Source organism: Kribbella sp. NPDC058693, from assembly GCF_042715335.1.
Taxonomy (GTDB): Bacteria; Actinomycetota; Actinomycetes; order Propionibacteriales; family Kribbellaceae; genus Kribbella; species Kribbella jiaozuonensis.
Map to the genome: position 1 here is coordinate 1062411 of NZ_JBHXSQ010000004.1, position 55608 is coordinate 1118018.

Annotated in this window: 58 protein-coding genes and 3 tRNA genes (2 of these 61 running past the window's edge); 39 read left to right on the plus strand and 22 right to left on the minus strand. The window is 66.9% G+C overall.

What is annotated here, in order from left to right:
• From ACFWUU_RS31420 to ACFWUU_RS31430, 3 genes are all read left to right on the plus strand, one after another.
• On the plus strand, positions 1-615 hold the 3' portion of the coding sequence (locus ACFWUU_RS31420; protein ID WP_380180878.1) for a serine hydrolase domain-containing protein. 450 nt of this gene lie to the left of the window's left edge; 615 of the gene's 1065 nt are visible here — the last part of the coding sequence; its start codon lies beyond the left edge, outside the window; its stop codon occupies positions 613-615.
• 12 nt (positions 616-627) lie between these two features.
• Positions 628-966: a hypothetical protein gene (locus ACFWUU_RS31425; protein WP_137252254.1), complete on the plus strand. Its 339-nt coding sequence runs from the start codon at positions 628-630 to the stop codon at positions 964-966.
• An 88-nt stretch (positions 967-1054) separates the two neighbouring features.
• Positions 1055-1543: a GNAT family N-acetyltransferase gene (locus ACFWUU_RS31430; RefSeq protein ID WP_170989547.1), complete on the plus strand. Its 489-nt coding sequence runs from the start codon at positions 1055-1057 to the stop codon at positions 1541-1543.
• On the opposite strand, the gene ACFWUU_RS31435 is transcribed toward ACFWUU_RS31430, so the two are convergent.
• Entirely contained in the window at positions 1478-2710 is a 1233-nt protein-coding gene (locus tag ACFWUU_RS31435; protein ID WP_380180880.1) for a hypothetical protein, read from the minus strand. The two genes, ACFWUU_RS31430 and ACFWUU_RS31435, sit on opposite strands and share 66 nt — an antisense overlap.
• Positions 2707-3861 carry a hypothetical protein gene (locus tag ACFWUU_RS31440; RefSeq protein WP_380180882.1) on the minus strand — a complete coding sequence of 385 codons (1155 nt, stop codon included), beginning with the start codon at positions 3859-3861 and terminating at the stop codon, positions 2707-2709. The genes ACFWUU_RS31435 and ACFWUU_RS31440 overlap by 4 nt, the downstream gene beginning before the upstream one ends.
• 309 nt (positions 3862-4170) lie before the next feature.
• Between ACFWUU_RS31440 and ACFWUU_RS31445 the strand changes: the two genes are divergently transcribed.
• Positions 4171-4908: a phosphotransferase family protein gene (locus tag ACFWUU_RS31445; RefSeq protein ID WP_380180884.1), complete on the plus strand. Its 738-nt coding sequence runs from the start codon at positions 4171-4173 to the stop codon at positions 4906-4908.
• A gap of 8 nt (positions 4909-4916) precedes the next feature.
• On the opposite strand, the gene ACFWUU_RS31450 is transcribed toward ACFWUU_RS31445, so the two are convergent.
• A complete protein-coding gene (locus tag ACFWUU_RS31450; protein WP_380180886.1) occupies positions 4917-5315 on the minus strand; it encodes a hypothetical protein in 399 nt (132 codons plus the stop codon).
• A 514-nt stretch (positions 5316-5829) separates the two neighbouring features.
• Between ACFWUU_RS31450 and ACFWUU_RS31455 the strand changes: the two genes are divergently transcribed.
• A complete protein-coding gene (locus ACFWUU_RS31455; protein ID WP_380180888.1) occupies positions 5830-6489 on the plus strand; it encodes a hypothetical protein in 660 nt (219 codons plus the stop codon).
• Between the two features lie 98 nt (positions 6490-6587).
• On the opposite strand, the gene ACFWUU_RS31460 is transcribed toward ACFWUU_RS31455, so the two are convergent.
• Positions 6588-7139, minus strand: a complete 552-nt coding sequence (locus ACFWUU_RS31460) for a hypothetical protein (protein ID WP_380180891.1) — start codon at positions 7137-7139, stop codon at positions 6588-6590.
• Positions 7140-7366: 227 nt separating this feature from the next.
• Between ACFWUU_RS31460 and ACFWUU_RS31465 the strand changes: the two genes are divergently transcribed.
• From ACFWUU_RS31465 to ACFWUU_RS31495, 7 genes are all read left to right on the plus strand, one after another.
• Positions 7367-8281, plus strand: a complete 915-nt coding sequence (locus ACFWUU_RS31465) for a hypothetical protein (RefSeq protein ID WP_380180893.1) — start codon at positions 7367-7369, stop codon at positions 8279-8281.
• On the plus strand, positions 8278-8829 hold the full coding sequence (locus ACFWUU_RS31470; RefSeq protein ID WP_380180896.1) for a Pycsar system effector family protein: 552 nt from the start codon (positions 8278-8280) through the stop codon (positions 8827-8829). Before ACFWUU_RS31465 ends, ACFWUU_RS31470 begins: the two co-directional genes overlap by 4 nt.
• A 186-nt stretch (positions 8830-9015) precedes the next feature.
• Positions 9016-10368: a restriction endonuclease gene (locus tag ACFWUU_RS31475; protein WP_380180898.1), complete on the plus strand. Its 1353-nt coding sequence runs from the start codon at positions 9016-9018 to the stop codon at positions 10366-10368.
• Positions 10328-11062, plus strand: coding sequence for a bifunctional DNA primase/polymerase (locus ACFWUU_RS31480; RefSeq protein WP_380181792.1), 735 nt, complete (start codon positions 10328-10330; stop codon positions 11060-11062). The genes ACFWUU_RS31475 and ACFWUU_RS31480 overlap by 41 nt, the downstream gene beginning before the upstream one ends.
• Positions 11059-12372 (plus strand): DUF3631 domain-containing protein, encoded by a 1314-nt coding sequence (locus ACFWUU_RS31485; protein WP_380180900.1) that lies wholly within the window; start codon positions 11059-11061, stop codon positions 12370-12372. Before ACFWUU_RS31480 ends, ACFWUU_RS31485 begins: the two co-directional genes overlap by 4 nt.
• A 32-nt stretch (positions 12373-12404) precedes the next feature.
• A complete protein-coding gene (locus tag ACFWUU_RS31490; protein ID WP_380180902.1) occupies positions 12405-12602 on the plus strand; it encodes a helix-turn-helix domain-containing protein in 198 nt (65 codons plus the stop codon).
• Complete coding sequence (locus tag ACFWUU_RS31495) at positions 12599-13810, plus strand: tyrosine-type recombinase/integrase (protein WP_380180904.1); 1212 nt, start codon at positions 12599-12601, stop codon at positions 13808-13810. Before ACFWUU_RS31490 ends, ACFWUU_RS31495 begins: the two co-directional genes overlap by 4 nt.
• 74 nt (positions 13811-13884) lie before the next feature.
• On the opposite strand, the gene ACFWUU_RS31500 is transcribed toward ACFWUU_RS31495, so the two are convergent.
• From ACFWUU_RS31500 to ACFWUU_RS31515, 4 genes are all read right to left on the minus strand, one after another.
• Positions 13885-13957 (minus strand) — tRNA-Phe (locus ACFWUU_RS31500).
• 44 nt (positions 13958-14001) lie between these two features.
• A tRNA-Asp gene (locus tag ACFWUU_RS31505) sits at positions 14002-14078 on the minus strand.
• A 59-nt stretch (positions 14079-14137) separates the two neighbouring features.
• A tRNA-Glu gene (locus ACFWUU_RS31510) sits at positions 14138-14210 on the minus strand.
• Between the two features lie 148 nt (positions 14211-14358).
• Positions 14359-15549 (minus strand): hypothetical protein, encoded by a 1191-nt coding sequence (locus tag ACFWUU_RS31515; protein ID WP_380180906.1) that lies wholly within the window; start codon positions 15547-15549, stop codon positions 14359-14361.
• Between the two features lie 131 nt (positions 15550-15680).
• Here ACFWUU_RS31515 and ACFWUU_RS31520 point away from each other — a divergent pair, with 131 nt between their 5' ends.
• Both ACFWUU_RS31520 and ACFWUU_RS31525 read left to right on the plus strand, forming a co-directional pair.
• Complete coding sequence (locus tag ACFWUU_RS31520; protein ID WP_380180908.1) at positions 15681-16607, plus strand: hypothetical protein; 927 nt, start codon at positions 15681-15683, stop codon at positions 16605-16607.
• A 17-nt stretch (positions 16608-16624) separates the two neighbouring features.
• Entirely contained in the window at positions 16625-16975 is a 351-nt protein-coding gene (locus ACFWUU_RS31525) for a metallopeptidase family protein (protein ID WP_137252263.1), read from the plus strand.
• On the opposite strand, the gene ACFWUU_RS31530 is transcribed toward ACFWUU_RS31525, so the two are convergent.
• A complete protein-coding gene (locus ACFWUU_RS31530; RefSeq protein ID WP_380180910.1) occupies positions 16972-17697 on the minus strand; it encodes a polyprenol monophosphomannose synthase in 726 nt (241 codons plus the stop codon). The genes ACFWUU_RS31525 and ACFWUU_RS31530 overlap by 4 nt on opposite strands.
• Positions 17698-17753: 56 nt before the next feature.
• Positions 17754-18137, minus strand: a complete 384-nt coding sequence (locus tag ACFWUU_RS31535; RefSeq protein ID WP_137252265.1) for an STAS domain-containing protein — start codon at positions 18135-18137, stop codon at positions 17754-17756.
• 193 nt (positions 18138-18330) lie between these two features.
• On the opposite strand from ACFWUU_RS31535, the gene ACFWUU_RS31540 reads away from it, so the two are divergent.
• The gene (locus ACFWUU_RS31540) at positions 18331-19086 is read left to right on the plus strand and encodes a DNA alkylation repair protein (protein ID WP_380180912.1); all 756 of its coding nucleotides are present in this window, start codon (positions 18331-18333) and stop codon (positions 19084-19086) included.
• 14 nt (positions 19087-19100) lie between these two features.
• Here ACFWUU_RS31540 and ACFWUU_RS31545 read toward each other — a convergent pair whose 3' ends face one another.
• On the minus strand, positions 19101-20594 hold the full coding sequence (locus tag ACFWUU_RS31545; RefSeq protein WP_137252267.1) for an MFS transporter: 1494 nt from the start codon (positions 20592-20594) through the stop codon (positions 19101-19103).
• Positions 20595-20598: 4 nt separating this feature from the next.
• Positions 20599-21318, minus strand: a complete 720-nt coding sequence (locus tag ACFWUU_RS31550) for a hypothetical protein (protein WP_233714459.1) — start codon at positions 21316-21318, stop codon at positions 20599-20601.
• Between the two features lie 277 nt (positions 21319-21595).
• Here ACFWUU_RS31550 and ACFWUU_RS31555 point away from each other — a divergent pair, with 277 nt between their 5' ends.
• The 3 genes from ACFWUU_RS31555 (at position 21596) to ACFWUU_RS31565 (ending at position 23712) form a co-directional block, all read left to right on the plus strand.
• Positions 21596-22411, plus strand: coding sequence for a DUF4397 domain-containing protein (locus ACFWUU_RS31555; protein WP_380180914.1), 816 nt, complete (start codon positions 21596-21598; stop codon positions 22409-22411).
• A gap of 71 nt (positions 22412-22482) precedes the next feature.
• Positions 22483-23061: a class F sortase gene (locus tag ACFWUU_RS31560; protein ID WP_380180916.1), complete on the plus strand. Its 579-nt coding sequence runs from the start codon at positions 22483-22485 to the stop codon at positions 23059-23061.
• Positions 23062-23094: 33 nt separating this feature from the next.
• A complete protein-coding gene (locus tag ACFWUU_RS31565; protein ID WP_137252268.1) occupies positions 23095-23712 on the plus strand; it encodes an L-threonylcarbamoyladenylate synthase in 618 nt (205 codons plus the stop codon).
• Between the two features lie 2 nt (positions 23713-23714).
• On the opposite strand, the gene ACFWUU_RS31570 is transcribed toward ACFWUU_RS31565, so the two are convergent.
• A complete protein-coding gene (locus tag ACFWUU_RS31570) occupies positions 23715-24245 on the minus strand; it encodes a nitroreductase family protein (RefSeq protein ID WP_380181793.1) in 531 nt (176 codons plus the stop codon).
• A gap of 120 nt (positions 24246-24365) precedes the next feature.
• Here ACFWUU_RS31570 and ACFWUU_RS31575 point away from each other — a divergent pair, with 120 nt between their 5' ends.
• Complete coding sequence (locus ACFWUU_RS31575) at positions 24366-25325, plus strand: penicillin-insensitive murein endopeptidase (protein WP_380180918.1); 960 nt, start codon at positions 24366-24368, stop codon at positions 25323-25325.
• A 13-nt stretch (positions 25326-25338) separates the two neighbouring features.
• Positions 25339-25986 carry a nitroreductase family protein gene (locus tag ACFWUU_RS31580; protein WP_380180920.1) on the plus strand — a complete coding sequence of 216 codons (648 nt, stop codon included), beginning with the start codon at positions 25339-25341 and terminating at the stop codon, positions 25984-25986.
• Here ACFWUU_RS31580 and ACFWUU_RS31585 read toward each other — a convergent pair whose 3' ends face one another.
• Positions 25987-26625, minus strand: coding sequence for a DNA polymerase ligase N-terminal domain-containing protein (locus ACFWUU_RS31585; protein ID WP_380180922.1), 639 nt, complete (start codon positions 26623-26625; stop codon positions 25987-25989).
• On the opposite strand from ACFWUU_RS31585, the gene ACFWUU_RS31590 reads away from it, so the two are divergent.
• The gene (locus ACFWUU_RS31590; protein WP_170989549.1) at positions 26607-26783 is read left to right on the plus strand and encodes a hypothetical protein; all 177 of its coding nucleotides are present in this window, start codon (positions 26607-26609) and stop codon (positions 26781-26783) included. The two genes, ACFWUU_RS31585 and ACFWUU_RS31590, sit on opposite strands and share 19 nt — an antisense overlap.
• Positions 26784-26813: 30 nt before the next feature.
• Here ACFWUU_RS31590 and ACFWUU_RS31595 read toward each other — a convergent pair whose 3' ends face one another.
• Positions 26814-27875 (minus strand): serine hydrolase domain-containing protein, encoded by a 1062-nt coding sequence (locus tag ACFWUU_RS31595; protein ID WP_380180924.1) that lies wholly within the window; start codon positions 27873-27875, stop codon positions 26814-26816.
• A 39-nt stretch (positions 27876-27914) separates the two neighbouring features.
• Positions 27915-28814: a TIGR03564 family F420-dependent LLM class oxidoreductase gene (locus ACFWUU_RS31600; protein ID WP_380180926.1), complete on the minus strand. Its 900-nt coding sequence runs from the start codon at positions 28812-28814 to the stop codon at positions 27915-27917.
• 88 nt (positions 28815-28902) lie between these two features.
• Between ACFWUU_RS31600 and ACFWUU_RS31605 the strand changes: the two genes are divergently transcribed.
• The 9 genes from ACFWUU_RS31605 (at position 28903) to ACFWUU_RS31645 (ending at position 40758) form a co-directional block, all read left to right on the plus strand.
• On the plus strand, positions 28903-29775 hold the full coding sequence (locus ACFWUU_RS31605) for a LysR family transcriptional regulator (RefSeq protein ID WP_380180929.1): 873 nt from the start codon (positions 28903-28905) through the stop codon (positions 29773-29775).
• A 269-nt stretch (positions 29776-30044) separates the two neighbouring features.
• Positions 30045-32786, plus strand: coding sequence for an MFS transporter (locus tag ACFWUU_RS31610; protein ID WP_380180931.1), 2742 nt, complete (start codon positions 30045-30047; stop codon positions 32784-32786).
• A 112-nt stretch (positions 32787-32898) separates the two neighbouring features.
• Positions 32899-34197 (plus strand): SWIM zinc finger family protein, encoded by a 1299-nt coding sequence (locus tag ACFWUU_RS31615; RefSeq protein ID WP_380180933.1) that lies wholly within the window; start codon positions 32899-32901, stop codon positions 34195-34197.
• Positions 34194-35597 (plus strand): DUF5691 domain-containing protein, encoded by a 1404-nt coding sequence (locus ACFWUU_RS31620; protein WP_380180935.1) that lies wholly within the window; start codon positions 34194-34196, stop codon positions 35595-35597. Before ACFWUU_RS31615 ends, ACFWUU_RS31620 begins: the two co-directional genes overlap by 4 nt.
• Positions 35594-36676, plus strand: coding sequence for an AAA family ATPase (locus ACFWUU_RS31625; protein ID WP_137252278.1), 1083 nt, complete (start codon positions 35594-35596; stop codon positions 36674-36676). Before ACFWUU_RS31620 ends, ACFWUU_RS31625 begins: the two co-directional genes overlap by 4 nt.
• Positions 36673-38841 (plus strand): DUF5682 family protein, encoded by a 2169-nt coding sequence (locus tag ACFWUU_RS31630; protein WP_380180937.1) that lies wholly within the window; start codon positions 36673-36675, stop codon positions 38839-38841. Before ACFWUU_RS31625 ends, ACFWUU_RS31630 begins: the two co-directional genes overlap by 4 nt.
• Positions 38838-39986, plus strand: coding sequence for a VWA domain-containing protein (locus ACFWUU_RS31635; RefSeq protein ID WP_380180939.1), 1149 nt, complete (start codon positions 38838-38840; stop codon positions 39984-39986). The genes ACFWUU_RS31630 and ACFWUU_RS31635 overlap by 4 nt, the downstream gene beginning before the upstream one ends.
• 10 nt (positions 39987-39996) lie before the next feature.
• The gene (locus ACFWUU_RS31640; protein ID WP_380180941.1) at positions 39997-40284 is read left to right on the plus strand and encodes a hypothetical protein; all 288 of its coding nucleotides are present in this window, start codon (positions 39997-39999) and stop codon (positions 40282-40284) included.
• Between the two features lie 42 nt (positions 40285-40326).
• Positions 40327-40758, plus strand: coding sequence for a GNAT family N-acetyltransferase (locus ACFWUU_RS31645; RefSeq protein WP_380180943.1), 432 nt, complete (start codon positions 40327-40329; stop codon positions 40756-40758).
• On the opposite strand, the gene ACFWUU_RS31650 is transcribed toward ACFWUU_RS31645, so the two are convergent.
• Positions 40755-41099, minus strand: a complete 345-nt coding sequence (locus ACFWUU_RS31650) for a YciI family protein (RefSeq protein WP_137252283.1) — start codon at positions 41097-41099, stop codon at positions 40755-40757. The genes ACFWUU_RS31645 and ACFWUU_RS31650 overlap by 4 nt on opposite strands.
• Positions 41096-42037, minus strand: coding sequence for an aldo/keto reductase (locus ACFWUU_RS31655; protein WP_380181795.1), 942 nt, complete (start codon positions 42035-42037; stop codon positions 41096-41098). The genes ACFWUU_RS31650 and ACFWUU_RS31655 overlap by 4 nt, the downstream gene beginning before the upstream one ends.
• A 173-nt stretch (positions 42038-42210) precedes the next feature.
• Between ACFWUU_RS31655 and ACFWUU_RS31660 the strand changes: the two genes are divergently transcribed.
• Positions 42211-42780 carry a TIGR03086 family metal-binding protein gene (locus ACFWUU_RS31660; protein WP_380180945.1) on the plus strand — a complete coding sequence of 190 codons (570 nt, stop codon included), beginning with the start codon at positions 42211-42213 and terminating at the stop codon, positions 42778-42780.
• Here ACFWUU_RS31660 and ACFWUU_RS31665 read toward each other — a convergent pair.
• From ACFWUU_RS31665 to ACFWUU_RS31675, 3 genes are all read right to left on the minus strand, one after another.
• On the minus strand, positions 42751-43917 hold the full coding sequence (locus ACFWUU_RS31665) for a hypothetical protein (protein ID WP_380181797.1): 1167 nt from the start codon (positions 43915-43917) through the stop codon (positions 42751-42753). The genes ACFWUU_RS31660 and ACFWUU_RS31665 overlap by 30 nt on opposite strands.
• Entirely contained in the window at positions 43901-44971 is a 1071-nt protein-coding gene (locus tag ACFWUU_RS31670) for a glycosyltransferase (protein WP_380180947.1), read from the minus strand. Before ACFWUU_RS31670 ends, ACFWUU_RS31665 begins: the two co-directional genes overlap by 17 nt.
• A 137-nt stretch (positions 44972-45108) precedes the next feature.
• Positions 45109-45645, minus strand: a complete 537-nt coding sequence (locus ACFWUU_RS31675) for a GrpB family protein (RefSeq protein ID WP_380180949.1) — start codon at positions 45643-45645, stop codon at positions 45109-45111.
• 114 nt (positions 45646-45759) lie between these two features.
• On the opposite strand from ACFWUU_RS31675, the gene ACFWUU_RS31680 reads away from it, so the two are divergent.
• From ACFWUU_RS31680 to ACFWUU_RS31695, 4 genes are all read left to right on the plus strand, one after another.
• On the plus strand, positions 45760-48660 hold the full coding sequence (locus ACFWUU_RS31680) for a S8 family serine peptidase (RefSeq protein ID WP_380180951.1): 2901 nt from the start codon (positions 45760-45762) through the stop codon (positions 48658-48660).
• Positions 48661-48745: 85 nt separating this feature from the next.
• Complete coding sequence (locus ACFWUU_RS31685; RefSeq protein WP_170989552.1) at positions 48746-49309, plus strand: TetR/AcrR family transcriptional regulator; 564 nt, start codon at positions 48746-48748, stop codon at positions 49307-49309.
• Complete coding sequence (locus tag ACFWUU_RS31690) at positions 49306-50163, plus strand: LLM class F420-dependent oxidoreductase (RefSeq protein WP_380180953.1); 858 nt, start codon at positions 49306-49308, stop codon at positions 50161-50163. The genes ACFWUU_RS31685 and ACFWUU_RS31690 overlap by 4 nt, the downstream gene beginning before the upstream one ends.
• Positions 50164-50238: 75 nt before the next feature.
• Positions 50239-51096 carry a hypothetical protein gene (locus ACFWUU_RS31695; RefSeq protein ID WP_380180955.1) on the plus strand — a complete coding sequence of 286 codons (858 nt, stop codon included), beginning with the start codon at positions 50239-50241 and terminating at the stop codon, positions 51094-51096.
• Position 51097: 1 nt separating this feature from the next.
• Here ACFWUU_RS31695 and ACFWUU_RS31700 read toward each other — a convergent pair whose 3' ends face one another.
• The gene (locus ACFWUU_RS31700; RefSeq protein ID WP_380180957.1) at positions 51098-52108 is read right to left on the minus strand and encodes a LacI family DNA-binding transcriptional regulator; all 1011 of its coding nucleotides are present in this window, start codon (positions 52106-52108) and stop codon (positions 51098-51100) included.
• A 132-nt stretch (positions 52109-52240) separates the two neighbouring features.
• Here ACFWUU_RS31700 and ACFWUU_RS31705 point away from each other — a divergent pair, with 132 nt between their 5' ends.
• The 4 genes in view from ACFWUU_RS31705 to ACFWUU_RS31720 are tightly spaced (at most 5 nt apart) and all read left to right on the plus strand, a layout consistent with a single transcriptional unit that may run on beyond the window.
• On the plus strand, positions 52241-53542 hold the full coding sequence (locus ACFWUU_RS31705) for an ABC transporter substrate-binding protein (protein ID WP_380180960.1): 1302 nt from the start codon (positions 52241-52243) through the stop codon (positions 53540-53542).
• Positions 53543-53547: 5 nt separating this feature from the next.
• Positions 53548-54483, plus strand: a complete 936-nt coding sequence (locus tag ACFWUU_RS31710) for a carbohydrate ABC transporter permease (RefSeq protein WP_380180962.1) — start codon at positions 53548-53550, stop codon at positions 54481-54483.
• Positions 54480-55295 carry a carbohydrate ABC transporter permease gene (locus ACFWUU_RS31715; protein ID WP_380180964.1) on the plus strand — a complete coding sequence of 272 codons (816 nt, stop codon included), beginning with the start codon at positions 54480-54482 and terminating at the stop codon, positions 55293-55295. Before ACFWUU_RS31710 ends, ACFWUU_RS31715 begins: the two co-directional genes overlap by 4 nt.
• On the plus strand, positions 55292-55608 hold the beginning of the coding sequence (locus tag ACFWUU_RS31720) for a hypothetical protein (protein WP_233714465.1). 1147 nt of this gene lie beyond the right edge of the window; only the first 317 of its 1464 coding nucleotides appear in the window; its start codon is at positions 55292-55294; its stop codon lies beyond the right edge, outside the window. The genes ACFWUU_RS31715 and ACFWUU_RS31720 overlap by 4 nt, the downstream gene beginning before the upstream one ends.

Genomic DNA, 55608 nt, shown 5'->3' on the forward strand with positions numbered 1-55608 from the left:
AGCGAGCAGATCGAGCGGGCGCTGGCGAATCCGCCGGTGTTCGACAAGCCGGGTTCGCAGTACAACTACTCCAACACGAACTACCTGCTCGTCGGCGAGATCATCAAGAAGGTGACCGGCCGGACGTACTCCGAGGAGATCGAGCGCCGGATCATCCGCCCGCTCGGACTGCACGGTACGACGATGCCCGGTGCGTCGACACGGATCCCGGGGCCGCATCCGCATGGCTACGTGCCCAAGGACGGCGGGCAGCTCGACTTCACCGAGATGAACCCGACCCTGTTCGGCGCCGGCGGCGACATCATCTCGACGACCCACGACCTCAACCGCTTCTTCGCGGCCCTGCTCGGCGGGCATCTACTCCCGGCGCGACTGCTCAACGCGATGAAGCAACCAGGAACCGAGGGCGGTACGTACGGCCTCGGCCTGTCGTGGCATCAGACCGCATGCAATGTCCGTGTCTACGGCAACGACGGCGACGCGCTCGCGTACCAGGCGTACTCGTTCTCCACTGCGGACACCCGCCGGCAGGCAACCATCGCCGTCACACCACACCTCCCGACCAACCCGGACGCCACCGTCGACATCTTCCTCGACAAGGCCTTCTGCTCGTGACACGTTGACCCCATGACCCGCTTCACTGACGAACAGATGCGCGCAGGGCTGAGCACGACCCGCGAGTACACGGTCGTGCTCCTGGAGGAAGGACCGCAGTACGGCAAGGAGGGTGCCGACGCGATCGTCTGGGAGCACGGCCGGCGCAACTTCGAGCTTCGGGCGGACGGTCTGCTGAACATCGTCTGCCCGATCCGGGACGACTCTCCGCTCTGCGGCGTCGGCATCTTCCCGGGTACGGCGGACGACGTACGGCGGCTCATGGACGACGACCCCGGAGTCCGGGCCGGGGTGTTCACCTACCGGATCCACCCCGCCCGGAGCTTCCCCGGAGATGCCCTGGGAATGTGAGATTGTCCGGCAATCGGTTTGGCCCTCCGGCGAAACGGCGACACTGGGATGGATGCGTTGCTGCCGTCGACCGAGGGGGACCGGGACCTTGGAACTCGCCACGCTCGATGCCGACGACTGGCCCATCGCCCGGGAAGTTCGCCTCCGGGCGCTGAAGGATTCGCCGTCGGCGTACATCTCGGAGTACGAGGACGAGGTGGCGGTCGGCGAGGACGGCTGGCGGGAACGGTTCACCCGGATGCGGTGGATCGTGGCTCGTCACCAGGCACGGGTGATCGGCCTGGCGAGCTCGGTCCGCGTCGACAGCCGGCCGCCGTACGAGCGGCATGTCGAGTCGGTCTGGGTCGATCCGCGGCATCGGCGTACGGGGATATTGCGGGCAATCTTCGGCCATCTGACCGAGGTCGAACCAGACGTCACCGAGTGGCGGGTATGGGTGCTGGATACGAACTTCGTGGCGCGCGAGGTTTACGAGCGCCTGGGATTCACACCGACCGGCGAATGGCAGCCGCTAGCCGACGGTTCCGGTCGGCTCGAGATCCGCCTGCGTCTTGACGCGCCGCGGCGGCCTGGCTGACACGCCGTACCCACAGGAGGCCCAGGTCTGCAGTCCGAGCTCGGCCAACGCGTCGCGCTCCGAGAGCTCCGACGTGTAGCGCCACAAGACCTGCTCCCACTGCAGCTCGTCGTCCTGCCACTTCTCGATGAAGTCCACGCAGAGCTCCGGCCGGATACTCGAGGCTCGTTTCTCCGCGACCCGCAGGGACTCGTGCGCGTCCAGCATCTTCAGGTAGTTGGCCGGACTCGCCGACAGCTGGGCGCGGGACAGCGCGGCGATCGTCTCCTCGATCGTCTCCAGCCGGATCTCGGTGAACTCACGCCAATGACTCTGCCGGGCTGCGGCTGCCAACTGCTCCTTAAAGGTCCAGTGCCGCGTGCTCTCGAACAGCGCGTACAGTCCCTCGGCCAGCAGGTCGCCGAACTCCTCGCGATCGGCGCGACCCGGATCCGCGAACGGCGAGTACTTCTCCTGCCGGACCTCACCGATCTTCGGCAACGAGCGCTCGGCTGCGTGCCGCGCGAAGAACAGCCAGTCCTCGTTGTAAACGTCCGCGAAGAAGGACAGCCCTGGGTGCTGCAGGTTGACACCGAGCGCAGCGCCGCTGACGAACACGTCCTGCTTGAACCCGGCGAGCCTGCGCGCGTGACAGACCACGGAGTTGTCCGGGAAGTACCGGCTGACCATCGAGGCGACCGGGTGCCGGTCGAGGGTCCCGGACAGGCGCTCGACGTCCCAGGGGTTGAACTGGCTGATGTCGTCGTCGACGAACAGGATCTTGTTCCAGCCGCGCATCCGGCCGAGCAGCAGGCCGATGTTCCGCTTGGCGCTGAGGTCGCTGGACCGGCCGGCCGAGGCCATCTTGAATTCCGGGCCGGACGTCAGCGGGGCGTCGTACGGAAGCTGGTAATTCTCCGGGACCTCGACGACGAGGGCCCTTGCGCCGAACGTTTTCTCCACCCGCCGCACAACCTGTCCGACCTGGGCCTGCCGACTGCACAGGATGACAAGCGGTACAGACAGCGTGGCGGACAGAGTAATGACGTCCTGTAAGGCTGATGCAGGGCGTGCGGCGGGGACCACGATCGCATCCAGCCCACTGCGCGCGGCAGGCGCGGCACCAGCGCCGGAGACGTCACGCAGCAGCGACGCATGGGATTGGCCGTGCTTGAGCTGCCGGCTCATTCGTCCTCCTCCTCGGGGGACCACTCGTAAAGGCGGTTCTCCGGGATCTCAAGATCAGGGGTGATGGCCTCGCCGTTGATCACTGGCACGCGCAGCAGCAGACCGAAAATGCCGCCCGGGAACCTGTTGGCCAGATAGGCCTCGTTGCGTTCGCGGACAGCGTTGTCGGTGAGTGTGCGCACCGCACCTAGGACACCGCGGCTGTAGACGCCATTGCAGATGGTGATAGTCCGGCTGTGATTGAAGGGATTGCGCAACCGGGCGAGAAGCGCGACGTCCTCGACTAGCTCTCGCGGAGTCTCGCCCTTCCAGGCGTCCTGCGCCTGCACGGCCTCAAGCTCTGCCTTCGATGGCGCGTCAAGGTCGAGATCCTTGCGCTCTTCCCACAGCGGCCGGTACTCACGACCGTCGCGCGATCGAAAGATCTCGCCGTCGGCCAGATCGGCGACGGACATCTGCCGGATCGGCAATTGATCGAGTACCCGCAGCAGGCGGCTGGTGACCTGGTTCCAGGCAATGCCGCCGAGCAGGATGAGGTGGCCGGACAGGTGGTCCGGGGTCACCTCGGAAGGGAGGTGGTGCCGCACGCGGAGCTCCGGGTTGGAGGCGCGTACATGACCCCACATCTCGACCAATGCGTCGAGGTCGGCGTACTTGTACAGCCGGGTGTGGTTCGGGTTGTCCTCTTCCGCGAGCGGAGAGCGTCCCTCGACTGGGGCTTCTGGGCAGATCAGTGTGATCGGCCCGGATTCGAAGTCAAAGGTGTAAGACCCGCCGATGGGTGACGCGTCGGTTTGATGGCGGACTGAGTCTCGCAGCGCGACGAGCTCGCGCTGAAGATTGTTGAAACGCTCTCGCTCCGCCGAGCTCAGGTCCTGCTCACGTGGCAGCCGGGTTGTGTCTGCCGGTACGACGGCCTTCGCGAAGAGCAGCGCATACGACCGCAGGCGCTCTTCCGGCGGCAGTTTCGGGTTGCCTTGTGACTCCCAGGAGCTGATCGTCGCTACCGCGACCCGCGAGTCGGCGCTCAGAGCACGCGACAGATCCTTCTGGGTCAGTCGATGTGACTCCCGGAGCTCCCGAAGTCTCCTGGCGAGTCGTACGGCCTCTGGTGAGGGGGCCACTGTCACTCCCGAAATCTGTTCGACCAACGACAGGTGTCAAGGATCCGGCTGATCCTATACCTGCTCTACCCGACTCCACTGACTACATCTGAACCCAACACCGGAGATCCTCCGGTGCCCCGCGCCCCTCAGATTTGTCGACTCCCTGCGTTTCTTTGATCACGATCTGTGCTCAGTTAGCCGCAGTACACCATCGCTCTACCGTAGTACCGAACTCGACCTGAATCCAACTGAACCCGCACAATACGCCGAAATACCTCGATTTCCGGGCCTGTCTCAGCTGGCGACCCCCGATATTCCAGTGACGTCAGTGGTCTTACCCGCCATGATGGCGCGGTGGACGAGGTCAAAGTCGTGGTTGCCCACAGCGAACGAGCCACCCTGCAGGTCGGCGATGTGTTCCTCAAGATCGACTCGGATCAGACGAACATCGACGTCGAGGTCGAGGCGATCGCCCTGGCGCCGATCCCGACGCCCGAGATCCTGTGGCGCAAGCCGCCGGTGCTCGCGCTCGCCCGCGTCCCTGGGATGGCGCTAGGCAAGCTCGGTGAGCCATCGCCTGCGTCGCCGGCCGCGTGGGCCGCGGCAGGCGCCGCCATACGAACCCTGCACGACGCACCCCTCCCACCTTGGCCCGGCGGCAACCTCGACGACATCACCGAGCATCTAGACAGCGAATGCGACTGGCTCATCTCCAGCGGCACCCTCCCCGCCGACCTGGTCAAACGCAACCGCGAGGTAGCCGAAGCCGCCCTCCGCCCCTGGACCCCGGCCTTCACCCACGGAGACCTGCAAATCACCCACGTCTTCGTCGAGAACGACCAAGTCACCGGCGTCATCGACTGGTCCGAAGCAAGCCAAGGCGACCGCCACTTCGACCTGGCCACCCTCACCCTCGGCCACGAGGAAGTCCTCCCCGACCTCCTCGCCGGCTACGGCACCGACGTAGACGTCGACGTAATCCGCGGCTGGTGGTCCCTCCGAAGCCTAAGAGCCTCCCGCTGGCTCGTAGAACACGGCTTCGACCCCAACTCCCCAGGCTGCGAATTCGACGTACTACGCGCGCGAATGTAAGCCAGCACTTACTCCCAGAGCCTCGCCACTTCTCCGATCTGGCTCCGCAAGTCGAGTGCGTCCACCTGGATGCGGTGATCGGCATGAGGCGGATTCGCAGCGTCCGCCTCATGCAACATCCGAAACTCATCCTCAGTCAGCCAGACCTCGCGAGTCGCCGCCCGCCGCCTCGCCTCCACCAAGCCGACCTGCAGATGCACGATGACGCACCCCGGCAGCTCTCTTCTATACAGATCACTGGTCTCCGGCGTCAGCACATCAGCAATAACAACTTCCATGCCCCCGGCCACAAAATTCCGAGCCAAGCTGCAGGCGTTAACCACGCCCAACCGCTGCTGCTCGTGTCCTTCCTCGCCCTCCCACGGCGCCGCAGCCCCCGCAACAACCAACTGACGCACATCATCCACATCAACAAAGGCACATCTACTTCGGCCTTCTGCCAGAGCCCGCCCCGTCACACTCTTACCCACAGCAGGCCCACCCGTAAGAACCAACGGCAGACGAGTCATAACTAAGCCGATCCAGAACCCGCTCGAGATGGAAGGACAGCAACCTGAGGCTACCTGGGATCGCTTGCCCGGCTAGCACGAACTGAGTGGCATGCCGACAACGGCAGTACGCGTGACCAGAGTCACCTCGAGGAGCACGTCGACTCGCGTGCGTGGGAAAGAAAAAATCCCTCCCCGGTGTGCGGAGAGGGTGTGGTGGTCAGGGGCGGTCTCGAACCGCCGACTTTCCGCTTTTCAGTTCGACAGAGCTCCTTAGGGTTCTTAGAGAGCCTGTCGCCGAGCGGGGCACAGAGGTCGTTCCAGACGGTCGCTGTCGCCACCTGTTGCGGTCCAGATTGCGGTCATCGGATGATCGGCTAGGCCTACCTAATCGGTCATTGCGAAGCCTGGTGTCCCGGAGGATCCTCTACGCATGGGCTCGGAATCTTGGGTGGCGCTCGCCGCCGTTTTGGCTGGACTCCTGACTACTGTCGCCAACCTGCTTTACACGCGGTCTTCGCAGGCGCGCCAGATCAAAGCGGAGCGCCAAAGGGTAGCTGACGCTAGTGAGTTGCAGACGCGCCGCGAACACGAGCAGCGCCTCTGGGATGCTCGCGCTAAGGCGTACAGCGAGTACCTAGGCTGGCTGCAAGGTGCGGTGCGGGAAGTCCTGCGCGATCCCGACGAACGCCTCTTCAAGGGCGAGGTTCCCGGCGGATGGTGGAAGACGCCCTACGACCTTCGCACCAGCATGGTGCTCTTCGAGTCGGATGAGGTCCGGAAGGAACGCGGAACGTTGGCTGAATCATTGAGCGCGCTAGTACACGTCATTGACATCATCGAGAGAGATCCAGAAAAGCACCCGACGGTACGAGATGGCCTACGTCGGGAGGCGGATGAAGCGCTGCAGCAGATCGATGTCATCACCAGGACGATCCGCGGAGACATGCGGGCCGGCGTCGACGGGCGAAGTAGTCAGCCCGACTGGACCGAGGAACTTGGCGAGCTGGACGTGTACGCGAAGGCCGAGTCAGCAAGGCTCACTGAAAGGTTGCTCCAGGCTCTTTCGAATCGGTCAAGGGAGGAAACCTGACCTCCTGGTGTTCATATTTGCGACGCCCGAGTGAGTCGCCACATCGTCGAAAGTAGCCGGCGTTAACAGCCTGAGTCTGGTGTCGCTGGCTCTTGCGGTCATGGTTGCGATCGCCTAGTTCCAACTTGGGTGGCCCGTCCGCGGAAGCGCAGACGAGGCCTAGCCATTCGAGCCCATCGGCGTAGAGGGCCGCCGCTGCCCCGTACTCTCAGATCCTCCCGCATCGCCTGCACCAACTGTTCACGCGCCGCGTAGTAGGCGTCGGCGGCTTCCTCGAGCTCGCTCATGAGTATGTTGTCGCCCTTCAGACGCACTGCCAATCTGATCCCATGGAGAGGCTTTCGTGCCGACTCCCACGCCGCGAAGACCCCCGCGGCTGCGAAGAGCTCGGCCCTCGCTTGGATATCTCTCCGAGCGCGGGGGTCGTACTCAACGTCGTTCGCAAACAGAAGTCGCCCGCCGAAGCGCTGCATGAGGTTGGTGTGATCGGTGGCCAGGTTGGTCAACATGTCTTGGTACAGCTGCTCTACACGCTGGTGATACCGAGATTCGCGATCCTTGCGCATGCCACCGCTGTAGCCGATCGCGGCACCTGTAAGGGCAGCGATTGGCGCGGCCAGGTCCTTCAGCGTCTCGAATAGCGCAGACATGAGCCGAATCCTCTCACTCGTCCCGAGTTCGTCCGTCCGCGCCGCCGAAGGCCACTGACTGATGGTCTTGCACGTGCGTGCCCGCAGGATCGATCTGTGACCGGACGGTTATCTACTGAGAGTCACCAAGGTCTGGACGTACTCGCTCGTAGCGGCTTTGCTGGCTGCTTCGTCGGTCGTGTGGAGCAAATGGGGTACCGCACGGATTCGGATTCCGGGGGGCGCTAGTGGGGGACATCATAGATCTCGACGGCATGCTAGATGAAATTGATGAGAATGTACGTGATGAAATCGCGAGCCAACCTGAGGTCGTGGACAAGGGGGCAGAGCTAGACATATCCAAGCTTCCAGTCGAGGCGCGGCGGTGGTTTAAGGTTTCGGGGGTGCTTGCCGTTGTCGCAGACCTGAAAGGATCGACCAAGCTTGGGACGGGGAAGCGGGCCGCATCTACCGCGAGCATCTATCAGGCTGGCACCGGCAATGTGGTGAGGGTTTTCAATCGGTTCGAAGCGGACTTTATTGCCATTCAGGGCGACGGTGCATTCGCCCTCTTCTGGGGTGAAAAGAACTTCGAGCGCGCCATGTGCGCCGCTATCACGGTGCGAACGTTCTCACAAAAGTTTTCAGAAAGGCTCGAAAAGAAGTGGCCCGATAGTCCCAAGACTGGATTCAAGGTCGGGGTCGCCGAGGGGCGGCTGCTCGTTAAGCGGGTGGGCACGCTGCGCAACCGAGACGAGCAAGAGCCGGTTTGGGCTGGTAAGCCTGTAAATTACGCGGCCAAGGCGGCACAGGCTGCTGAGCGCGAAGAAGTTATCGTTACCGGCAGTGTTTGGGATAGAGTCGAAAAGAACGACTATTTGGCGATCAGTTGTGGATGCCCTGATGGTCCGAGTACTGGCATCTGGAAGAACGTTGAGATACCGAACCTGCCAGATGACGAACCGGAGGCGCAGGGCCGGCTCTTGGAAGCTGGTTGGTGTGAGACTCACGGCGACGAGTTCTGTAATGCCGTATTGTCTGGTCTGCGGAAAAGGGAGGGTGTCGATCAGCTGCGGGCGGCCGTGCAGATGTCACAGTTTGAAAGCGCTGTAGCGGCCAAGGCCCGCATGGCTCGGGAGAATCGAAATGTTGGTCCTCGATGACGATTCTCTCCCGACTGCGGGGCGAAAGCGCAGGCAACAAGGAGCCCGTTGTTGAGGTCGTTTCGGTTGGAACTGAGCAAGCCTGGAAGATGCTCGATGTTGTAACTGGATGGGTGCGTGCTTCGGAGGTGAAGGCGACAGCCGCCCTGGCAGCAGACGGAGTAATCGGGGGCGCCGTCTTTAATCTGACAAAAGATGTCGTCCTTGATACGGCCGAGATTGTCCTCATCATCTGCTGCCTGGTGAGTGTCCTGGCCTCTGGTCTGTGCGCCGGAGCGTGTCTAATCCCTCGGTTGTGGGTCAGGGAGAATCCTCAGAACTTGATCTACTTCAATCACGTGGCTAGGAGATATACTCGCTACGACGATTATCGCAGTGTCTTTCAGGCGCTGGTTGTCGATGAGTCTAGGCTAGTTGACGAAATCAGCGCGCAGGCTTGGGTGAATTCAAGGATTGCTCGCAGAAAATTTCTTTGGAGCGGCTGGGCAATAATTCTGTTTTTCATGGCCGTTCTATTTGTCGCAGCGCTGATGATTCTGCGCGCCTAAAGCTGGCGGTAGTCATGGGGAGCCGCCAGCTCGGTGCGACAGCCCTCCGGCGCGATCATGGCCTAGGCGAAGCTGGCCGGTCGCGGAGGTCTGATGCCCCGCGTCGGTGGTGTCCTGTATCAATGTGAGACGGTCGAGTCGGATGGCATCGGAGGCAGGTGCGGTGGGGATCTCAAGGTTGGCGAGGTGCTGCGGTACGCGGCTGGGAAGGAACAAGCGCCAGCGCTTCTCGATGGTTTCGCGAACTTCCACCATTCGACCTACTCGCCGGGACAGAAGCTACTGCTTGAGGCGGGCATCAACGGAGTCGCCCAAGTCTCGGCGATAGATGGTGGTCGAAGACCAGCTGTTTTGATTCGATCGAGTCCGTGGAAGGCGGGGTCTGAACAGACGCCTTGGCACGACGTGTTCGATTTGGACAACGGGCACGTTCGCTACTTCGGTGACCACAAAGCGGGGCTCTCTGTTGCACCAGGTGCTACGAAGGGGAAAGCTTGGTTGCTAGAGGCATTCGAGGGACATCAGGCGCATACGCCGGCCGAGCGGGCAGCAGCCGCTCCCCTGCTGTTGTTCCGATCGATATCGATCGACGGCAAGCCGAAAGGTCACGTCGAGTTCTGCGGACTTGGTCTAGTCGAGCGCGCGGAGCGTCTTGTGCAGTGGAGCGGCAGCGGCCATTCCACCTTCGTCAACTACGTGTACGACATCGCCTTGCTCGATCTCAGCGCCGAGGGCGACCAGATCTCATGGAAGTGGATAGACGCTCGTAGAGACCCTGCCCTGACAGCCGCCGAGACACTAGCGTTCGCCCCTCTTGCTTGGCGGGAGTGGGTGAAGCGGGGCAACTCCGCCCTGCCGCGCTTGAGACGCCGTATGGCAAGAGCACGGGTCACCAAGATGCGAGAGCAGCGGTCGGTAGAAGGAAGCGCCGAAGCTGTCGCACTCCAGGCCGTCTACGAACGCTTCGATGATCGGAAGCACGACTTCGAGGCTCTGGCATCTGCCGTGGCGGCCCGTGTTCTGAGGGGTGCGGGACACGGCTACGTAGAGGGCTGGCTCACGCGGCGTTCTGGTGACGGCGGTGCGGACTTCGTCGGTCGCCTGGATGTTGGAAGTGGCCTTGCTGGTACCAGCCTGGTGGTGTTGGGACAAGCGAAGTGCATCAAGCCCGGCTCCTCGGTCTCCGCCGAGGAAATCGCCAGGGTGGTTGCCCGCCTGCGTAGAGGCTGGATCGGCGTATATGTGACGACTGGCTGCTACTCTGAGCCGGCGCAGCTGGAGATGGTTGAGGACCAGTATCCGATCGTGCTCGTAAATGGGATGCACCTCGCCCGCGAATTGCTGGCGATTGCGCGTGACGATCATGGTCGAGATCTTTCCGCATGCGTCGAGCATGTCCTCAGCGGTCAGAGTGCAGTCATTACCAATCGGCGTCCTGAAGAGATTCTTCTGCAGCGACTGCCCGGCCGACGCACACGACCCGGCGACTTGCGGACACCTGACCTGCCACGGGTTCTACGCCGCTACTACCGACGCTGAACGCATCGCCGCGATCGTCGCCGCTGTACCTCGTGGGCAGCTCGCCCTACGGACCGGTGTCCTGTCCGGCCTGGTCGTAGTCGACGTGGACCCCGCACACGGTGGAGGTGCGAGCTTGGCGGAGCTGGTGGCGCTGGGGTTGGTGCCGCGCACGCTGTGGGTTCGCACTGGCTCCGGGGGAGTCCACCTGTATTACCGCCACCCCGGCCGCGAGATCGGCTCACGACCGATGCCGAACCGAGCTGGGATCGACGTGAAGGCTGACGGTGGGTACGTCGTGATCCCGCCATCGATTCACCACCGCACCCATCAGCCCTACCGGTGGGGCGACGTACTGGCTGAGCCGGTGGAGATGCCCCCGGCGCTGATCGACGCCTGTCTGCCACCTGCGCCGGCCGAATCCGTTACCCGCCCGGCCGTCCCAATCCAGACCACCCGAGCGCGAGGCATCTCGAATCCGCAGAGCCTGCTCACTTCGACGCTGAACGCTGTACGGAACGCGCCCGAGGGCAAGCGCCGAACGACCCTCTATGGCGCTGCGAGAGGCGTTGCGCGGATGGTCGCGGCCGGTGCGATCAGCCATGCCGACGCGATCGCGGCACTCACCGATGTGGGGCAGCAAGTTGACCAGACCGCCCGCGACATTCGAGCCGCCATCACCGGTGGCTTCCATGACGAAGGGATTGCCGCATGACCACGCCCGACGAGACAGCTCCCGAGCAGATCGACGGTGCCGAACTGTTGGACGACGTCGCCGCAACCATCGGCCGGTACGTCGTCCTGCCGAACACGTCTGCATTGATCGCCGTTGTGCTCTGGATCGGTGCGTCACACGCCGTACCGGCCTGGAACTGCGCGCCACGGTTGGTGATCCGGGCACCCGAGAAGCGCTGTGGCAAGTCGCGTCTACTCGACATGGTCGAAGGGTTGTGTCATCGGCCGTTGATGACGACGAACGCGTCTCCGTCCGCGGTCTACCGGTCGATCAGCATGAAGCCGAGCGATCCGCCGACGTTGCTGATCGACGAGGCAGACACGATCTTTGGCGACAAGGCGAACGGTGACGAGAACCTGCGCGGACTGCTGAAGGCCGGACACCAACGCGGCCGGACGACGATCCGGTACAACGCCGGCCGGGACACGGTGGAGAAGCACCCGACGTTCGCCATGGCTGCACTCGCGGGGATCGGCGCTATGCCCGACACGATCGAGGACCGGGCGGCCGTGATCCGCATGCGCCGGCGTGCGCCGGGCGAGTCGGTGCAGCCCTACCGCGTGCGCCGTGACGGACCCGAGCTGGACGTGTTGCGGCACAGCCTGAATCGCTGGCTGACGGCGCACCTGGACGAGCTGACCGACGCCGCACCGGAGATGCCGCTGGAGGACCGGGCGGCGGACACCTGGGAGCCGATGATTGCCGTCGCCGACCTCGCGGGTGGGCAATGGCCGCGGGCTGCGAGGAAGGCCGCTGTGTCGCTCACGAGCGACCGTGACGCCGGCGATGAGGCGTCGCTGCACACGCGGCTGCTAGCTGACTGCCGGATTGCGTTCCAGGACGCCGACGCGCTGCCCACCGCCGAACTCCTGGACCGGCTCAAGGGCGACCCGGAGGCACCGTGGGCGACCCACGGACCAAGCGGGCTGAGCGCCATGAAGCTCGGCAACCTGCTGCGCGATTTCGAGATCCGATCCAGCAACATCCGGTTCACGACCGGGCAGGCGAAGGGCTACACCCGCAGCGACTTCTCCGACGCCTGGAACCGCTACTGCCCGGAGCCGAAGACGACCGCCGATGGGGGAGGCGTCCCAGCCGTCCCAGGCGTCCCCGCGCAGGTCAGCACGGGGACGGCTTCCGGGTCTGGGACGGCTCAAGCCGTCCCACCGAGTCAAGCCGTCCCGGACCTGACCTGGGATGCAACGGCTGGGACGGCTGGGACGGCTTGGGGTCCCAGAGCTGTTCCTGACCTTTCCGACAACGACCACGCCACACGTGAGACCGCATGAGTACGGCCGGACAGAACGGAGCTGCACGCGACATGACGACGGTTCAGATTGCTGATGCTGAGCGGCTGTTGTTCACGACGGAAGACGCTGCCGCTCGGCTGGGAATTCACCGCTCGACTCTCTACGACCTGATCCGGAGCCGGAAGCTGAAGATCGGCGCTCGCCGGTTGGTGCGGGTCTCGGCTCTGGAGGAAGCCATTCAACTCCTGGAGGAGGAAACCGCAGCATGAAGGCCGCGAACGGTGACGGCTCGATCTTCTATCGACCGAGCAAGGATCGATGGTTCGGCGCGGCGTACGTCCTGCAACCCGACGGGACATACGCCAGGCGGGAGGTGTCGCACAAGGACAGGGATCAGGTTGTTCAGAAACTGCGGAAGCTACAGACGAACTCTGATGAGGGCATCCCGGCTGAGGCGACCAACTGGCAGGTGGAGGCATTCCTGAAGTACTGGCTTGAGCACATCGTGAAGCCGTCGAAGAAGCCTAGGACTCATCAGGGCTACGAGCTGGTTGCGCGGGTGCATCTCATTCCTCAACTGGGCAAGAAGAAGCTCCACAAGCTGACCGGTGCCGACGTGCGGTTGTTCATGCAGCGACTCCGGAACACCTGCCTGTGCTGCCTGCACGGATATGACAGTCGACGCGGTGACAAGGCGAGGTGCCGCGCGGTCGGCCGGTGCTGCAAGCGGCTCCCGTCTGACCGCCTGGTGGAGCAGGTTCACGCCGTACTGCGGAACGCTTTGCAGGCTGCGGTCAGGGAAGAGGTTCTGCAACGCAATGTCGCGAAGCTGGTCCAGGTGAAGGGCCCGCAGTACGAGGTCAATCGAGGCGCAACGGAGGAGCAGGCCCGGTTGCTGTTGGAAGCTGCGAAGCCGACCCGGCTATACGCGCTGTTCGTGCTGGCGCTCTACCTCGGTCTGCGCCGCGGTGAGGTGCTTGGGTTGAAGTGGGAGGACATCGACTGGGCAGAGAACACGGTCCAAATCCGACGCACACTTCAGCGCGTCGGCGGCGCCCTGCAAGCCGTGACGCCGAAGACCAACCGTTCCCGCCGTACCGTGCCGCTGATCGTGGTGTGTGTGGAAGCTCTCAGGAGCCACAAGCGCCGGCAGGCGATGGAACGGCTGCTGGCGGGCGAGAAGTGGGTGGACACCGGCTACGTGTTCACGACCGAGATCGGTACGGCGATCGAGCCGGACAACCTGCGGCGGGTCTGGTACCCGCTGCGGGAGCAGGCAGGGCTGGGGGAGATGCGCCTCCACGATTTGCGCCACTCGTGTGTGACCTTGCTCCTACGCCTTGGCGTACCGCCGCACATCGTTCAGGCGATCGTCGGGCACGCGGACATTCACGTGACGATGACGATCTACGCGCACGCGTCGCTGGATGACCAGCGGAAGGCGCTCGAACAGCTCGCGAAGGCGGTAGCTGGATAGGCGTTGCGGTACTCGTTGCGGTACTCGCGGGAGGTTCGGCGGATCTCGGACCGAGATCCACGCTCAAGAAAGGGTGGTCAGGGGCGGTCTCGAACCGCCGACCTTCCGCTTTTCAGGCGGACGCTCTACCAGCTGAGCTACCTGACCGGGGAGAAAATTCGGCGGCGGTGTTGGACACCGCCGCCTTCTCCTGGCGACCCAGACGGGACTCGAACCCGCGACCTCCGCCGTGACAGGGCGGCACGCTAACCAACTGCGCCACTGGGCCAAATGACTCGACGATCGTACAGCATCTTCGAGCTAGTTCTTGCACCGGCCTTTCGGCCGTATCCCCAACGGGATTCGAACCCGCGTTACCGCCTTGAAAGGGCAGCGTCCTAGGCCACTAGACGATGGGGACTCGGACCCGCGGGAGCCGAAGCTCCAGGGACAGCCGTAAGCATAGAGGGTTTGGGCCGCGGCTCCAAAACGAGATAACCAGGGGGCGCCGTACGCCGCAGGTGGTCGGCGTACGGCGCCCCTGGGAGGGGGCCGCGAAGGGCCCGGGATCAGCTGGTCGCGTCAGGCGCGATCAGCCGCGGATAGTGCGCGGCGAACAGGTGGAACACGACCAGCGACGGCAGCACGCGGTTGCGGGGCGGGATCGTGACGGCGACGCCGTACCCCCACAGGGATGCCTTCATTCGCTGGTTGGGTGTGCCGTGGTGGCCGTCGGCGGTGAAGCCGCAGTCGCCCAGCTGGTAGAACATCTGGCTGAAATCGCGTACCTCTCGCAGGCCCATCCGCTCGCCCCGCGCGTGGGTGAGGAAGTACCCGCTGAACGAGTCCGCCATCAGCTCCGCCCACCGGGACGCCTCCGGCCCGGGCAGCTCCGGCCGCATCAGCGAGTCGGCGAACTGGACCTGGTGACCGAACTCATGCCCGAGGATCGCCTGCGGCGCGACAGCACCGAGCCCCACGCGAGCGAACCCCTCCATCACCCCGTCGCCGAAGGCGATCCGCTTGGGCGACTTCCCGTACCCCGGGATGTCCTCGCCGCCCGGCGTCGCGTACGCGTTGAACGTGAAGATCGGCAGGTCGCCGTACCCGAGGGCCGGGCTGTTCAGCTCGTGCGCGACCAGGTCGGCGGAGACCCGGGACTGCGCGGGGTCAAGGCCGTAGAGGACCGTGAAGACGCGGTAGTTCACCTCGGCGTTCAGCATCGACCGACCGTGCGCCGGCACCACCGAGACGCCACGCGACGGGATGTCCCAGAACTTCTGCAGGTCCTTGAAGGTGCGGTTGACCGTGTGCGTGTACTGGCCGTGCGAGCCGAACGTGTACGGCCCCGGCTGCGGCAGGTATGCCGCGTCCATCAGCGCCATGTTGAAGATCAGCACATGCAGTACGGCGAGCGCCTGCTCCTGCGTCCAGCCCGTCGTGTCCGGCAGGATCGCGGCGACGACCGGCGGGGTGGCGTCGGAGCACTTGTACTGCGTCGGGTCGATCGCGTCGAGCACGGCCTCCTGGACCGGGTTGTCGTGCAGCCCGAGCTTGGCCTTGACGGCCTCGGCCCGCTGGCGCAGCGCCGGCAGTTCGTCGGCGAGCTGCTGGAACTTCGGGTCCAGCTTGTGCGGTACGGCGCCCTGTACCAAGGCGACCGGGCCGGGTGAGGGAGCGGCGGTGGCGGCCGAGGGGACTGCGAGACCGAGCGTGAGGCCAAGGGCGGCGACCACTGGCCAGATCAGGCGTTTTCTCATCGGGGACTCCTGCGAAACGCATGGGGGATGTGGGCGGCATCAGTATTTGCCGGGCGCGGCGGCCGGTACGAGCGTTCGGACCTGTCAGAAACCGGCATGGCGAGAAACTGTCGCCGGTGGTAGAGAGAGGCATGGAAGCGCTCCAGGCACTCGGCCTGACCCCTGCGGCCGAGGCGCTCCTCGTGCGACTCATGCAGCACCCAGAGACCTCGCCGACGGATCAGGACCCGGTCGACGAGCTACTGACCCTGGGGCTGGTGGAGCGGATCGACGGCGCTCTCGTCGTACGTCCGCCGCGGCTGGCCATGGACGCGCTGGCCGAGCGGCACACCAAACAGGCCGCCCTGGCGCGCGAGAGCGCCGATCTCCTGACAGAGCTGTGGAAATCTGCCGCCGGTCGGCAGGACTACCTCGAGATCCTCCCGACGTACGCCGCCTCCCAAGCGGTGCTGAACTCCGTCCAGAAGGACGCACAGGAGCACGTACGCGCGATGACGATGGGCAACCTGGCCGCCCGTGAGCTGAAGATCGTCGAGGGCATGTTCGACGCGCTGGACCGTGGCGTCCGGTACGACGTGATCTACGGCGCGCACGTCCTCCAGGACGGCAACGCCCTCCACATGGTCCAGTCCTGTATCGAGGCGGGCGAGCAGGCCCGCGTGTTCCCGCACGTGCCGCTCAACATCACCATCGTCGACGACCGCTGGGCACTCGTCGGAGCCCGTGCCGAGGTACGACGCGGGCCAGAATTCGTCGCGCTGGTGGTGCACGATTCCCCGCTCCTCCGCGGCCTGGAACGCATCTTCGAGGCGCTATGGCGGATCGCCGTACCGATCACGAGCGGGACCGAACTCAACGACGTCACAGCCGGGCCGAGCCTGGACGCGAAGCGGCTGCTGACCTACCTGAGTGCGGGGCTGACCGACGAGTCGATCGCGCGCGAGTTCGGCGTGAGCGAGCGGACGATCGCGCGACGGATCGGCCGGCTGCAGGAGGCGCTCGGCGCGCAGACGCGCTTCCAGCTCGGCGTACAGGCGTCGCGTCAGGGCTGGTTGTAGGTCACTACGCTGGAGGCGTGATCGAGATAAGCCGGGCCAACTTCGAGGCGCTGGTCTCCGACGCGCTCGACGAGATACCCGAAGAGCTCGCGCTGCTGATCGAGAACGTGGCCGTGTTCGTCGAGGACGATCCACCGCCCGGCGATCCGGAGCTGCTCGGGATCTACGAAGGCATCCCGCTGACCGAGCGCGGGCACGAGTACGGCGGTGTCCTGCCGGACCGGATCACGATCTACCGGAACCCGACGCTGGCGATCTGCGACACGTACGGCGACGTCCTCGACGAGGTGAACATCACAGTGGTGCACGAGATCGCGCACCACTTCGGCATCGACGACGCCCGGCTCCACGAGCTGGGCTACGGCTAGCGGTTGAACAGCAGCTTCCACGGCATCAGCGCCGACTCGAGCTGCACCTTCAACGACATCTTCGAGACGCCCTCGGTGCGCTCCTCGAAGCGGATCGGCGTCTCGGCGATCTTCAGGCCGCGCTTGACCGTCCGGTAGTTCATCTCGACCTGGAACGAGTACCCGTTGCTCGCGATCGACGCGACGTCGATCCAGCGCAGGGTGTCCGCCTTCCACGCCTTGAAGCCGGCCGTCGCGTCCTTCACGTGCAGCCGCAGGATCGCGTTCACGTAGAAGTTCGCCCAGGCGGACAGCGCCCGCCGGTGCCAGCCCCATTCAGCGGCCGCGGAGCCGCCCGGGACGTACCGCGAGCCGATCACCACGGCGGCGTCCGTCGTACGCAGCATCTCGACCATCGTCGGGATCACCGACGCCGGGTGGGACAGGTCCGCGTCCATCTGGATGACGATGTCGGCACCCTCGTCGAGCGCACGGGTGATCCCGGCGACGTACGCGCGGCCCAGGCCGTCCTTGACGGTCCGGTGCAGTACGCCGACCTTCTCCGGCGACTCCTTCGACAGTTCGTCGGCGATGTCGCCCGTACCGTCGGGGGAGTTGTCGTCGACAACGAGAAGCTCCAGGCCGGGCAGGTTCAGGTCGGACAGGAGTCCGGCCAGCACGGGCAGGTTCTCCCGCTCGTTGTAGGTCGGCACCACGACCACGATCTTGGCTAGCTCACCCATGACTTTCCTTTGTCGGAGACACCGAAAGCTACCGTATCCGCCGACCACAGCTGACCTCAGAGCTCGGCGAGTGCCTCCGCGACCGTGCTGTAGATGCGGAACTGGCCGCCGAGACCGGTGACGCTGAGCGGGCGGTCGACCGGCCGGCCGACGCCGACCAGGGCCAGCGTGATGTTCTGCTCACCGGCCAGGTTGCGCGCCTCGACCAGGTTGCCGAGGCCGGCCGAACTGCAGAACGTCACGGCCGACAGCTCGATCAGCACCAGCCGGGCCGGTGGCGCGACGGCGGCGCGGATCGCCTCGGCGGCGAAGTCGGTGCTGGCGATGTCGATCTCACCCGACAGTCTGACCAGCAGGACGCCAGGTGTCAGCTCCTCGGTCACCGCGTCGAAGGTGGTTCGGATCATCTCGCCGTCACGCGGCTCTGGGTGGCTGGTCACGCCGATATCTCCCCGGGTAGCGCCACGAACGCAAGGTCCTGGCGGAGTGGAACTGCCCTACTCTCACCGTATGCCTGAACGCGCAGGCATAACAACGGGTCTGCCACGGATGACCCCGGAGCGTGACCTCGGACCTGCAAACGCTCCAATGTCAAGCAAACGAAGGACCCAGCACGGTGATACACAGGACGACATGGGCGTTCTCGACGGCAAGGCGGCTCTGATCACCCAGGATCTGCTCGAGGCAGTCGACGCCGCCGCCGATCCGGCCGTGGCGGAGGTGCTCGCGCGCTACTTCCAGCTCCAGCCCGGCGGATACGGCCATGGAGACCAGATGGTCGGCGTCAAGCTGTCGACGATCCGAGGCATCCTCAAGCCGTACCTGCAGGCCGGTCTACCGTTGCCCGAGCTCGAGCAGGCCCTGACCAGTCCGATTCACGAACACCGCCTGACAGTCCTTTGCCTGCTGGCCGATCGCGCCGCCCGGGCCCTCAAGCCGCGTACGGCGAACCCGGCCGAGCTGACCGCGATCCACGACCTGTACCTGCGGAGTACGGCGTACATCAACAACTGGGATCTCGTCGACTGCAGTGCTCCGCAGGTCGTCGGCGGGTACCTGTTCGACAAGCCCCGGGACGAGCTCTACACGCTCATCCGTTCGAGCAGCCTGTGGGAGCGCCGGATCGCGCTGGTCGCCACGCAGTTCCTCATCGGCCAGGGTCAGATCGACGACACCTTCCGGCTGGCCGCCGAGGTGCTCGACGACAAGGAAGACCTGATCCACAAGGCGTCCGGCTGGATGCTGCGCGAGGCCGGCAAACGCGTCTCCGAGGCCGAGCTCCGCGACTTCCTCGACGAGTACGCGACCCGGATGCCGCGCACGATGCTCCGCTACGCGATCGAACGCCTCGACCAGGTCAGCCGTAAGCACTACCTGGGCCTGCGCTAGACAAAGTCGACAAATCAGCCGGTCGGCCGAGTGGTGTGCGCGTCGGCGAGCGGTGGCGCCTCGAGCGCGCAGTGCCGGTGGTGGATCTCCGCGGGCTGCACCTCGCGAGCCTTGTCGCGGCGATCGCCCAGCGTGACCCAGGCGATCACGCCGCCCGCCGCCGCGAGGACGGCGGAGATCCACAGCGCCTTGCCGAATCCGTTGTGGAAGGCAACGGGATCGCGGTAGGCGTTGCCGGTGATGCCGGCCGCCACCGGGATCGCGGCGACCGCCATCAGCTGCGCGGATCGGGCGACCGCGTTGTTCACGCCGGAGGCGATACCCGCGTGGTGATCCGCGACCGACGACATCACGGTCGCGGTCAGCGGAGCGACGGTCGCGACCAGACCGAGCCCGAGCACTACGACAGCCGGCAGTACGGCGCTGACGTAGCTGGACTCGGAGTTGATCCGCAGCATCAGCAGGAACCCGGCGGCCATCAGTACCGGTCCGACCGTCATCGGGATGCGGGCGCCGATCCGGTCCGACAGACCGCCGGCATACCCGGACAGGAAGAACATCAGCAGTGTCATCGGCAACAACGACGCACCGGCCCACAAGGCGGAGTAGCCGAGTGCGGTCTGCAGGTACACCACGAGCAGGAAGGTCGCGGTTCCGAGACCGCCGTACACGACGACGGTGACCAGGTTCGCGCCGGTGAAGCGCCGGTTGGCGAAGATGTTCAGCGGCAGCATCGGGTGCGAGGTGCGGCGCTCGACCTCGATGAACCCGGCGAAGGCCAGTACGCCGATCGCCAGGCTGGTCAGAACCAGAGGATCGCCGAAGCCGTGGTCCCCGGCACTGATCAGGCCGTACGTGAGACCGGCCAGGCCGACGGTGGCGAGGATCGCGCCGTTGATGTCGAGCCTGCCGCCGGCGCTCTCGTCGCGGCTCTCGGGCACATGCCGCAGCGTGACCAGGACGGTGACCAACGCGATCGGAACGTTGAGCAGGAAGATCAGCTGCCAGTAACCGCTGTCGACCAGGGTGCCGCCGACGAACGGGCCGACGGCTGCCGCGACCGACGTGAGGCCGGACCAGGTGCCGACCGCCTTGCCGCGGTCGGAGTGCTGGAACGAGGTCTGCAGGATGGCCAGGCTGCCCGGGGTCAGCAGGGCGCCACCGATGCCCTGCAGGACGCGGCCCGCGATCATCACCTCGAGTGTCGGCGCGATCGCGCACACCACCGAGGCGATGGCGAACCAGATCACCCCGACGACGAACGTCCGCCGTCGCCCGAGCCGGTCGCCGATCGAACCGCTGAGCAGAACCAGCGAGGCGAGCATCAGCATGTAGCCGTTCACGATCCATTGCAGACCGGCGACGTCCGCGTTCAGGTCCTCGCCCATCGCCGGCAGTGCGACGTTGACGACCGTTCCGTCCAGGAACGCCATCCCCGACCCGAGCGCCGTCGCCGCCAGTACCCACCGGCCCCGGGCCGTGCCCAAGGCGATCCGCTCATCCGTCATAAGGTCAGCGTGGCAGATCCAATTGCAGGACGACGAGGGCCTTGCTCGCCGGGATGCCGGACTGGATCCCGAGGATCGGCGGATCGCCGACCGCGCAGCGGGTCTCGGTCAGCAGCGGGCAGATCGCGTTGAGCAGACCGGTGGTCACGGTGACGTCGGTCGGCAGGGCTCCGCCGGCCGCCGAGGTGAGCGGTTTGATGGCCGCACTGGCCCGCGTCGATGTCGACGGAGAGGCGATGACCGCCGATCCGGACAGTGTGTAGGTCAGCCGGATCCGGGTGGCGGAGACGGTCAACGGCAGGTCGCCCGGGGCGGTGACCGTGGTGTTCTCGATCGGCACCGACTGGTCGTCGGCGACCACCTTCAGGTTGGTGACCCGGGGCGTTGTCCGGGCCATCATTCCGGGCAGGTGGTCGCCGGACGACGGCAACTGCAGCGGCAGGATGTCGGTGGCCGCAGGCAACATCACGTTCTCGGTCATGTCGAACGACCCGTCCCGATGCGGTACGGCGATCAACTGGATGCCGGGCACGGTCTCGCCCGGACCGGGCGTGGTGGGCCTGGGCGTTGCAGCGCTGCCCGACGGCCGCGAACTGTTCAGCCCCGGGCTCGGCGCGACCGGGAGTGCGTCGATGCTGGAACAGGAGACGGTCGCGCTGTACCCCAGCACCAGCGCGACCGCCGCCAGGATCAGCGATCCAGCTCTGCGTCCGGGCTCCCCCACCCCCGATGTCCGCTCGGGGAGGAGCCCGCGACGCCGGTGCGGTGAGCCGGGTCCTGCCACGAGTCACCGCCCCCCAAAAACGGACCTGACCGTTTCCCCTTCCGGTCCGGTCGACTGGGGCATACGATACGCCCGAATTCGTGGGGTAGGGAAATGCTTACGCTATTTTTTGGCGAACACCGGAGGGGGAAGGAAAATGCAGGAACGGAGCGTGTCCGGGCAATTCCGGGCGGTATCCCTGAGTATTTCGAGAATTCGTGGTCCGGTAATTCGCAGGGTGTTGTCGCTGCTGCTCGCCGTGATGGCGGCGGCGGCGCCGGCAGTCCTGGCGGTACCGGCGCAGGCCGCGGCGGGGGCCAACCTGTACTTCGTCCAGGGGCTTCCCGGACGCAGTCTCGACATCAGCGTCGACGGTCATCAGGTTGCCGCGGGGGTGGCCGGCGGGAAGCTGGTGGGGCCTTTCGGGGTTGCGTCCGGCAAGCGGATGATCACGGCGAAACAGAACGGAAAGCTGGTCATCCAGCGTGAGGTCTCGGCCGGTTCCGGGGCCAGTCTGGATGTCGTCATCCACCAGCCGGTGTCGCCGACGGGGCAGCCGCTGATCACGACGTACCCGAACAAGCTGACCGCGGTGCCGACGGACAAGGCCGGGTTGCGGGTCGCGCACGACGCGGCTGTCGGGCCGGCTGACATTCGGGTTAACGGAAAGGTGCTATTCCGTAACGTAGCGAACGGAGAATCACTCGACGTGGTCGTTCCGGCGGCTACGTACAAGGTGGACATCGTTCCTACTGGCGCAACGTCACCGGTTGTTCTCGGTCCGTTGGATCTGCCGGTGAAGGCCGGTTACCTGACCCGGGTGTTCGCGATCGGTGCACCGACCCAGAAGACGATGACCGTTGCCCTGGGCACGATCAAGCTACCGGCCACCGGGTCGGCGAAGCCGGGTGTGGTGAACACCGGTACAGGTGGACAGGCGGCAGGGCTCGACCAGGCGCAGAGCCCCGCCGGACAGTCCGGGCTGTGGGTCGTGGTGTTCCTTGCTGCACTGGGAGTCGCGGTCGTCACTGCCCGGAAAGTAGTCCGCCGCTGAAGCGGGCACTGGTCGGTACGGCGCTGTGCTGTTTCGCCCTGGCGGGTTGTGCCGCCGGGGCGGACGGCGCGGTGCCGACACCGACGCCTACGTTCGGCTTCACGTTCGAGGGCACACCGTCTGCCGTGCCGTCTCCGACCGAGCCGATGTCCGCGCCGCCGGGACGGGTCGGCACACCTGCGCCGAGTCAGCGCATCCGGTTCGTACCGCAACAGGTCGTGCTGCCGGGCGGCAAGGACGCACCGGTGCTTCCGGCAACTACCGTCAGCGGGCAGCTCCAGGTGCCGGCCAAGCCGCAATGGGTCGGCTGGTGGGACGGTGGCGCCGAGGCCGGTGATCCGTTCGGTTCGGTCGTGCTCGCCGGTCACGTCGATTCGAAGAACGAGGGGATCGGGTTCTTCGCGCGTCTGCTCAATGTGCGGGCGGGCGAGATCGTCGTACTGAACGGCTCGGGCCATACGGCGTCGTACCGGGTCGTGTCCATCGAGTCGGTGCGGAAGGATGCGCTCGCGACCAAGAGTGGTGCGTTCGACCAGGCTGTCGATCATCGGCTGATCCTCATCACCTGCACGGGTCCGTACCATGCCGATCGTGGCGGCTACGAGGACAACCTGGTGGTGACCGCGACACCGATCGGCCTGGCCAAATAGACCGAAAGTTCTGCAGCGGTAAGCTCCCCGGTCATGGCCAGGTATTTCGACATCCATCCCGAGAACCCTCAGCGGCGGTCGATCGGTCAGGTGGTGGACCTGCTCCGCGAGGACGGGCTGATCGCGTACCCGACCGACTCCTGCTACGCGCTCGGCTGCCAGCTGGGGAACCGGGACGGGATCGACCGGATCCGGACCATCCGGCAGTTGGACGACCGGCACCACTTCACACTGGTCTGCGAGAACTTCGCCCAGCTCGGGCAGTTCGTGCACATCAGCAACGCCGTCTTCCGGTCGATCAAGGCGGCCACGCCGGGCAGCTACACGTTCATCCTCCCGGCCACCAAGGAGGTCCCGCGCCGGCTGCTGCACCCGAAGAAGAAGACCGTCGGCGTACGCATCCCGGACCACGTGGTCACGCAGGCCCTGGTCTCGGAGCTCGGTGAGCCGCTGGTCTCCAGCACTCTGCTGCTCCCCGGCCACGAGGATCCGATGACGCAGGGCTGGGAGATCAAGGAAGAGCTCGACAACCAGATCGACGCCGTCATCGAGGGCGAAGCCGGCACCGAGCCAACCACCGTGGTCGACTTCTCCGAGGACGTCCCAGAGCTCGTCCGAGTGGGCGCCGGAGATCCGACTCCGTTCGAATAGGCCTACCACCGGTCCCAGTGCAGGACCTGGTCGCGTGGAACCCGTTTCGCCGGACGGAAGTCGGTCCCGATCGTGAACGCCAGCGGGATGAAGGCGGCCAGCATCACGTCGTCGTACGGAACCCGGAGTACCTTCGCGAGTTCCCGCTCGAGCGGGCCTTGCGCGGTGGTCCACACCGTGCCGAGGCCGCGCTCGCGGGCGGCGAGCATGAAACTCCAGACCGCCGGCAGGATCGACCCCCACGTCCCGGACTGCTCCGCCGCCGATGCCCGATCGGTCCGGCCTTCGACGGCCGGGATCACGAACGCCGGGACCCGGTGGATGTTGTCCGCCAGGTAGCGCAGGCTGTCGAACACCCGCTCGGTCGACCGCGCGTGATGGTTCATCCGCCGTACGTCGTCCTCCGTCAACGGCTGCCCCGCCGCCTGCGACAACGCCCGCCGGAAGATGTCCGCGACGGCCCGGCGCTGCGCGTCCTCGGTGACGACGAGAAAATGCCACCGCTGCCGGACGAGTTGAGAGCCATCGTCAATCCTTCCGTTAGTAGATAGTCTGCTTCAGAACCATCTCACACGCTCTTGTCCTGCGGTAACAAATGACCGATGGTGGCGGGTGAGCGTTAGTCAGTTACCTCACCCGCCCCGGAGGAACTCATGCGACGTGCTCTGCTTGCCCTGATCGTTCTGCTCATCACTGCCCTGGTGCCGGCCTCCGCGCAGGCCTACGCCAACGCGTTCTTTCCGACTCAGAGCAGTGGTAACCGTGGTGCTGACGTACAGGCGATCCAGTTCCTGCTGCAGTACTCCGGACAGACCGTCGATGCGGACGGGGTGTTCGGTGCGACCACTGTCACCGCGGCGAAGGCGTTTCAGACCGCGAAGGGGCTCGGTGTCGACGGGATTGTCGGGCCGCAGACCTGGGCGGCGTTGGCGCCGACGGTCCGGTCCGGTGACAACAACGCGGCGGTCAAGGCGCTCCAGGTCGAGCTGAATGCCAAGCGCCGGCTGAGCCTCCCGGTCGACGGTGTCTTCAGTACGGCGGTGCACGACGCGGTCGTGTCGTTCCAGTCGCACGCCGGCATCGGCGCGGACGGCATCGTCGGCCCGGTCACCTGGCGCAACCTAGCCTGGCATTACGACTACCCCGACTTCAGCAACAACTTCTGCGACCAGGACCCGGACGGCAACGGTACGGCGGCCAACTGGGCGGCAGCCGCCCCGATCGCCCAGATCGAGGCCGCAGCCCGTTCGTTCGCGGCCACCAATCAGGGCAAGGTCCCGTACGGCGATGCCGGGTTCGAGCACGGTGGTGACATCCCCGGCCACGCGAGCCACGACAACGGCATGGACATCGACATCTGGCCGATCCGTACCGACAACGCGCAATGCACCGCGGGCCGGATCACCTGGGAGAGTGCGACGTACGACCGTGCTGCCACCCGCCAGCTGATCCAGGCCGTCCGCGCCGCGGCGCCCGGGCACGTGAAGTACATCTGGTTCAACGACCCGACGCTGATCAACGAGGGCCTGACGATGAACTGGCCGGCTCACGACAACCACCTGCACGTCCGGTACTGCGAGAAGGTGCACCCGAACAGCACGTACGTCTGCTGACACACTGTCCCACGTGACCTACACCCTCGACCTGAACCCCGACGAGCTGCTGACGACGACCCGGACGGTCCGCAAGCGCCTCGACCTCGAGCGCCCGGTGCCGATGGAGCTGATCCGGGAGTGCATCGAGATCGCCCTGCAGGCGCCGTCGGGGAGCAACCGGCAGACGTGGCACTGGCTGGTGATCACCGACGCCGAGAAGCGTGCGGCCATCGGCGAGTACTACCGCCGGTCGGTCGAGCAGTACCTGGCCGGTCCGGGCGCGGCCGGGAAGCTGCACGCCGACGACCCCGAGCGCGGTCCGGTGCAGCGCCGGGTCGGCGACAGCGTGGCCTACCTGGGCGAGCGGATGGGCCAGGTCCCTGTGCTGGTCATCCCGTGCCTCAAGGTCCACTCGCTGCCCGCAGGGAACCAGGCCGGCCTGTGGGGTTCGATCCTGCCGTCGGCGTGGAGCTTCATGCTCGCCGCCCGGGCCCGTGCTCTCGGTACGGCGTGGACGACGCTGCATCTCACCTATGAGCAGGAGGTTTCGGAGCTGCTCGGCCTGCCGGAGGACATCCGTCAGACGGTGCTGATCCCGACGGCGTACACGATCGGGACCGATTTCAAGCCGGCCGCGCGGCAGCCGCTCGACGAAGTTCTCCACGTCGACAGCTGGTGATCACGAGGCGGCCATCTCCTCGATGGTCAGCCCGCTCAGCACCGAACGGGGCTCGGTCACCGTCAGGTCCAGCCCCGGATCGGCGTCCGCGTCCTTCACCTTGACCAGCAACCAATCCGCGCCGGTGCGGGTGAAGGCCCAGGCGCCGTTGAGTTTCACGCCGTGCAGTTGCACCTTCAAGTGCCCGCGCTCGATCGCCTCCGCGGGATCGACGAGCTGGTGCCGGTCGTCGCGGGTGAGATTCGTGTAGACGCCGGCATCCCAGACGATCACGGCACCGCTGCCGTACTGCGCATCCCGGTGCACTCCCTCGTACGACGCGTACTCGAGATCGTGGTCCGTGGTGAACACCGCGAGCCGCTTCACGATCGGGTCCAGCGACGGCCCGCGCGGCACCGCCCAGGACTTCAGCACCCCGTCGACCTCGAGCCGTACGTCGTAGTGCAGCCGCCGCGCATCATGCAGCTGAACGACGAAAATCGGCTTCGACATCAGGCTCCTGAGGGAATTCGAGTTACAGCTAACGGTCCGTGGTGAAGCGGTTGTAGGCTTGCGTCTGGTTGGGAAACCAGCCCCCACAACCTTCCCATCACATCCGCCCCTGTCACGAAGCAGGTGCCATGCCCGTAGCCCCCTCACCGGCGCGGCCGGTCGCTGTCCAGGTCCTGATCGCAGGGCGCTGGATCGCAGGCCAGGAGCTGGGTCGACGGAGCGGGACGGCCGGGGCCGACGAGGTTCTCGTCAGCCACCACGGCCATCTCGTCTGGGTCGACCAGCGCTCGGTCCGCGAATCCTGAAAAGCTGAAAGCCCTTACCGTAAAGGGTTTTCAGCAAAGAGTTTTCGCAACCAGGTTGCCGATCTCGACCGCGGATGCCGATCCGCTCGGGTCGAACAACGTCCTGGTCAGCGCGAACGCAACGTCTGAGCGCGTGTCCGCCCAGGCGATACTGCCGCCCATGCCCGGCCACCCGAACGTCGCCGGGCTCTCCTCCGCCGTCGATCCCAGCCGGCCGATCGCGTAGCCGAGCGCCATCGTCGCTTCGTTGCCGAGCAGCTCGTCCGGCGCGACCAATGCCGGCCCGGTGATCACCGGCACCGCTTCCGGCCGGACCAGCCGTACGCCGTCGACCTCGCCGATGAGCCCGGCGTACAACTTGGCGATCCCACGGGCAGTCAGGATCCCGCTCGACGGGTCCTCGATCGCCAACTGCTCGGGCCGGTTGAGCCGGGCCGCGCGTGGCTGCATCGCCGGCGGCATGACCTTGCTGAACATCCCGGCCAGCATCGTGAACGTCTCCTCGGCGCCCTCGGGTTCAACCAGTGGAATCAGCCGATCTCGCTGGTCGGACGGGAGCGCGAAGAACACGTCGTTCTCGATACCGAGCGGCGCGATGAGCTCCCGCAGTACGTCGGAGATCGATCGGCCGGTCGCGCGCCGGACGATCTCGCCGACCAGCAGGCCGAACGTCTCCGCGTGATACGTCATCTTCGTGCCCGGCTCCCACCAGGGCTCCGCGGCGGCGAGGTAAGCGGGAAGCGTGGGGAACGACTCGTGGGTCGCGTCCGGCGGCAGCGCGGGCAGGCCGACGGAGTGCGTCAGCACATGCCGCAGCGTCGCCTTGTCCTTCCCGTGCGCGCCGAACTCGGGCCAGATGTCCACGATCGGCTGGTCGTAGTCGAGCACCCCGCGATCCACCAGCACGTTCGCGACCGTCGCGGATGCGCCCTTCCCGGTCGAGGCCGCGTAGTACAAGGTCTCTGACGTCACGCCGTCGCCCGCGACCGCATCGACGACCAGCTCACCGTGGTGGTAGACCGCGACCTGCAGCCCGAGCTCCGCCTCGACCATCTCGTCGACGCGCTTCTGCACTATCTCCTGAAGGTCCATACAGGTACGTCGGAGCGGAGCGGGGTCTTTTGACACCATCTATGCATACTCCAGGGCGAATCTGATCGTGCGCTCCACCTCCGCGTCCGTCCCGACCGGGCAGACCAGGAACTCCGTCGTACCGGCGTCCGCGTACCGCTGGAGCTCCTTCGCCACTGTCTCCTCGTCGCCCAGGACCGCGGTCTCCTCCGGTCCCGCCTTGCCGCCGCGATCCAGGACCGCGCGGTACGACGGCATGTCGCCGGCCCCGCCGTAGTGGGACCCGATCCAGCTCCGGGTCGCATCCGGATCGTCGGTCACCGCGACGCAGACGCCCGCGATGACCTGGGGTTGCGGTCGGCCTGCTGCGGTCGCGGCGGCGTCGATCGTCGGGCGGATGAAGCTCTCGATGACCTCGGGGCCGGCCCAGCTGGTCGTTGTACCGGCGGTGAGTTCGCCGGCGGTCTTGAGCATGCGCGGGCCGAGCGCGGCGAGGATGAGTTCGGGTGCCTCGGCTCCGGCGATGTCGAGTTGGCCGCGGGCGGTCAGCCGTTCGCCGACGTAGTCGGTCGGCTCACCGGCGAGCAGTGGGCCGAGCGCCTCGACGTACTCGCGCACGTAGGCCGCAGGGCGTTCCATCGGGATGCCGAGCATGCCTTCGACCATGTGCGGATGGCTCGCGCCGACGCCGAGCGTCAGCCGGTTGCCGGTCAGCGCCTGCACGCTGAGCGCCTGTGCCGCAAGGGCGAGCGGGTGGCGCGGATACACCGGCACGACGCCGACGGCGTACCCGATGGTCGAGGTGTACGGCGCGACGCCGGCGATCAGCGTCAGCGCGTCCCAGCCGAGTCGCTGGCTGAACCAGACCCGGTCGATGCCGTTGTCCTCGGCGGCCTTCGCGGCGGCGCCGATCTCGTCGATGGTCTTGCCTTCTTCGTCGATCCACAGTCCGATCCTCATGTTCTCCAGTCAACGGGCGCAGCGGCCGCCGACCCAGACGCAGTTACGCTGTACAGCGATAAGGAATCGTGATCGCCGGGGGTGTCCGATGGAGCTACGGCAACTGCGGTACTTCGTCACCGTGGCCGAGGAGCTGCACTTCGGCCGCGCCGCCGAGCGGCTCAACATCGTCCAGCCCGCGGTCAGCCAGCAGGTCGCCCGGCTCGAACGCGAGCTCGGCCTGCAGCTCCTCGACCGATCGTCCCGGCACGTACGGCTGACCGGCGACGGCGAGCGGATGCTGCGCGAGGCCCGCGCGGTGTTGTCTGCCGCGGATCGAGCCGCGGAGGTCGCGGCGGAGCTCGCGTCGGGGCGTTCCGGCGTACTGCGGATCGGCACGGCGGCTGGGTTGCGGGATCGGTTGGAGCGCGGTCTGACAGCGCTTCGCACTCAGACGCCGGACCTGGAGATCCAGCTCAGTTCGGCGTCGACGGCGGAGTACCTGACGGCTCTGCGTTCGGGAGAGCTGGATATCGCGTTCGTTCGCGGTGAGGTTGCGGCCGCGGATCTGCGGGTGATCGAGCTCTGGCGGGATCCGCTGTCTGTTCTGGTTCCGACCGCCTACCGGTCGGACGACGGCGTCAAGCTGATCGACCTGGCGGGTCTCCCGCTCCGGCTGCCTGCTGACGACATCTGGCTGCGCGATTACCTGGTGGCGGCGTGCCGCGGGGCCGGTTTCGAGCCGTTGATCGGTCGGCCGATCGAGGACTTCGAGTCGGCGGTCGTCGAGATGTCGACGGGTTCGCCGGCGTGGACCGTGGTTTATGGGACGGCGTGCGAATCCGCCGAGGGTGCGCTGTGGATGGGTCTGCTCAATCCGTCCGAGACGGCGCCGGGCAACCTGGTGATGGGCGCTGGGCAGTCGGAGTGTGCCCGCGTCCTGCTCGACGCGTTCGGCGATGAGCCCCCCGGCGGGCCCTGACAGCTCCGCCGAGGGGTGTTGATTACTCAACAAGCACGGGATCGTACGTCGGAAAGCGAGTTCCGAGGAGGGCTCGTCTCATAAATAGGCACGAGCTTTCGGCGAACGGTTGCTGGCTCCCGGTGAGCGGTTGCTGACGCTGCGGGGATATTGTTGGTAGTTGCAACCAAAATATCGGGCTGTGTGAGGACAGATTCAGCCGTTTCCGCCCCGGGACAGTGCATGGCACTGCCCCGGTCGTCGCGATCCCGCCGTACGAACGGAAACTGATGTCTGCCACCACTCAGACCTCGCCGGTCACACCCCAGACCGGCACACCGAACCGCTATCGCTCTCGGTACGCCGAGGGCGAGCCGGACGCCACACCGGCTGCGCCACCGCCGCCTACTCCACCGGCTCCTGCCGCGGAGCTCTCGCATCGGGAGATCCTGGAGATCCTCGCCGGGCTGCTCGCGGCGTTGTTCACCGCGGTCCTGAGCTCGACGATCGTCAGCAACGCGCTGCCGACGATCATCGCGGACCTCGAGGGCTCGCAGACGCAGTACACCTGGGTCGTCACCGCCAGCCTGCTCGCGATGACCGTGTCCACGCCGGTGTGGGGCAAGCTGTCGGACCTGATGAGCAAGAAGCTGCTCGTGCAGCTCGCGATCGTCATGTTCGTCACCGGTTCGGTGCTGGCCGGCGCCTCGCAGAACGTGCCGTTCCTGATCGGCGCGCGGGTGCTGCAGGGGCTCGCGATGGGCGGGCTGATGGCGCTCGCGCAGGCGATCATCGGAGCGGCGATCCCGCCTCGGAACCGCGGCCGGTACTCCGGGTACATGGGCGCCGTGATGGCGCTGGCGACCGTGTCCGGGCCGCTCGTCGGCGGCGTGATCGTGGACACCTCGTGGCTGGGATGGCGGTGGTGCTTCTACGTGTGCGTGCCGCTCGCCGTACTGTCGCTGATCGTTCTGCAGCGGTTCCTGCACCTGCCGGTGGTGAAGCGCAAGGTCAAGATGGACTACCTCGGCGCGCTGCTGATCGCGGGGGCCGCGAGCCTGCCGCTGATCTGGGTGTCGTTCGCGGGCTCGCATTTCGCCTGGTGGTCGTGGCAGACCGGCGCGTATCTCGGCGGTACGGCGGTGCTCGCGCTGCTGGCCGTGATCGTCGAGGTGCATGCGCGCGAGCCACTCGTACCGGTTCAGGTGGTGCGGGAGCGGACGACGGCGTTGGCGATTCTCGCGAGCCTCTCGGTGGGGATCGCGATGTTCGGCAGCGCGGTGTTCCTGGGGCAGTACTTCCAGGTGGCGCGCGGGTACAGCGCGACCGAGGCGGGGTTGCTGACGATCCCGATGATGTTCGGGTCGTTCCTCGGGTCTGTCGGGTCCGGCCAGCTGATCACGCGGTTCGGGAAGTGGAAGCGGTACCTGGTGCTCGGCGGGATCTTCCTGACCGCGGGGCTCGGCGTACTCGGGACGATCGACCACACGTCGCCGTACTGGTACATCGGGCTCGGGATGCTCTCGATGGGCATCGGCATGGGCATGATGATGCAGAACCTGGTGCTCGCCGTACAGAACACTGTGGACGTCAGTGAGGTTGGGGCGGCGAGCGCGTCGGTCACGTTCTTCCGCAGCCTCGGCGGTGCGGTCGGGGTGTCGGTCCTCGGCGCGGTGCTGGCGACCCGGGTGACGGACTCGATCGCCGAGCACATCAAAGCGCTCGGTCCGGCTGCGGCCGCCGCGGCGCAGGGCGGGTCGGGGAGCGTGCTGGACGTGAACTCGCTGCCGGCATCGGTCGCGGAGATCGTGCGCCAGGCGTACGGCGACGCAACCGGCCGGATCTTCGTGATCGCAGCCGGCGCCGCCGTCGTGAGCCTGCTGGCAGTCCTGTTCATCCGCGAGGTCCCGCTCCGACGGACCGTCGCGATGAGCGCCGAGGGCGCTGCGGGGGCCGACGGCGCGGTGGGCGCGGTGGGCGCGGTGGGCGCGGTGGGCGCTGTGGGCGCGGACGGCGCGGACGGCGCGGACGGCGCGGCGGGTTCCGCGGGTGCTGCGGGTGCTGCGGCCGGTGCGATGGGCGTGGACGGTACTGCGGGGGCGCCCGGGGTGGCGGGGTCTGCGGCGGTGCCCGTTGATGATCCGGCTGAGCGGGCGGCGGTTGTGGCGCTCGACGTGATCACGTCGGCCGAGCGCACGGCTCGCGAGCGTGAGCGCGAAGCCAACGAGCGGGTGCAGGCGGCGGCGACGGTGATCCGGCAGATGCGTACCGACGTCAAGGACCTGTTCAGTCGCGTCGACCAGCAGATCGCCGACCTCGAGGACACACTCCCCGACGCCGGCATCCCCCAACCTGCTGCCGCGATCCTCGACTCCCAGCGTCCCCAGGGCGAGCTGGTCGACGAGCTCCGCCGGTACGAACTGAGCGTCCTGAGCGCCAGCCAACGCACCGCCGACCACCTCCGCGCCACCGCCCGAGCCGAAGCCGACCAACTCCTCGCCGAAGCCAAGTCCGAAGAAGAAGAAATCCGAGCCCGCATAGCCGAACTCCAGTCGGTCGAGGAACGCCTCCTAGGCACCGTCCGAGACACCCTCTCCACCACCCCACCCCCACCCACCCCAAGCGCGTCCTGCCCGCCGGCCGCCCACCCCGAGCCGGCAGATCACCCCGAGCCGGCAGCCCAGCCCGAGCCGGCAGTCCAGCCCGCGCCTGCAGCCCACCCCGCGCCTGCAGCCCGCCCCGCGCCTGCTCCCGCATCCGCGGCTGCGTCGGCAAGCACGTCCGCGGGAGTGGCGAGCGGGACAAATCCCCACCCCGGGGTGGCGAGTGAGACGAACGCCCAGCCCGGTGCGGGGAGTGGGACGAACGGTCAGTCCGGGGCGCGGAGTGGGACGAACGGCCAGCCTGGGGCGGGGAGCCGGGCGACCGCTCCGCCGCCGTTCCCGTCGGACGGGTCGCCGTACATCCCTCACGCCACTGGCAACGGCTACCCCGACGCCACCGCCAGCCCGGAGCGGCAGCCGTTCGGCTAGGTCCTATCCCGCCGCAGGGCCGTCCGTCGGCTGGTCCACCAGATAAATGCGGTGGGTGGGTTGTCGGGGGTGGGTGGCATGCTTCGGGTAGGGACGGTGGTGAGGGAGTGGTGTGGGGTTGTGGGACGTAGAGCAGGTGCTGGGGCTGGCGCCTGATGCTGCGTCCGCGAAGGCTGCGCAGGCGCAGGCTCGCGCAGCCAAATGGTCGGAGACCGGGTCCTCCGAGCGCGCCGTCTGGGGGCTGTGCCAGGGCAGCGGCAAGCAGCCGTACCAGACCGCCGTCGACCTGAGCGGCCCGGCGTACAAATGCTCCTGCCCCAGCCGCAAGTTCCCCTGCAAGCACGCGCTCGGCCTGATGCTGCTGTCGGCCACCGGTGAGGTGCGGCCGGCCGACGAGGTCGACTGGGTGAAGACCTGGGTGGACCAGCGCGCCGCCCGGGCCGACCAACCGGAGCGGAAGCCGGGCGAGGTAGCCGATCCGATAGCCGCTCAACAGCGTGCCTCGCGTCGTGCCGATCGGGTCTCGAGCGGCATGGCCGAGCTGAAAGGCTGGCTGGACGACCAGGTCCGTCTCGGCCTCGGCGGATTCGACCAGCGTGCGTACACAGAGCTCAGCCGCCTAGCCGCACGCATGGTCGACGCCCAGGCGCCAGGAGTCGCAGGAGCAGTACGCCGTGCAGCGGGCGTCGTCGGACGCGGCCACGGATGGCCGGGCGAACTGCTCGAAGAGCTCTCCCTCGTCCACCTCATCGTCTCCGCACACGACCGCCTCGCCGACCTCCCGCCGTCGCTCGCCGACACCGTGCAGACCCGGATCGGCTGGTCGACCGAGACAGCCCGGGTCCTGGCCGACGGCGAGAAGGTCCAGGACGACTGGCTGGTACTCGGCCGCGTGATCGAGCCCGACGACCGCCTCACCGTCCGCCGCGTCTGGTTGCGCGGGGCAACAACTGGCCGCCTCGGCCTCATCCTCACGTTCGCCGCCGCCGGTCGCCCGCTGGACCCACTCCCGGCCCGCCCTGGCGAGTACGTCCCCGGCACGCTCTCGTTCTACCCTGGCGCCCTCCCGATGCGGGCCCTCCTCACGCAGACCGATCCCCGCATGCCCGCACCACGCCCGGCCGGTTTCACAGCCCGTCAAGCGCTCGCGTCGTACGTCGAATCCCTCGCCGCCGACCCGTGGAACGAACGGTGGCCGCTGGTGCTCCAGGATGTACGACCGGCCCGTCACGGTGACGGATGGGCGTTGGTGGATGCGGACGGCGACGCGCTGGAGCTGCTGCCGGGATGGGATGCCTGGAAGCTCCTCGCGGTATCGGCCGGCGACCCCATCACAGTCGCCGGTGAGTGGAACCGCGCGGGCCTCCGCCCGATGACCTGCTGGCAGAACGATCGGCCGGTGATCCTATGAAGGGCTGGGACGGTCTCGTCAGCTCCGCGCTCCTCGGCACTGACCGGAGGCCCGCACACTTCGAGGAGCTCCCCGAGCACATCCAGGAGCGCCTCGGCGACGGCGGTCTCCTCGACGCAGCCGCGCTCGCGACCGTCTACAAACGCGCCGGCCGCAAGCCCCTCCGCGAACTCGCACCGATCCCTGCCGCACCCGGCGAAGATCGACCGCTGCCGCGTCCGGTCGCGATCCGCCGGCTGGCTGCGATGCTCGGCGGATTCCAGACCTCGGCGCTCGGCGAGTGGTTGCGCACCGCCGACGCACACGGTTGGGGCGTCCCACCCGAGCACCTCCCGGCGCTCGCCGACTACGCCCGCAACCGCGCGGAGTACCGTCCACTCGTGATCGCAGCCGCCGGCCGACGCGCTCGTTGGCTGGCCGATCTCAATCCCGATTGGCGTTACCTCCACGCCGCCGTTGCTGAGAGCAACGATCCCGAGTTGTGGACGCACGGCAACGCGATCCAGCGCCGGACCTGGCTCCGTACCCTCCGCAGCCAGGACCCTGACGCGGCCCGTGAGGCGCTCGCGGAGGTCTGGCCGACCGAGTCCGCCGCCACCCGAGCCGACTTCCTCGGCCTCCTCGCGGACGGTTTGTCCTTGCCGGACGAGGATTTCCTGGAGTCGGCCCTCGACGACCGTTCCCGTGAGGTACGCCGAGGCGCTGCGCGCCTGCTCGCGCGCATACCGGGATCGCAGTACGGCGAACGCATGGTCGAACGCCTCCACGCACATCTCGTCGAGAGCCAGGGTGTGCTCGCGGTCGACCTGCCGAAACGGCTCTCGCAGTCGATGGAACGCGACGGCATCGACTCGCAGAACCCGGAAGGCATCGGCAAGCGAGCCTGGTGGTTCCTGCAGATCGTTGCCAACACACCGTTGTCGGCGATGGACCTCGCCTGGCTGCAGACACCGGTCGAAGGCTGCGCACCCGACATCCTCCAAGCCGCATGGACCGAGGCCGCCATCCGCGAAGGTTCCGCCGAGTGGGCTCGAGCCCTCCTCCGGTCGGAAGCCTCGACCGGAGACCGCAGTCCCGCAGAGCTGCTGCGATTGCTGCCAGCCGACGAATGGGCCCGCGCAGTCGACGTACTGCGGACAACCGTGGACGTCACCGAACTCGTCGGCGGCCTGCCCGTCCCCTGGCCGGAGTCGCTCGCGAACATGATCCTCGACCAGCTCGCCAAGGTCGGCTCCAACCGCGCCTGGGCCCGGCTCGCGAGCACCGCGGCCCGCGCCGTACCGCCCGACGTACTCAATCATCCGATCACCCGCGAAGCCACCGGCGAGGAAGACACCTGGCGTCGCCGCCTGGTGGAGACCTTGACCTTCCGCCGTGAAATGTACGAGGAGCTCTCATGACAACTGAAGTCCTTCGCCCCCACGCGGAAGTCGAGTACGCCGACGAGCTGCAAGCGCTCAGAGACACCGACGACAAACCGCGTCCGCCCGCCTGGCAGATGTCGCCGGCGGCGGTCGTCACGTATCTGCTCGGCGGCAAGGCGGGCGACACCGAGATCTCACCCAAGTACGTCGGCCCGCGCCGCCTGGTCGAGGTCGCAGTCGCCACCCTGGCGACGGATCGCGCCCTCCTGCTGCTCGGCGTACCGGGAACGGCGAAGACCTGGGTGAGCGAGCATCTCGCCGCCGCGATCAGCGGGGACTCGACGCTGCTCGTGCAAGGTACGGCGGGAACCGCGGAGGAAGCGATCCGGTACGGGTGGAACTACGCCCAGTTGATTGCCCAGGGCCCCAGTGAGGCCGCGCTCGTGCCGAGTCCGGTGCAGCGCGCGATGGCCGAGGCGAAGATCGCCCGGATCGAAGAGCTCACGCGCATGCCCTCCGACGTACAGGATGCGCTGATCACGATCCTGTCCGAGAAGTCGCTGCCGATCGCCGAGCTGGCCACGGAAGTCCAGGCCCGCAAGGGATTCAACGTCATTGCCACCGCCAACGATCGCGACAAGGGCGTCAACGAGCTCTCGTCCGCGCTGCGCCGGCGGTTCAACACCGTCGTCCTCCCGCTGCCCGAATCCGCGGACGACGAGGTCGAGATCGTCTCGCGGCGGGTCGCGCAGCTCGGTTCGGCCCTGGAGCTCCCGCAGCCGGACGACGCGCTCGACGAGATCCGCCGCGTGGTGACGATCTTCCGTGAGCTGCGCTCCGGCCGGACCGAGGACGGCCGTACGGCGGTCAAGTCCCCGTCCGCAACTCTGTCGACCGCGGAGGCGATCAGTGTGGTGACCGGCGGTCTCGCCCTCGCGGCCCACTTCGGCGACGGCGTACTACGGCCGACAGATGTTGCCGGCGGCATCCTCGGCGCGGTCGTCAAGGACCCCGCCGCGGATCGGGTCGTGTGGTCGGAGTACCTCGAGACAGTGGTGCGCGAGCGAGACGACTGGGCGCCGTTCTACCGGGCCTGCCGAGAGATTTCCGGATGACCGTTCACCTGCTCGGGATCCGGCACCACGGGCCGGGGTCGGCACGTGCGGTGGCGACCGCGCTGGCCGAGCTCCAGCCTGACATCGTGGTGATCGAGGGACCGCCGGAGGCCGACAAGATCGTCGAGCTCGCGGCTTCGGAGGAGATGGAGCCGCCGGTCGCACTCCTCGCGTATGCCGTCGACGACTCGACGCGGGCCGCGTTCTGGCCCTTCGCCGTGTTCAGCCCCGAGTGGCAGGCGATCAAGTACGGGCTGGCGGCGGGGATCCCGGTGCGGTTCTGCGACCTGCCGGCGGCGCAACAGTTCGCGTCTTCCGGTGGGCGTTCTGTGTCGATGGATCCGCTGGCGACGCTGGCCGAGGCGGGCGGGTACGACGATCCCGAGCGCTGGTGGGACGACGTGATCGAGTCGCGACGCGACGGCGCCGAGCCGTTCACGGTGATCGCCGACGCAATGCGCGAACTGCGGCGCGATTCGGAAGCGACGGGTCGCGAAGCGCAACGCGAGGCGTACATGCGGACGGTCCTGCGGAAGGCGATCCGGGAGGGCTTCGAACGGATCGCCGTGGTCTGCGGCGCCTGGCATGTCCCCGCGCTCGACCTTCCGTTGCCTCCAGCAACACATGATCAGCGGATCCTCAGGGGCTTGCCGAAGCGGAAGATCGCCTGCACCTGGGTGCCCTGGACGCACGGGCGATTGTCGGCAACGAGCGGGTACGGCGCCGGCATCACGTCACCTGGCTGGTATCACCACCTCTTCACCGCGCCAGATCAGATCACCACGCGCTGGCTGTCCAAGGTCGCCCAGGTACTGCGGGAGGAGGATCTTCCCGTCTCCAGCGCACACGTGATCGAGGCGGTGCGACTCGCGGACACCCTTGCGGCATTGAGAGAACGCCCGCTCGCCGGCCTGAGCGAGGTGACCGAGGCGACACGGGCAGTCCTCTGTGGCGGGAACGACGTACTGCTGGATCTTGTGACGCGAGAAGCAGTCGTCGGTGAGTTGCTCGGATCGGTTCCGGGAGAGACGCCCCAGGCGCCGGTCGCGGCGGATCTGGCGGCGCAGGCGCGGCGGTTGCGGATGAAGCGGGACGCGACCGAGCGCGTGATCGAGCTTGATCTGCGGAAGTCGAACGATCTGGAGAAGTCCAGACTCCTGCACAGGTTGAGGATTCTCGGTGTGCACTGGGGTGTGCCGGCCGTCGACGAACGGCGGGCGCAAGGCACGTTCCGGGAAAGGTGGCGGCTGGCCTGGGATCCAGGGCTCGAGGTCGAGTTGGTTGCCGCAGGCGCCCACGGTACGACGGTGCTCGGCGCCGCGACGACCGTGATGCTGAAGGCGGCCGACTCGACAACGCTCGCCGACGTCACGGCCGCGCTCGAGAGGTCGTTGCTCGCCGATCTCGCGGACGCACTTCCGTCTTTGCTGCAAGGGATCGACACCCGCGCGGCCGCCGACGCCGATGTCGGTCACCTGATGGCGGCGCTTCCAGCTCTGGCGCGAGCCTCCCGGTACGGCGACGTACGCGGGACCGACACGGCCGGGCTGGCCTCGGTCGCGGGGCGGATGGTGTCGCGAGTATGTGCGGGGCTCGCGCGGACGGTCCACGGGCTTGACCCGGATGCGGCTGCCGCCGTACAGGAGCTGATCGACGGGGTGCAGGACGCGACCGTGCTGCTGGCCGAGGACGTGCGGGCGGAGTGGCTGAACACGTTGGAGGGGTTGAGCGATCGAACCTCCGTGCCGCCGCTGATCCGCGGGCGGTTGACGCGGTTGATGATGGACACGTCGCGGCTGCCGGATCACGAGGTCGCGCTGCGGTTGGGGCGGGCGTTGTCTCCCGGTACTGCGACAGCCGAGGCGGCCGGGTACGTCGAGGGGTTCCTCGCCGGTGGCGGGTTGTTGCTGGTGCACGACGAGCGGCTGCTGGCGCTGGTGGATGAATGGCTGGGCGCGATCCCGGACGATGCGTTCGTGGAGGTGCTGCCGTTGTTGCGGCGTACGTTCGGGACGTTCGCGGCGCCGGAGCGGCGTTCGATCGGCGCGCGGGCACGGGTACTTGCTGATCCGGCGTCGCTGGTGGTTGCCGACGACAACGACCTTGACGCCGAGCTGGCGGCGACTGCCTTGCCGGTCGTCGCGCAGTTGCTGGGGGTCTCATGAACGACGAGCGGATGCGACGCTGGCGGCTCGTGCTGGGTGGCGAGGCCGAGGAGGAGACAGGTACGACGCTGTCGGCCGAGGACCGCTCCGTCGACGCCGCGTTGGCCGCGCTGTACGACGCCGGAGAAGGCGAGTCGGGCAGTCAGCGGTCGTCCGGGTTGGGTTCGTCGGCGCCGCGAGTGGCCAGGTGGTTGGGCGATATCCGGCAGTACTTCCCGAGCACCGTCGTACAGGTCATGCAGCGGGATGCGGTCGAGCGGCTCGGCATCACGCGGATGCTGATGGAGCCCGAACTGCTCGGCGCGGTCGAGCCCGACGTACACCTGGTCAGCACGCTGCTCGCGCTGAACGAGGTGATGCCCGAGGAGACCAAGCAGACCGCGCGCGACGTGGTCGGCCGGGTGGTCGCCGAGCTCGAAGCACGATTGGCGGAGCGCACGAGAGCTGCGGTGACGGGTGCCCTTGATCGGGCCGGGCGTACGACGCGGCCGCGGCACTCGGACATCGACTGGGACCGGACGATCCGGATCAACCTGAAGCATTTCTCGCCGACGCTGGGGACGATCGTGCCGGACCGGTTGGTGGGGTACGCGCGCCGCAACCACAGCGTGCAGCGGGACATCGTGCTCGCGATCGACCAGTCGGGATCGATGGCGGAGTCGGTCGTCTACGCCTCGCTGTTCGGTGCGGTGCTCGGCTCGATCCGCACGTTGCGGACTTCGCTGGTCGTCTTCGACACTGCCGTCGTCGACCTGACGGACCAGCTCGAGGATCCGGTCGACGTGCTGTTCGGGACGCAGTTGGGCGGCGGCACGGATATCAACCGGGCGCTGGCGTACTGCGAGGACCTCGTGACGAAGCCGGCCGAGACGGTGCTCGTACTGATCTCCGACCTGTACGAGGGCGGCGTCCGGGAAGAGATGCTGCGCCGGGCGCGTTCCTTGGTGGAGTCCGGCGTACAGGTGATTGCTCTGCTGGCGTTGGCGGACTCGGGCACCCCGTCGTACGACGCCGAGAACGCGGCGGCGCTGGCGGATCTCGGCGTACCCACGTTTGCCTGCACACCGGACCTGTTCCCGGACTTGATGGCCGCGGCGATCCGGCACGAGGACATCACCAGCTGGGCCTCTACCAACCTGACGTGAAAGGAATCCGATGACCACCGTCGAACTGACCCGCTTCCGCGTGCTGGCCGAGAAGACCGAGGAACTGCTCGCCGCTCGCGCCGACATGCTCAAGGACTTCGAGGCCGATCGCGCCGGCTTCCTGGGCGCGCGGCTGGTGCAACTGCCCGACAACGAGTGGCTGGACATCGTCGACTGGGCGACACCGGAAGACTTCGCGACGTCGCGCGAGAAGGGCCCGAACCTGCCGGGTATCGCGAGGTTCTTCGCAGCCATCGACTCGCTGGTGGTCGCCGAAGAGGGCGTAATCGCCAGGTAATTCGCCTGACACCGCCCGGAGGCGGATGCGACCGTGGGCGACATGAACGTGAGCGAGATCCGGCCCGACGAGTACGACCGCGCCGCCGAGTTGTGGGAGGCGTCGGTCCGGGCGACGCACGACTTCGTCACCGAGGCGGATCTCGATGTGTTCCGGCCGCTGGTGCGGGCGTCGTTCGGTGAGATCGCGCAGCTCGCGGGTCTACGCACCGACGACGGGTTGCTGATCGGGTTCATCGGGGTCGAGGACGGTAACGTCGAGATGCTGTTCCTCGACCCGGAGTACCGCGGCCAGGGCGGCGGGAGTCTGCTGCTGGAGCACGCGTTCGCTTCGTTTGCTGCGGTCGCGGTCGACGTCAACGAGCAGAACCCGCAGGCGATCGGCTTCTACGAGCGCCACGGTTTCCGGGTGGTTTCACGCAGCGAGCACGACACGACCGGCAAGCCGTACCCGATCCTGCACATGAAGCGTTAGCCGGCGATCTCCAGGATGTCGATCGGGGTATACGGGTCGGCCTCGGCGAAGCGGAGGGCCCACTGGACGGCTTCCTCCTTGGAGTCGACGCGGATGATCGAGACCCCCGCGACGAGCTCCTTGGTCTCCGCGAACGGGCCGTCGATCACCCGCGGCTGACCCGGCACCGGGAACGTGACCCGCGCACCCCGCGAACTCGGCATCAGCCCCTCGCCGAGCACCAGCACCCCGGCCTGACGCATCTCCTCGAGTACGGCGTCGGCCCGCTCGAGGATCTCCGGATCGGGCGGGTTGCCCGCCTCGAGACTGTCATTGGTCTTGTGCAGCAGCATGTACCTCATAGCCGAGACCTTAGTGCGCCCCAGAACGCATCGGGGATCTCGTAATCGAGCCACGCCGCGATCTCGGTGATCTCCCGCGGGCTCCGCGCCCCGACAACCACGGCCGGTACGGCGGGATGCGTCAACGGGAACTGCACCGCAGCCGCCAGCAGCGGTACGTCGTACCGTCGGCACAGCGCACGCAGTACGTCGATGCGTCGGAGCACGTCCTTCGGGACCCGCTCGTACCCGTGCGGCGCGCCGTCCGCGGTGTCGGCGAGGACACCGCCCTGGAACACCCCGGCCGCGAGCACGGCGACGCCGCGCTTCTCGCACAGCGGCAGGAGCTCGTCCTCACCGGTCTGGTCGAGGAGCGTGTACCGCCCGGCGAGCAGGACGCAGTCGATTCCTTCGGTCTCGCGGAGGAAGCGCGCCGCGACGTCCGCGTGGTTGACGCCGAGCGAGATCGCCCCGATCGTGCCGCGCCCGCGGAGCTCGGTGAGTGCCCGGAACGCCTCCGTGGACGCGGTGAGGTAGTCGAGATCGGGGTCGTGGATGTGCAGGATGTCGATCCGGTCGATGCCCATCCGCTCCAGGCTCGCCTCGAGCGAGCGGATTGTTGCGACGTACGAGTAGTCGAGTCTCGGCCCGAGCCCGGCCGGCGGCTCGGCCCAGATCGGCTGCAGATCCGGGCCGCCCGGCTCGATCAGTCGCCCGACCTTGCTGCAGAGCACGAACTCGCCGCGTGATCGACCGCGCAGGGCGAGACCGGTCCGCTGCTCGGACAACCCGTACCCATAGACCGGCGCGGTGTCGAACAGCCGAACCCCCAGCTCCCAGGCCCGATCGATCGTCGCCACCGCCTGCTGCTGCGGAACCGCGGCGAACATCCCACCGATCGAGGCGAGCCCCAACCCCAGCTCGCTGACCCGCAACCCCGTTCGCCCCAGCTCAACCATCCGCACGCCAACGACCCTAGGAGTCCCCACCGACAGTCTTCGCCGCCAACGACAGGAGGTAGTCATGGATCCGCGCCCGCCCAGCGCTCAGCCCCGCGTGCCGAGACCGACTACCTCCTGTCGTTAGCCGCGCAGACCTTCCGCCGGGCGGGTGTGAACGGCACTATGCGGGCATGAGCGAGATCGCGGAGCGGTACCGGCGGCGGGCCGATGCGTTCGAGCGGAAGGTTGCCGCCGTGGCGCCGGACGAGTGGGAGAACCAGTCGCCGTGCGCGAAATGGACCGCGCGGGACGTGGTCGAGCACGTCGTCACGATGCACGGCGTGATGCTGATCCCGGTCGCACGGAAGCTGACGCCGGCGGACGATCCGCTCACCGCGTTCCAGGAAGCGCGCGCCGCGATCGAGGACGTACTGGACGACCCCGTCGCCGCGTTGACCGAGAGCGACACACCCGGCGGCCGGATGACCGCCGGGGAACACATCGACCAGGTGGTGTCCGACGACCTCGTCCTGCACGGCTGGGATCTGGCCCGCGCCACCGGTCAGGACGAGACGATCGAGCCGGCCGACATCGAACGGCTCTGGGCGACGGCGGTCGCGATCCCACCGGACCTGATGGCGAAGTACCGGACGCCAGGCGCCTTCGGCGAGGGCATCGAGGTGTACGGCGCCGAGGTACCTGTTCCGCCGGAAGCTCCCCTGCAGGACCGGCTACTGGGGTTGCTGGGCCGCGAGCCGTGAGAGGTTGTTTGGCGCGTAGTAGCTGCTGGGGTCGTCGCACAGCGGTGCCTGGGTGAGTTCGGCGGGCCGTGTCATCAGCGCTGCGTGGCCTTTCGCGATCGCCGGGTCCAGGTACTCGTGGCCGGGGAGGTCGGCGACCGCCGTACGGCAGCCGAGCGCCATGCCCTCGAAGAGCGCGGTCGTCGAGACGCCGACCTGGTACGTCGCGGTGGCGAGCAGGTCGAGCGTGCTGCCGCCGGTCGATAGCTGTAGGCCGGCCGGGATGGTGTAGTCCTCGGGGCGCTCGCTCGGGTGGAGGCGGTAGACGATCTCCAGCTCGGGATGCTGCTTCGCGACGGCGTCCGCCGTACGGATCAGTTCCGCCCCGACGGTCCCCTGCGAGAGGAACACGACACGGTTCGGATCCTTCGGCCCGGGCTTCGGCAGGAACGTCGCGCCGATCACCTCGGTCCGCATCCCCGCGGGCAGGTCTGCGACGTCGGTCCAGTACGACCCGAAGCACCACAGGTCGTCCGGCTGGTCCGCGACCATCGGCCGGCCCGGGTAGCTGTAGCCGAGGTGGAACGGGCTGATCGCGCCGTGCTGCAGCTCGACGACGCGGATCCCGAGGTCGCGCGCGGCACCGACGATGTGCTGGTGGAAGTACGCGACGACGACGTACACGGTCTTGATCCGGTGCCGCTTGAGCAGGGCTCGGTACAGGGCGCGCAGTCGCAGGTGCTTCGGGACTTCGCGGGCGAGGATCGCGCCGACCGGGACGCGGACACCGGTGAGTTTCTCGAGCGCGCTGCCGATGCCTCGATCGTCTGTCGTGCGGGGATGGATCGCGCCGGCGGCGGACGTGAAGAAGTCGAGGTTCTTGCTGCCGGGGAGCGGGGTGCCGTTGATGCCTGAGTCGAGGATCAGGGCGTTGTCGCCGAGCGTCTTGCGGAGTTCGTCGGTGTAGATCTCGACACCGTTCGGTTTCCGCGGATGCGGTACGACGAGGGCGTCGTACCGGCCGGGGAACGGGGAGCGGGTGACGATCCCGGCGACATGCTTCGCGACCAGGGCCGCCTTGTCGTACGGCGTACGCCGTACCGGATGGGGTGCGCCGTGGATGCCGGTGCGGCGGGTCAGCTCATGGAAGACGCGCATCCGGATGATCGGCCACGGGTGAGCGCCTCGGGTCTGCCACTCGAGCAGCCCCAGGTCCGTCTCCACCTGCCAGATCGCCCGGCACAGCTCCGCCACCGTCGGCCGGCCCGGGGCCGTCGCCGGACCCGTGCCGTTCCCGGTACTCGTCATGGTTGATCCCTACTATCCCCGCGAGACTGCCGACGCCCGAGAAGAACCGGCGGACTGCCTTCAGCAGGTGCGTCTTCCGGCCGAGCAGCAGCCCGGCGAGGGCGAACCCGATCGCCGAGATCACCCGGGCCGAAGCATAGGCCAGCACGAGTACGTAGCTGATCGCGCCCGGGCGGATCAGCAGGCGGCTGATGGTGTCGCCGGAGCCGGAGCGGAAGGCACGGCGTACCAGCCAGCGGAGTGTGGTCCGGCCGACGGGCACCTCCTCGGCGATGCACGCCTCCTCGCACCAGACGATGCGGAAGCCGGCGCGGTGCACGCGGAGGAAGAAGTGCAGGTCGCTGGAGCCGGTGTAGCGGAACGCGGGGTGGAATCCGGGCGTGACTGCGTGGTAAACGCGGCGGCTGACCAGGGTGTTGTTCGTGTACGCCTTGCGGAGTTCCTCGCCGGTGGTGTGCTTGCCGGTCGAGTCGTGGACGTCGCTGTAGTGGTTCCAGGGCGGGGCGCCGGGCGGGAGGTTGCCCTTCACGGGGCCGGTGACGACGTCGGCGCCGGTCGTCTCCCAGGCCAGGAGGAGCGTTTTGAGCCAGCCGGCGGGCGCGGTCTCGTCGTCGTCGACGAAGATCAGGGCGTCGTCGTTCCAGCACAGCTCGACGGATCGCTCCCGGGCGAAGGGGATTCCCGGCTCCGGTTCGACCACCGATTGGATCGGGTACGGCGTACCCGCGCCGAACTCCTCCAGGACCGCCGCCGCCGAGCCGTCCGCGTCGTTGTCGACCACGACGATCCGGATCGCATAATCGGAGTCCGCGGGGAGCTCCTGAGCCTGCAAACTGGTCAACAACCCCCGCAACAGAGCAGGTCGCCTGAAGGTAATCACCGCAATGGCGACGCAGGTGCTCATGGCGCCCGAGACTATCGGTCCCCACCAACAACCGCCCATCCAACTGGTGTGAGATCGGTTGGGGTGGTGGAAGAACACGCCCGCTGCGCGATAGCTGTTCCGTGCAACCACGGGAAGGTACATCGTGTTCGGTTAGGTCAGGCGTCTGTGGGGGCTGGTTCCCAGCCGGTTGATTGGGACCAGGTGTCTGCTCGTTGGATGGTTTGCCAGAACCAGGGGAGTTTGGCGTTGGTGTAGGCGGTGCGGTCGTCGGGGTGTTGGGCGGCTAGGGAGCGTTTCAAGGTCTCGTAGGGTGGCAGTTCCTCGGGGTGCGTGCGGAGGTAGTCGCGCAGGAGTAGTGGGAACTGTTGGGAGAAGCTGCCCAGTTTCCGCACGTGGATGTGGGTGCGGGGTGTGCCGGGTGGTTCGCGGAAGTAGCGTTTGGTGCGTTCGGGGTTGTCGGGGCGGTATACGTATCCAAGGGCTTCCAGCGGCATCCGGAACGGCTCGACCGGTTCCAGTGACGAGACCGAGATCTGGATGTCGATGATCGGTTTGGCGGCCAGGCCGGGGACGGCGGTGGAGCCGATGTGGTCGATTCGGACGGCGACATCGCCGAGGGCCGAGCGCAGCGACAGGCCGAGCTCGGTGAAGCGGTTGGCCCACGCAGGGTCGTAGGAATCGATCCGGATCACCGCGCCAACCGTAGACCCGCGCAGCCTGAAATTGCAGGAAGTTGCAGAAGGTGTAACGCGGGCGGCTGTTCGCGCGATTTATGGCCGGGACCACATCCGGTCCAGTCCGCCCGATTGAGGTTCTTGGGGGTTGTGGTGTTCCGTACTGCTCGTTGGTTGCGGCTGGCTGTGCCGGCTGCGCTGGTTGCGGGGTCGGTGGTGGTGGTTACCGGTTCGTCCGGTAACGCCACGGTGTCCGCCGAGCCGAATGTGCGTCACGCGAAGTTCCAGCCCGCTGCGGCGAGTGGTCCGAAGTACGACCCGAAGTCAGTGATCGTGCAGTTCAAGCCGAAGGCAACGACCTCGGCGCGCAAGTCCGCGCTGGCCAAGGTCAAGGGCACGCCAGATGTTTCCGTCACCGCCGACGTCGTCAAGGTGACCGGTGACGTTCCGGCGACCGAGCTGCTGAAGAAGGTCAAGGCCGACCCGTCGGTCGAGCTTGCCTCGCTCAACTACATCCGGCAGAAGTCCGCCATACCGAACGACTGGCTGTACACGAACTACCAGAAGTACCTGTCGACCGTCCGCGTCGACAAGGCGTGGGATCTGTCGAAGAGCGCCGGCAACCAGATCATCGGTGTCCTCGACACCGGCGTCGACGCCGGCCACCCGGATCTGGTCGGTCACCTGCTGCCCGGCTACAACACCTTCAACACCGCACTCCCGCCCAACGACGGCGACGGCCACGGTACTGCGACCACCGGCATCATCGCGGCCGGCACGTCCAACAGCACCGGCATCGCGGGCGTCGCGTGGAACGCGAAGGTCCGCCCGGTCAAGGTGCTCGACGACACCGGCTCGGGTGACGACACGAACCTGATCAACGGCATCAACTGGGCGGTCAAGAACGGCGTCCGGGTGATCAACATGTCGCTCGGCGGCGAGGGCGACGACCCGGTCCTGCACACCGCGATCCAGAATGCGGTCGCCAAGGGCGTCGTACTGGTCGCCGCGGCCGGCAACACCGGCGGCGACTCGTCGAACCACTTCCCCGGCGCATACCCGGAGGTCCTGTCGGTCGGCGCCACGAACCAGGCCGGCGTACTGACCAGCTTCAGCAGCTACGGCGACTCCGTCGACCTCGCCGCCCCGGGCTACGACATCACCAGCACTTCGCCCCGCGCCGGAACCCCGGCCGGGTACGAGCCGTACTTCCTCGGCCTCGCCGGTACGTCGTTCTCCTCGCCGATCGTGGCCGGCGTCGCCGCCCTCGTCCGCAACAAGTGGCCGTCGTTCACCCCGGCCCAGGTGATGGCCCGCCTCAAGGCAACCGCCCGCGACGCCGGTCCTCGCGGGACCGACCCGTACTACGGCGCCGGCATCCTCGACGCGTACGCCGCCCTCGGCGGCGCACCCACCACCGACTTCGCCATGGGCACAGCCGACAAGAACGACCAACCGGCGCGCGCGGGCGAGCTGATCGCCGGTGTCGCGGTTTCAGGGACCATCAGCGTCGAGGGCGACGTCGACTGGTACAAGATCCCGGGCACGGCCTCCCACCAGGTGCGCGTCGACGTCACCGGAGCGACGTTCGACTCCGGCACCTACGCGCAGAACTTCGGGCCGGTCGTCTCGGTGTACGACAGCGCCCTCAAGCCGCTGGCGTTCGTCCAGAAGCCGGAGCCGCCGGTGGACAGCGACGGCTACGAGATCCCGCAGGCACTGACCGCCAGCACCTACGCCACGTTGCCGGCCCAGACTGCCTACATCGCCGTACGGAACGCGAACGGTTCGCGGGACAGCCGCGCGTACAGCATCAAGGTCACCAACGCGGACGGCAACGTCGGCGCCGCGCCGATCCCGGCGTACCCGGTCCTGGACGCCTTGCCCGCCGACCTGTCGACGATCGCGAGCACCGAGATCCAGCCGGTGGTCACGTTCGCCCCGGAGGTCGACGCGAACAGCGTCATCGCCGGTCTGAAGCTGCTCAACGGCAAGACCGGTGCCGTGGTTCCGGCGGGTGTGACCTACGACCCGTCGTCGCACCAGGCGATCCTGACCCCGAAGGATTCGTTGCTCGAAGCAACGCCGTACAAGCTCGCCGCGACCGGGGTGGTGGAGACCTCCAGCGGCCTGCCGATCGAGCCGTTCAGCTCGGTCTTCAGTACGCCGGACCTGGTGCCGCAGAAGCTGAGCACGTTCACCGGCGGGGGTGCTTACCTGGCGGCCAACCTGGCCTGGACGATTCCGCCGACGACGGACCTCGCCCGGGTGATCGTGCGGCGGAACGTCGGGAGCAAGGCGCCGACGCCGAGCACGGGCACGCTTGTTTACTCGGGCACCGGGACCGCGGTGAAGAACACCGGGCTGGCGCAGGGTACGACGTACACGTACGCGGGCTGGGTCGTCGACCGGGCCGGCCACTACAGCCCGATCGCGATCAAGCAGTTGCTCGGGATGAAGTCGGGGATCAGCACGACGTCGACGCTGATCAACTACGGCGGCGCGATCACGATCAAGGGCAGCACGTTGCGGATCGACAACCTGGCGTACGCCGGGCTGCCGGTGAACGTCTACGTGCGGCCGAAGACCTCGACCAAGTTCACGTTGCTCGCGGCGCTGAAGACGTCCTCGACCGGAACGCTCTCGGTCGTGGCGAAGCCGACTGTGTCCTCGGTCTACATGCTCACGTTCCCCGGCAATGCCGACCTGATGGGCACCCGGACCGCCGACATCACGGTGCAGGTCGCACCAACGATCTCCGCAACCCTCGCGCCGACGGCGATCAAGCTCGGTAAGACCACCGCATTCAGCGGGTACGTCGCTCCCGCGCACGCCGGCAAGGTCGTCTACCTCCAGCAGTACGGCAGCAAGGTCTGGAAGTCGATCGCCTCGGTGAAGCTGAGCAGCTCGGGCAAGTACGCGTTCGGCATCAAGCCCGCCATCCGCGGCCAGATCGCCTACCGCGTCTGGTTCCCGGCCGACACCGACCACGCCCAGGCCTTCACGGTCAACAAGATCGTCACCGTCAGCTGACAGCGACGATCTGGGGAGGATCCCGAACGCGGGATCCTCCCCAGCTTTATGTTCGCGGGCTGTACCTGTGGGTACAGTGGGCGGGGTGGAGACGGTGGAGCGGTTGATTCGGAGTACGCAGGAGTTGTTGTGGGAGCGGGGGTACGTCGGGACCTCGCCGAAGGCGATCCAGCGGGCTGCGGATGCGGGGCAGGGGAGTATGTATCACCACTTCGCGGGCAAGGCGGAGTTGGCGAAGGCTGCGATCGAGCGGTCGGGGGCCGAGTTGCGGGCGGCGGCCGAGGTGCAGTTGACCGGGGACGGGTCGGCCAGTGAGCGGATCGCGGGGTACCTCGAGCGGGAGCGGGACGTGCTCAAAGGGTGCAAGGTCGGCAGGCTGGCGGCGGATCCGGACGTGATTGCGGATCCGGTGTTGCGGGAACCAGTTGCCGAGACGTTCGAGTGGTTGCGCAAGCGGCTGGCCGAGGTGGTTGCGGAGGGCAAGCGTTCCGGTGAGTATCCGGACTCGCTCGACCCGGACCGGATCGCGGCCACCGTGGCGGCGGTGTTGCAGGGTGGGTACGTGCTTGCTCGAGCGGCCGGATCGGTGGAGCCGTTCGAGCTGGCTGTCCAGGGATTGATCGACTTGTTGCCGGAGGCTACGAAGTGAAGATCGGTGCGGTGTTCCCCCAGCTGGAGATCGGCGCGGACCCCCAGACGGTGCGCGACTGGACGACCACCGTGGAGCAGGCCGGGTACAACCATGTGCTCGCCTACGACCACATGCTCGGCGCCGATCCCACGAACCGCCCCGGCTGGACCGGGTACACCGACAAGTCCTTGTTCCATGAGGTTTTCGTGCTGTTCGGCTACATGGCGGCCATCACCACCCGCCTCGAGCTCGTGACCGGCGTACTCATCCTCCCGCAGCGTCAGACGGCCTTGGTGGCGAAGCAGGCCGCTGAGGTCGACGTACTGAGCGGCGGCCGGCTGCGGCTCGGTGTCGGCATCGGGTGGAATCAGGTCGAGTACCAGGCGCTCGGCGTACCGTTCAAGCAACGCGGCGCGGTGCTGGAAGAGCAGGTCGACCTGCTGCGCCGCCTCTGGGCCGAGCCGGTGATGTCCTACGACGGCAAGTACCACGAGGTCGTCGAGGCTGGGCTCAACCCATTGCCCGGCCGAGAGATCCCGATCTGGTTCGGCGGCACTGCAGATGCAGTACTGCGACGTACCGGCCGGATCGGTGATGGGTGGATGCCGCAGTCGGCGCCGGACGATCGAGCCAGGCAGCAGATCGCGATGCTCCGCGAAGCCGCGGAAGCGGCCGGCCGGGATCCGCAGTCGATCGGGATCGAGGCGAGACTCACCCTCGCCGCCGTACCCGAACAGGACCGCAAGGCCTTCGTCGACAGCTGGCGCGAGCTCGGCGCGACCCACCTCGGCATCAACACGATGAACCTCGGCCTGGCCACACCACAGGACCATGCCAAAGTCCTCGCCGAGGTACTCCCGAAACTCACCTGAACCCAGAGGTATCTCCCGGCACCTCCCGACGGTCCGAACAGGTAGGGGGAGTTTCGTCAGGGAGAGGGGACGGTCATGGCCGCCCAGAGTGATTTCGAGAAGCGGACCTACAACTACCTACGGCTGGCGATGATCGGAGTCCTGATCATGCTGGCGGTCGCGGTGTGGCGCGAGCACCGCCAGACGGCGTCGGACTGCTGGCAGGGTTCGATCAGCGCGTATTACTACACGCCGGTGCACGCGGTCTTCATCGGTACGTTGGTCACGGTCGGCGTCTGCATGATCGTCCTGAAAGGCGCTTCGACCCTGAAGGACGTGCTGCTGAACCTCGGCGGTCTCCTCGCACCGGTCGTCGCCTTCGTGCCGACCCCGAACGCGGGCAGTTGCTGGTCGAAAGAGCTCGTCTCGCGCGGCGCGGCAGACGACATCGGTAACAACATGGTGGCGTACTTCTGGGTCGGCAGCATCGCCCTGCTGGTCTCCCTCGTCGTCGGGCTGACCGCCAAGGGCAGCGCGAAGTGGATCTGGAAGCAGAAGCTGGGACTGGGGGTCTCGGTGGCGCTCTGGCTGGCCGGGATCATCTGGTTCAGGACGTCGCGCGACAGCTTCGACAACAACGCGCACTACACCGCCGCCGCGCTCCTGTTCGCGGCGATCATCGGCATCGTCGTGCTGAGCGCACTGGGCCAACGTCACCTGCCCGTCACGGGGGCGCAGGAGAAGAAGGCGTTCACACGCATCTACGGTCTCATCGCGATCGGCATGGCCCTCAGCCTCCTGATCGGCGTCATCTTCAGGTCGTCGGCAATCCTCTGGGTCGAGATCGCACTGCTCGGTTTGTTCCTGCTGTACTGGATCCTTCGAACCGCCGAACAGTGGCGCGCCGGCCAAGAGACAACCCCAGACATCCCGGCGGAACTCCACAAGGTCTGACCTAACCCTGTGGGGTGTTCGCGGTGGAGCCGCGGATGGCCAGCGGGCAGGGGAGGGTGACGATCTCGGTGGGGCGGTCGGGGGTGGTGATGCGTTGGCGGAGGAGGGCTACGCCGGTTTCGACGATGGCGTGGGTGGGTTGTTCGACCGAGGTGAGGTCGAAGGATTCCCAGGCGGCCATTTCGGTGTTGTCGAAGCCGATCACCCAGACGTCGTCGGGGACCCGGGCGCCGACCGCGCGGGCGCCGTCGAGGATGCCGAAGGCGAGTAGGTCGGTGACGGTGTAGATCGCGGTCGGCGGGTTCTTCTTGGACAGGAGTTTCTCCGCGGCGGCGTGGCCGTCCGCGTGCGGTACGCCGACCGAGACCACGTTGCTCGGCTTGATCTTCACGCCGGCGTCGGCGAGGGCCGCGCGGAAGCCGAGGTCGCGGTCGCGGGACGTGTTCCCGGTGTGGATGAGCGTGACGAGTCCGATGTCCGTGTGGCCGTGGTCGACGAGGTACTTGCCCGCGTCGTACGCGCCCTGCCAGTTGTCGCCGACGACCTGGTCGCAGTCGAGCCCGTCGATGCCGCGATGCAGCAGCACGGTCGGCGTACCGGAGGCGAGCGCCATCGTGTGCAGCTTCGAGTCGTACGTCGCCGACGTCAGCAGGAACCCGTCGACGAGGCGCTGGTGCAGCACCTGGGCGATCGTCTCCTCCGGGTCGTGCTCGATGTTCCACAGGATCATGTGCAGACCCACCGAACTGAGCACCCGGCCGATCTCGTCGAGCAGCTCGGCATGGAACGGGCTGGTCACGCGCGTCATGAACACGCCGATGGTGTCGGTCCGCCCGGTCTTCATCGCGCGCGCCAACGCGTTCGGCGTGTAGTTGGCGTCCTTCAGCACCTGCAGAACCCGGGCCCGGGTCTCCGGGTTGACCTTCGGATTGTTCGTCAGCACCCGCGAGACCGTCGCCTGCGACACCCCCGCCAGCCGCGCCAGATCCCTACTCGTCGGTGGTCGAGCCATGACCCTGCCTCCCCTAGTCCAAATGCTGAACCCTACTCAAGAGTGTGGCCACGGGCCGTTGACCACGCCCAACGCAATGTGTATACGTATTCATTGTATACGTATTCATCCCCTTGTGGATGGGAGATTCCGGTGCAGACACAACTCTCCAACCTGAGCCGCCGCAGGTTTCTCGCCGGACTGACGGGACTCACAGCTGCCGGCGTTCTGGCCGGCTGCGGTGGCAACGGCAACGCAGGTGGTGGTGGGGGCAAGAGCCTCACCTTCCTCAACTGGGAGCAGGTCAAGGGCAACCCGCTGGAGCAGGCGATCCAGGCGTTCGAGAAGGAATCGGGCACCAAGGTCACCATCCAGCCCGCTGTCACCCAGGAGTACGACACCAAGATGCGCACGCTGATCGCGGGCGGTAGCCCGCCGGACGTGATGCGGATCAACGACGACTTCGTCCGCGGCTTCTCCACCCAGGGAGCGCTGCTGGACCTGAAGCCGTACATCGAGAAGGACAAGCTCGACACGTCGCAGTTCGCCAAGGAGACGTTCGACTTCCCGCAGCAGCCCGACGGCTCGCACACCGCGTGGGTCCTCGGGTACGAGCCGCGGCTGATCTTCTACAACGTCGATCTGTTCAAGAAAGCCGGCGTACCGCTGCCGCCGACGACCTGGTCCGCCGACGGCTGGACCTGGTCCGACTTCGAGGAGCGGGCCAAGAAGCTCACCGACCCGGCGAAGAAGCAGTACGGCGCGTTGGTCTACCTGGACACCGGCTACGAGCAGACGTTCACGGTCAACCACGGCAGCCAGACGGGCATCTTCTCCAAGGACGGCACGCAGTTCACGCTGTCGGACTCGAAGGAGTCCGAGGCGCTGCAGTGGGCGACCGACCTGACCTGCAAGGACAAGGTGCAGCCACCGTGGTCCGCGCTGCAGCAGGACAGCATCCAGAACCAGATGTTTGCCCAGGGCAAGATCGCGATGATGTTCGCGACCTTCGGCACGGTGCCGTACATGCGGCAGACGATCAAGGACTTCACCTGGGACGTCGCTCCGCCGCCTGGTGACGTGGAGCAGAAGACCGAGTCCAGCGTGATCGTGTTCTGCATCCCGAAGAAGGCGAAGAACCCCGACGCGGCCTGGGATCTGCTGAAGTACCTCGCCAGCGAGGACGGCGGCAAGATCCTGCTCCAGGGCGGCGCGTTCACGCCGATCAACCTGAAGGCGGCGGCCGACCTGGCGCCGAACGGGAAGGCGCCCGCGCATATCGGGTTGTTCGCCGAGGCGGCCAAGCATCTGACCGCGACCAACCAGACCAAGAACACGATCGGCGCCCGCGAGCTGTACCGGCCCGCGCTGGACACCGCCTACAACTGCGAGAAGCCGGTCTCCGACGTTCTCCAAGGCGTCAAATCACAGGTGGAGAACGCCTTGAAGGGTTGATGTCGATGGCAACCATCACGATGGCACGCGACACCTCCGCACAAGTCAACACAGCCGACGTACGCCGGGCCCGCCGCAAGCAGAACCTGACCGGCTGGCTGTTCATCAGCCCGATCGTGGTCGGGGTGGTGGCGTTCCAGTTCTTCCCGATCCTGGTCTCGATCGCCGCGTCGCTGACCGACTGGAACGGCATCTCGGCGCCGAAGTTCGTCGGGCTGAAGAACTTCAGCGAGATGTTCACCGACGATCCGTTGTTCCTGCAGACGTTCAAGAACACCGTGTACTTCACGCTGGCGAGCATCCCGCTGACGATCGGCATCGGCCTGGTGCTGGCGTTGCTGTGCGCTCGTCCGATTCGCGGCGTCGCCTTCTTCCGGACGGCGTACTTCGCGCCGTACGTGACGAACGTGGTCGCGATCGGGTTCGTCTGGTTCTGGTTCTTCCAGCCGGACAACGGCGTGATCAACGGCCTGCTCAGCCAGCTCGGGATCAGCGGCCCGCAATGGCTGTCGAGCTCGAGCTGGGCGATGCCGGCCGTGATCATGGTCAGCGTCTGGCAGGGCATCGGGTACCCGATGATCATCCTGCTGGCGGGTCTGCAGGGCCTGCCGAACGAGTTCTACGAGTCCGCGAAGATCGACGGCGCGAGCGCGGCGCAGCGGTTGCGGTTCATCACGCTGCCGCTGCTGACGCCGCACTTCCTGTTCCTGTTGATCACGCAGTTCATCTCGTCGTTCCAGGTGTTCGGCCTGATCTACGTGATGACCAAGGGCGGGCCCGGCCACGCCACCAGCGTCTACATCTACAACATCTATCAGAACGCGTTCAGCTACGGGAAGGTCGGCTACGCCTCGGCAATGGCGTGGATCCTGTTCGTGGTGATCGCGGGCGTCACCTTCCTGCAGTGGAAGCTGCAGAAGAGGTGGGTGTTCTACTCATGAGAATCGTCGGAAAGACCTCGCAGTACGTCGTGATGTCGTTGTTCGCGATCGCGTTCCTCGCGCCGCTGGTGTGGATGATCAGCGCATCGCTGCGGCCCGAGGCGAAGGTGCTCAGCTCGCCGCCGAAATTCCTGCCCACGGACACGCAGTGGAGCAACTACGGCGAGGTGTTCGACCTGATCCCGGTGTTCCTGTGGAACAGCGTGAAACTCGCCGGGTTGAACGTGATCGGCATCCTGATCGTGGCGTCGATGGCCGGCTACGCGTTCGCGCGGCTGCGGTTCGCCGGCCGGGACATCGCGTTCATGGTGCTGCTCGCCACCTCGATCATCCCGGGCATCGCGTACCTGATCCCGCAGTACATCGTCTTCCAGCACATCGGCTGGGTGGACACGCAGTACCCGCTGTGGGTGCCGAAGGTGCTCACGCCGGTGTTTGCGACCTTCCTCATGCGGCAATCGTTCCTGACAATTCCGAACGAACTCGAGGACGCCGGCAAGATCGACGGTGCGTCCACGTTCGGAATCTATTGGCGGATCATGCTGCCGCAGACCAAACCGGCGCTCGCCGCGATCGGGGTCTTCACGTTCCTCGAATCGTGGAACGACCTGTTCGGTCCGTTGATCTACATCACGTCCGAGAACCTGCAGACCTTGCCGGTGGCACTCGCGCAGTTCCAGGGCGAGTACTTCACCAAGATCAGTCTGCTGATGGCAGGCGCGACGATCTCCGTCGTACCGGTCATCGCCGTCTTCCTTTTCGCCCAGCGTTATTTCATCCAAGGCATCACGATGACAGGAATGAAGGGGTGAGCATCGTGCCCGATCGGGTCGTTGCCATGCAGATCGGAGCCATTTCGTTCGTCGACGAAGGCGTCGACCAGACACTCGACATCCTGGCCGAGCGCGGCGCGGTCAACGCGCTGTTCCTGGCCACACCGACCTGGACCCGGGGAACCGGTGGCCGGCAGATTCCCGGCCACCCGATCCCGGACCACGGCGTCCAGGAGTACGACCTCGGCTGGGTCGGCGGGAACTACGCGACGCCGCACCCGCAGTACTACGGGAACACCGTCCTCGGCGATGTCGGCCGCGCGCCGGAGCACCCCGAGCTGGACCTGCTCAG

Excerpts from the sequence above, each read along its gene's own strand:
- ACFWUU_RS31425 (WP_137252254.1), top strand. The coding sequence starts at position 628 with ATGACCCGCTTCACTGACGAACAGATGCGCGCAGGGCTGAGCACGACC.
- ACFWUU_RS31435 (WP_380180880.1), bottom strand. The coding sequence starts at position 2,710 with ATGAGCCGGCAGCTCAAGCACGGCCAATCCCATGCGTCGCTGCTGCGT.
- ACFWUU_RS31455 (WP_380180888.1), top strand. The coding sequence starts at position 5,830 with ATGGGCTCGGAATCTTGGGTGGCGCTCGCCGCCGTTTTGGCTGGACTC.
- ACFWUU_RS31460 (WP_380180891.1), bottom strand. The coding sequence starts at position 7,139 with ATGTCTGCGCTATTCGAGACGCTGAAGGACCTGGCCGCGCCAATCGCT.
- ACFWUU_RS31470 (WP_380180896.1), top strand. The coding sequence starts at position 8,278 with ATGACGATTCTCTCCCGACTGCGGGGCGAAAGCGCAGGCAACAAGGAG.
- ACFWUU_RS31485 (WP_380180900.1), top strand. The coding sequence starts at position 11,059 with ATGACCACGCCCGACGAGACAGCTCCCGAGCAGATCGACGGTGCCGAA.
- ACFWUU_RS31490 (WP_380180902.1), top strand. The coding sequence starts at position 12,405 with ATGACGACGGTTCAGATTGCTGATGCTGAGCGGCTGTTGTTCACGACG.
- ACFWUU_RS31495 (WP_380180904.1), top strand. The coding sequence starts at position 12,599 with ATGAAGGCCGCGAACGGTGACGGCTCGATCTTCTATCGACCGAGCAAG.
- ACFWUU_RS31515 (WP_380180906.1), bottom strand. The coding sequence starts at position 15,549 with ATGAGAAAACGCCTGATCTGGCCAGTGGTCGCCGCCCTTGGCCTCACG.
- ACFWUU_RS31520 (WP_380180908.1), top strand. The coding sequence starts at position 15,681 with ATGGAAGCGCTCCAGGCACTCGGCCTGACCCCTGCGGCCGAGGCGCTC.
- ACFWUU_RS31530 (WP_380180910.1), bottom strand. The coding sequence starts at position 17,697 with ATGGGTGAGCTAGCCAAGATCGTGGTCGTGGTGCCGACCTACAACGAG.
- ACFWUU_RS31540 (WP_380180912.1), top strand. The coding sequence starts at position 18,331 with ATGGGCGTTCTCGACGGCAAGGCGGCTCTGATCACCCAGGATCTGCTC.
- ACFWUU_RS31545 (WP_137252267.1), bottom strand. The coding sequence starts at position 20,594 with ATGACGGATGAGCGGATCGCCTTGGGCACGGCCCGGGGCCGGTGGGTA.
- ACFWUU_RS31565 (WP_137252268.1), top strand. The coding sequence starts at position 23,095 with ATGGCCAGGTATTTCGACATCCATCCCGAGAACCCTCAGCGGCGGTCG.
- ACFWUU_RS31575 (WP_380180918.1), top strand. The coding sequence starts at position 24,366 with ATGCGACGTGCTCTGCTTGCCCTGATCGTTCTGCTCATCACTGCCCTG.
- ACFWUU_RS31590 (WP_170989549.1), top strand. The coding sequence starts at position 26,607 with ATGCCCGTAGCCCCCTCACCGGCGCGGCCGGTCGCTGTCCAGGTCCTG.
- ACFWUU_RS31595 (WP_380180924.1), bottom strand. The coding sequence starts at position 27,875 with ATGGACCTTCAGGAGATAGTGCAGAAGCGCGTCGACGAGATGGTCGAG.
- ACFWUU_RS31600 (WP_380180926.1), bottom strand. The coding sequence starts at position 28,814 with ATGAGGATCGGACTGTGGATCGACGAAGAAGGCAAGACCATCGACGAG.
- ACFWUU_RS31605 (WP_380180929.1), top strand. The coding sequence starts at position 28,903 with ATGGAGCTACGGCAACTGCGGTACTTCGTCACCGTGGCCGAGGAGCTG.
- ACFWUU_RS31610 (WP_380180931.1), top strand. The coding sequence starts at position 30,045 with ATGTCTGCCACCACTCAGACCTCGCCGGTCACACCCCAGACCGGCACA.
- ACFWUU_RS31620 (WP_380180935.1), top strand. The coding sequence starts at position 34,194 with ATGAAGGGCTGGGACGGTCTCGTCAGCTCCGCGCTCCTCGGCACTGAC.
- ACFWUU_RS31625 (WP_137252278.1), top strand. The coding sequence starts at position 35,594 with ATGACAACTGAAGTCCTTCGCCCCCACGCGGAAGTCGAGTACGCCGAC.
- ACFWUU_RS31630 (WP_380180937.1), top strand. The coding sequence starts at position 36,673 with ATGACCGTTCACCTGCTCGGGATCCGGCACCACGGGCCGGGGTCGGCA.
- ACFWUU_RS31635 (WP_380180939.1), top strand. The coding sequence starts at position 38,838 with ATGAACGACGAGCGGATGCGACGCTGGCGGCTCGTGCTGGGTGGCGAG.
- ACFWUU_RS31640 (WP_380180941.1), top strand. The coding sequence starts at position 39,997 with ATGACCACCGTCGAACTGACCCGCTTCCGCGTGCTGGCCGAGAAGACC.
- ACFWUU_RS31645 (WP_380180943.1), top strand. The coding sequence starts at position 40,327 with ATGAACGTGAGCGAGATCCGGCCCGACGAGTACGACCGCGCCGCCGAG.
- ACFWUU_RS31650 (WP_137252283.1), bottom strand. The coding sequence starts at position 41,099 with ATGAGGTACATGCTGCTGCACAAGACCAATGACAGTCTCGAGGCGGGC.
- ACFWUU_RS31655 (WP_380181795.1), bottom strand. The coding sequence starts at position 42,037 with ATGGTTGAGCTGGGGCGAACGGGGTTGCGGGTCAGCGAGCTGGGGTTG.
- ACFWUU_RS31660 (WP_380180945.1), top strand. The coding sequence starts at position 42,211 with ATGAGCGAGATCGCGGAGCGGTACCGGCGGCGGGCCGATGCGTTCGAG.
- ACFWUU_RS31665 (WP_380181797.1), bottom strand. The coding sequence starts at position 43,917 with ATGCGCGTCTTCCATGAGCTGACCCGCCGCACCGGCATCCACGGCGCA.
- ACFWUU_RS31670 (WP_380180947.1), bottom strand. The coding sequence starts at position 44,971 with ATGAGCACCTGCGTCGCCATTGCGGTGATTACCTTCAGGCGACCTGCT.
- ACFWUU_RS31695 (WP_380180955.1), top strand. The coding sequence starts at position 50,239 with ATGGCCGCCCAGAGTGATTTCGAGAAGCGGACCTACAACTACCTACGG.
- ACFWUU_RS31700 (WP_380180957.1), bottom strand. The coding sequence starts at position 52,108 with ATGGCTCGACCACCGACGAGTAGGGATCTGGCGCGGCTGGCGGGGGTG.
- ACFWUU_RS31710 (WP_380180962.1), top strand. The coding sequence starts at position 53,548 with ATGGCAACCATCACGATGGCACGCGACACCTCCGCACAAGTCAACACA.
- ACFWUU_RS31715 (WP_380180964.1), top strand. The coding sequence starts at position 54,480 with ATGAGAATCGTCGGAAAGACCTCGCAGTACGTCGTGATGTCGTTGTTC.